The 57,041-nt window shown below is 60.1% G+C and carries 61 protein-coding genes and 1 pseudogene (1 of these 62 running past the window's edge); 34 read left to right on the forward strand and 28 right to left on the reverse strand.

Translation table 11 applies throughout. From position 1 onward, the window contains the following. The 9 genes from FFI94_RS33125 to FFI94_RS33165 form a co-directional block, all read right to left on the reverse strand. Window positions 1-269, reverse strand: a 269-nt coding sequence (locus FFI94_RS33125; RefSeq protein WP_144298319.1) for a hypothetical protein, incomplete at its 3' end; no start/stop codon positions are given. Beyond that, a complete protein-coding gene (locus FFI94_RS33130; protein ID WP_138874162.1) occupies window positions 263-472 on the reverse strand; it encodes a hypothetical protein in 210 nt (69 codons plus the stop codon). The genes FFI94_RS33125 and FFI94_RS33130, both read right to left, overlap by 7 nt. Further along, the gene (locus FFI94_RS33135) at window positions 469-702 is read right to left on the reverse strand and encodes a hypothetical protein (RefSeq protein WP_138874163.1); all 234 of its coding nucleotides are present in this window, start codon (window positions 700-702) and stop codon (window positions 469-471) included. The genes FFI94_RS33130 and FFI94_RS33135 overlap by 4 nt, the downstream gene beginning before the upstream one ends. Further along, window positions 699-983 carry a hypothetical protein gene (locus tag FFI94_RS33140; protein ID WP_019749787.1) on the reverse strand — a complete coding sequence of 95 codons (285 nt, stop codon included), beginning with the start codon at window positions 981-983 and terminating at the stop codon, window positions 699-701. Before FFI94_RS33140 ends, FFI94_RS33135 begins: the two co-directional genes overlap by 4 nt. A gap of 15 nt (window positions 984-998) precedes the next feature. Next, window positions 999-1,628, reverse strand: a complete 630-nt coding sequence (locus FFI94_RS33145) for a DUF6668 family protein (protein ID WP_138874164.1) — start codon at window positions 1,626-1,628, stop codon at window positions 999-1,001. Next, window positions 1,628-2,536 carry a hypothetical protein gene (locus FFI94_RS33150; RefSeq protein ID WP_138874165.1) on the reverse strand — a complete coding sequence of 303 codons (909 nt, stop codon included), beginning with the start codon at window positions 2,534-2,536 and terminating at the stop codon, window positions 1,628-1,630. The genes FFI94_RS33145 and FFI94_RS33150 overlap by 1 nt, the downstream gene beginning before the upstream one ends. Beyond that, complete coding sequence (locus FFI94_RS33155; protein WP_138874166.1) at window positions 2,533-3,438, reverse strand: hypothetical protein; 906 nt, start codon at window positions 3,436-3,438, stop codon at window positions 2,533-2,535. The genes FFI94_RS33150 and FFI94_RS33155 overlap by 4 nt, the downstream gene beginning before the upstream one ends. A gap of 60 nt (window positions 3,439-3,498) precedes the next feature. Beyond that, a complete protein-coding gene (locus tag FFI94_RS33160) occupies window positions 3,499-5,130 on the reverse strand; it encodes a cutinase family protein (RefSeq protein ID WP_138874167.1) in 1,632 nt (543 codons plus the stop codon). Between the two features lie 60 nt (window positions 5,131-5,190). Next, the gene (locus FFI94_RS33165) at window positions 5,191-6,369 is read right to left on the reverse strand and encodes an insoluble domain protein (protein ID WP_138874168.1); all 1,179 of its coding nucleotides are present in this window, start codon (window positions 6,367-6,369) and stop codon (window positions 5,191-5,193) included. Between the two features lie 818 nt (window positions 6,370-7,187). Between FFI94_RS33165 and FFI94_RS33175 the strand changes: the two genes are divergently transcribed. Continuing rightward, window positions 7,188-7,634 (forward strand): helix-turn-helix transcriptional regulator, encoded by a 447-nt coding sequence (locus FFI94_RS33175; protein ID WP_138874170.1) that lies wholly within the window; start codon window positions 7,188-7,190, stop codon window positions 7,632-7,634. A gap of 211 nt (window positions 7,635-7,845) precedes the next feature. Further along, on the forward strand, window positions 7,846-9,393 hold the full coding sequence (locus tag FFI94_RS33180; RefSeq protein ID WP_260684598.1) for an AMP-binding protein: 1,548 nt from the start codon (window positions 7,846-7,848) through the stop codon (window positions 9,391-9,393). Here the strand turns inward: FFI94_RS33180 and FFI94_RS33185 are convergent. Next, complete coding sequence (locus tag FFI94_RS33185; protein ID WP_144298320.1) at window positions 9,374-10,165, reverse strand: hypothetical protein; 792 nt, start codon at window positions 10,163-10,165, stop codon at window positions 9,374-9,376. The genes FFI94_RS33180 and FFI94_RS33185 overlap by 20 nt on opposite strands. A 471-nt stretch (window positions 10,166-10,636) precedes the next feature. After that, entirely contained in the window at window positions 10,637-11,044 is a 408-nt protein-coding gene (locus FFI94_RS33190; RefSeq protein ID WP_138874173.1) for a hypothetical protein, read from the reverse strand. Window positions 11,045-11,219: 175 nt separating this feature from the next. On the opposite strand from FFI94_RS33190, the gene FFI94_RS33195 reads away from it, so the two are divergent. The 7 genes from FFI94_RS33195 (at window position 11,220) to FFI94_RS33220 (ending at window position 17,429) form a co-directional block, all read left to right on the forward strand. Further along, on the forward strand, window positions 11,220-11,453 hold the full coding sequence (locus FFI94_RS33195) for a toxin-antitoxin system (protein WP_260684599.1): 234 nt from the start codon (window positions 11,220-11,222) through the stop codon (window positions 11,451-11,453). Between the two features lie 306 nt (window positions 11,454-11,759). Further along, complete coding sequence (locus tag FFI94_RS33200; protein ID WP_260684600.1) at window positions 11,760-12,962, forward strand: replication protein; 1,203 nt, start codon at window positions 11,760-11,762, stop codon at window positions 12,960-12,962. Next, the gene (locus tag FFI94_RS33205; protein WP_138874174.1) at window positions 12,959-13,543 is read left to right on the forward strand and encodes a hypothetical protein; all 585 of its coding nucleotides are present in this window, start codon (window positions 12,959-12,961) and stop codon (window positions 13,541-13,543) included. Before FFI94_RS33200 ends, FFI94_RS33205 begins: the two co-directional genes overlap by 4 nt. A 678-nt stretch (window positions 13,544-14,221) precedes the next feature. After that, window positions 14,222-15,139, forward strand: coding sequence for a ParA family protein (locus tag FFI94_RS33210; RefSeq protein ID WP_083197736.1), 918 nt, complete (start codon window positions 14,222-14,224; stop codon window positions 15,137-15,139). 65 nt (window positions 15,140-15,204) lie between these two features. Beyond that, window positions 15,205-15,504 (forward strand): ParB family protein, encoded by a 300-nt coding sequence (locus FFI94_RS34905; RefSeq protein ID WP_185993518.1) that lies wholly within the window; start codon window positions 15,205-15,207, stop codon window positions 15,502-15,504. Between the two features lie 80 nt (window positions 15,505-15,584). After that, entirely contained in the window at window positions 15,585-16,685 is a 1,101-nt protein-coding gene (locus tag FFI94_RS33215) for a DUF2637 domain-containing protein (protein ID WP_138874176.1), read from the forward strand. Between the two features lie 105 nt (window positions 16,686-16,790). Next, complete coding sequence (locus FFI94_RS33220) at window positions 16,791-17,429, forward strand: TetR/AcrR family transcriptional regulator (protein ID WP_138874177.1); 639 nt, start codon at window positions 16,791-16,793, stop codon at window positions 17,427-17,429. A 112-nt stretch (window positions 17,430-17,541) separates the two neighbouring features. Here the strand turns inward: FFI94_RS33220 and FFI94_RS33225 are convergent, their stop codons facing one another. Continuing rightward, window positions 17,542-18,168, reverse strand: a complete 627-nt coding sequence (locus FFI94_RS33225) for a recombinase family protein (protein WP_311052657.1) — start codon at window positions 18,166-18,168, stop codon at window positions 17,542-17,544. A 236-nt stretch (window positions 18,169-18,404) separates the two neighbouring features. On the opposite strand from FFI94_RS33225, the gene FFI94_RS33230 reads away from it, so the two are divergent. Further along, complete coding sequence (locus FFI94_RS33230) at window positions 18,405-18,959, forward strand: GrpB family protein (protein ID WP_138874178.1); 555 nt, start codon at window positions 18,405-18,407, stop codon at window positions 18,957-18,959. Window positions 18,960-19,265: 306 nt separating this feature from the next. On the opposite strand, the gene FFI94_RS33235 is transcribed toward FFI94_RS33230, so the two are convergent. Beyond that, the gene (locus tag FFI94_RS33235) at window positions 19,266-19,517 is read right to left on the reverse strand and encodes a hypothetical protein (RefSeq protein ID WP_138874179.1); all 252 of its coding nucleotides are present in this window, start codon (window positions 19,515-19,517) and stop codon (window positions 19,266-19,268) included. A gap of 1,308 nt (window positions 19,518-20,825) precedes the next feature. Between FFI94_RS33235 and FFI94_RS33240 the strand changes: the two genes are divergently transcribed. The 7 genes from FFI94_RS33240 (at window position 20,826) to ribA (ending at window position 29,008) form a co-directional block, all read left to right on the forward strand. After that, window positions 20,826-21,941, forward strand: coding sequence for a heparan-alpha-glucosaminide N-acetyltransferase domain-containing protein (locus FFI94_RS33240; protein ID WP_138874181.1), 1,116 nt, complete (start codon window positions 20,826-20,828; stop codon window positions 21,939-21,941). A gap of 1,676 nt (window positions 21,942-23,617) precedes the next feature. Then, window positions 23,618-23,803, forward strand: coding sequence for a hypothetical protein (locus tag FFI94_RS33245; protein ID WP_138874182.1), 186 nt, complete (start codon window positions 23,618-23,620; stop codon window positions 23,801-23,803). 199 nt (window positions 23,804-24,002) lie between these two features. Further along, a complete protein-coding gene (locus FFI94_RS33250; protein WP_138874183.1) occupies window positions 24,003-24,566 on the forward strand; it encodes a GntR family transcriptional regulator in 564 nt (187 codons plus the stop codon). Window positions 24,567-24,700: 134 nt separating this feature from the next. Continuing rightward, window positions 24,701-25,882: an IS30 family transposase gene (locus FFI94_RS33255; protein ID WP_397495611.1), complete on the forward strand. Its 1,182-nt coding sequence runs from the start codon at window positions 24,701-24,703 to the stop codon at window positions 25,880-25,882. A 200-nt stretch (window positions 25,883-26,082) separates the two neighbouring features. Then, window positions 26,083-27,123, forward strand: coding sequence for a tryptophan--tRNA ligase (gene trpS, locus FFI94_RS33260; RefSeq protein ID WP_138874185.1), 1,041 nt, complete (start codon window positions 26,083-26,085; stop codon window positions 27,121-27,123). 31 nt (window positions 27,124-27,154) lie between these two features. Next, window positions 27,155-27,664, forward strand: a complete 510-nt coding sequence (locus tag FFI94_RS33265) for a flavin reductase family protein (protein WP_260684601.1) — start codon at window positions 27,155-27,157, stop codon at window positions 27,662-27,664. A gap of 111 nt (window positions 27,665-27,775) precedes the next feature. Beyond that, on the forward strand, window positions 27,776-29,008 hold the full coding sequence (gene ribA, locus FFI94_RS33270) for a GTP cyclohydrolase II (RefSeq protein WP_221937834.1): 1,233 nt from the start codon (window positions 27,776-27,778) through the stop codon (window positions 29,006-29,008). 202 nt (window positions 29,009-29,210) lie between these two features. On the opposite strand, the gene FFI94_RS33275 is transcribed toward ribA, so the two are convergent. Then, complete coding sequence (locus FFI94_RS33275; RefSeq protein WP_138874188.1) at window positions 29,211-30,062, reverse strand: SDR family NAD(P)-dependent oxidoreductase; 852 nt, start codon at window positions 30,060-30,062, stop codon at window positions 29,211-29,213. Between the two features lie 181 nt (window positions 30,063-30,243). Here FFI94_RS33275 and FFI94_RS33280 point away from each other — a divergent pair, with 181 nt between their 5' ends. The 6 genes from FFI94_RS33280 to FFI94_RS33305 all read left to right on the forward strand — a co-directional run bounded on the left by FFI94_RS33280 (window position 30,244) and on the right by FFI94_RS33305 (window position 36,250). Further along, on the forward strand, window positions 30,244-31,110 hold the full coding sequence (locus FFI94_RS33280; RefSeq protein WP_138874189.1) for a helix-turn-helix transcriptional regulator: 867 nt from the start codon (window positions 30,244-30,246) through the stop codon (window positions 31,108-31,110). A 225-nt stretch (window positions 31,111-31,335) separates the two neighbouring features. After that, window positions 31,336-31,668: a transposase gene (locus FFI94_RS33285; RefSeq protein ID WP_138874190.1), complete on the forward strand. Its 333-nt coding sequence runs from the start codon at window positions 31,336-31,338 to the stop codon at window positions 31,666-31,668. Continuing rightward, a complete protein-coding gene (locus tag FFI94_RS33290) occupies window positions 31,625-32,434 on the forward strand; it encodes a DDE-type integrase/transposase/recombinase (RefSeq protein ID WP_144298321.1) in 810 nt (269 codons plus the stop codon). Before FFI94_RS33285 ends, FFI94_RS33290 begins: the two co-directional genes overlap by 44 nt. 206 nt (window positions 32,435-32,640) lie before the next feature. Next, window positions 32,641-33,717 (forward strand): IS110 family transposase, encoded by a 1,077-nt coding sequence (locus tag FFI94_RS33295; protein ID WP_138868710.1) that lies wholly within the window; start codon window positions 32,641-32,643, stop codon window positions 33,715-33,717. A gap of 1,763 nt (window positions 33,718-35,480) precedes the next feature. Then, complete coding sequence (locus tag FFI94_RS33300; RefSeq protein WP_138874126.1) at window positions 35,481-35,780, forward strand: hypothetical protein; 300 nt, start codon at window positions 35,481-35,483, stop codon at window positions 35,778-35,780. A gap of 65 nt (window positions 35,781-35,845) precedes the next feature. Next, window positions 35,846-36,250, forward strand: a complete 405-nt coding sequence (locus tag FFI94_RS33305) for a hypothetical protein (protein ID WP_138874127.1) — start codon at window positions 35,846-35,848, stop codon at window positions 36,248-36,250. A 22-nt stretch (window positions 36,251-36,272) separates the two neighbouring features. On the opposite strand, the gene FFI94_RS33310 is transcribed toward FFI94_RS33305, so the two are convergent. The 4 genes from FFI94_RS33310 to FFI94_RS33325 form a co-directional block, all read right to left on the reverse strand. After that, window positions 36,273-36,761 (reverse strand): hypothetical protein, encoded by a 489-nt coding sequence (locus FFI94_RS33310; protein WP_138874128.1) that lies wholly within the window; start codon window positions 36,759-36,761, stop codon window positions 36,273-36,275. Between the two features lie 100 nt (window positions 36,762-36,861). Then, window positions 36,862-37,239 carry a hypothetical protein gene (locus FFI94_RS33315; protein ID WP_138874129.1) on the reverse strand — a complete coding sequence of 126 codons (378 nt, stop codon included), beginning with the start codon at window positions 37,237-37,239 and terminating at the stop codon, window positions 36,862-36,864. Between the two features lie 95 nt (window positions 37,240-37,334). After that, a complete protein-coding gene (locus FFI94_RS33320; RefSeq protein WP_138874130.1) occupies window positions 37,335-37,595 on the reverse strand; it encodes a LysR substrate-binding domain-containing protein in 261 nt (86 codons plus the stop codon). 55 nt (window positions 37,596-37,650) lie between these two features. Continuing rightward, window positions 37,651-38,277 carry a hypothetical protein gene (locus FFI94_RS33325; RefSeq protein ID WP_138874131.1) on the reverse strand — a complete coding sequence of 209 codons (627 nt, stop codon included), beginning with the start codon at window positions 38,275-38,277 and terminating at the stop codon, window positions 37,651-37,653. 280 nt (window positions 38,278-38,557) lie between these two features. Here FFI94_RS33325 and FFI94_RS33330 point away from each other — a divergent pair, with 280 nt between their 5' ends. Further along, window positions 38,558-38,773 (forward strand): antitoxin VbhA family protein, encoded by a 216-nt coding sequence (locus FFI94_RS33330; protein WP_138874132.1) that lies wholly within the window; start codon window positions 38,558-38,560, stop codon window positions 38,771-38,773. Continuing rightward, window positions 38,770-39,612: a Fic family protein gene (locus tag FFI94_RS33335; protein ID WP_138874133.1), complete on the forward strand. Its 843-nt coding sequence runs from the start codon at window positions 38,770-38,772 to the stop codon at window positions 39,610-39,612. Before FFI94_RS33330 ends, FFI94_RS33335 begins: the two co-directional genes overlap by 4 nt. A 63-nt stretch (window positions 39,613-39,675) precedes the next feature. Here the strand turns inward: FFI94_RS33335 and FFI94_RS33340 are convergent, their stop codons facing one another. Continuing rightward, window positions 39,676-40,029, reverse strand: coding sequence for a hypothetical protein (locus tag FFI94_RS33340; RefSeq protein WP_138874134.1), 354 nt, complete (start codon window positions 40,027-40,029; stop codon window positions 39,676-39,678). A gap of 61 nt (window positions 40,030-40,090) precedes the next feature. Continuing rightward, window positions 40,091-40,921, reverse strand: a complete 831-nt coding sequence (locus tag FFI94_RS33345) for a hypothetical protein (protein ID WP_138874135.1) — start codon at window positions 40,919-40,921, stop codon at window positions 40,091-40,093. Between the two features lie 522 nt (window positions 40,922-41,443). Between FFI94_RS33345 and FFI94_RS33355 the strand changes: the two genes are divergently transcribed. The 4 genes from FFI94_RS33355 (at window position 41,444) to FFI94_RS33370 (ending at window position 45,119) form a co-directional block, all read left to right on the forward strand. Beyond that, the gene (locus FFI94_RS33355) at window positions 41,444-42,346 is read left to right on the forward strand and encodes an ArdC-like ssDNA-binding domain-containing protein (protein ID WP_138874192.1); all 903 of its coding nucleotides are present in this window, start codon (window positions 41,444-41,446) and stop codon (window positions 42,344-42,346) included. 312 nt (window positions 42,347-42,658) lie between these two features. Further along, on the forward strand, window positions 42,659-43,453 hold the full coding sequence (locus FFI94_RS33360) for a hypothetical protein (protein WP_138874136.1): 795 nt from the start codon (window positions 42,659-42,661) through the stop codon (window positions 43,451-43,453). Between the two features lie 27 nt (window positions 43,454-43,480). Further along, window positions 43,481-43,660: a hypothetical protein gene (locus FFI94_RS33365; RefSeq protein WP_138874137.1), complete on the forward strand. Its 180-nt coding sequence runs from the start codon at window positions 43,481-43,483 to the stop codon at window positions 43,658-43,660. Between the two features lie 436 nt (window positions 43,661-44,096). Next, window positions 44,097-45,119, forward strand: coding sequence for a DUF4192 domain-containing protein (locus FFI94_RS33370; RefSeq protein WP_260684602.1), 1,023 nt, complete (start codon window positions 44,097-44,099; stop codon window positions 45,117-45,119). Between the two features lie 137 nt (window positions 45,120-45,256). Here FFI94_RS33370 and FFI94_RS33375 read toward each other — a convergent pair whose 3' ends face one another. The 3 genes from FFI94_RS33375 to FFI94_RS33385 are packed head-to-tail and all read right to left on the reverse strand — an operon-like array spanning window position 45,257 to window position 46,680. Next, window positions 45,257-45,454, reverse strand: coding sequence for a hypothetical protein (locus FFI94_RS33375; RefSeq protein ID WP_138874139.1), 198 nt, complete (start codon window positions 45,452-45,454; stop codon window positions 45,257-45,259). Window positions 45,455-45,486: 32 nt separating this feature from the next. Continuing rightward, window positions 45,487-46,296: a CPBP family intramembrane glutamic endopeptidase gene (locus tag FFI94_RS33380; RefSeq protein ID WP_138874140.1), complete on the reverse strand. Its 810-nt coding sequence runs from the start codon at window positions 46,294-46,296 to the stop codon at window positions 45,487-45,489. 24 nt (window positions 46,297-46,320) lie between these two features. Beyond that, window positions 46,321-46,680, reverse strand: a complete 360-nt coding sequence (locus tag FFI94_RS33385; RefSeq protein WP_138874141.1) for a hypothetical protein — start codon at window positions 46,678-46,680, stop codon at window positions 46,321-46,323. 586 nt (window positions 46,681-47,266) lie between these two features. Between FFI94_RS33385 and FFI94_RS33390 the strand changes: the two genes are divergently transcribed. The 5 genes from FFI94_RS33390 (at window position 47,267) to FFI94_RS33410 (ending at window position 52,998) form a co-directional block, all read left to right on the forward strand. Continuing rightward, window positions 47,267-47,665, forward strand: coding sequence for a plasmid mobilization protein (locus tag FFI94_RS33390; protein ID WP_260684603.1), 399 nt, complete (start codon window positions 47,267-47,269; stop codon window positions 47,663-47,665). Then, the gene (locus FFI94_RS33395) at window positions 47,662-49,446 is read left to right on the forward strand and encodes a relaxase/mobilization nuclease domain-containing protein (RefSeq protein WP_138874142.1); all 1,785 of its coding nucleotides are present in this window, start codon (window positions 47,662-47,664) and stop codon (window positions 49,444-49,446) included. Before FFI94_RS33390 ends, FFI94_RS33395 begins: the two co-directional genes overlap by 4 nt. 63 nt (window positions 49,447-49,509) lie before the next feature. Next, window positions 49,510-50,265, forward strand: a complete 756-nt coding sequence (locus tag FFI94_RS33400; protein WP_138874143.1) for a hypothetical protein — start codon at window positions 49,510-49,512, stop codon at window positions 50,263-50,265. Window positions 50,266-50,320: 55 nt separating this feature from the next. Continuing rightward, complete coding sequence (locus FFI94_RS33405; protein WP_260684604.1) at window positions 50,321-51,925, forward strand: toll/interleukin-1 receptor domain-containing protein; 1,605 nt, start codon at window positions 50,321-50,323, stop codon at window positions 51,923-51,925. Between the two features lie 335 nt (window positions 51,926-52,260). Further along, entirely contained in the window at window positions 52,261-52,998 is a 738-nt protein-coding gene (locus FFI94_RS33410; protein WP_138874144.1) for a DUF4145 domain-containing protein, read from the forward strand. Between the two features lie 49 nt (window positions 52,999-53,047). Here FFI94_RS33410 and FFI94_RS34580 read toward each other — a convergent pair whose 3' ends face one another. The 5 genes and pseudogenes from FFI94_RS34580 to FFI94_RS33430 form a co-directional block, all read right to left on the reverse strand. After that, the gene (locus tag FFI94_RS34580; RefSeq protein ID WP_260684608.1) at window positions 53,048-53,200 is read right to left on the reverse strand and encodes a hypothetical protein; all 153 of its coding nucleotides are present in this window, start codon (window positions 53,198-53,200) and stop codon (window positions 53,048-53,050) included. 123 nt (window positions 53,201-53,323) lie between these two features. After that, window positions 53,324-54,196, reverse strand: a pseudogene (locus FFI94_RS33415) (helix-turn-helix domain-containing protein); the annotation flags it as partial. Next, entirely contained in the window at window positions 54,189-54,908 is a 720-nt protein-coding gene (locus FFI94_RS33420) for a hypothetical protein (protein ID WP_138874146.1), read from the reverse strand. The pseudogene FFI94_RS33415 and the gene FFI94_RS33420, both read right to left, overlap by 8 nt. 114 nt (window positions 54,909-55,022) lie before the next feature. After that, the gene (locus tag FFI94_RS33425) at window positions 55,023-56,189 is read right to left on the reverse strand and encodes an integrase (protein WP_260684605.1); all 1,167 of its coding nucleotides are present in this window, start codon (window positions 56,187-56,189) and stop codon (window positions 55,023-55,025) included. Between the two features lie 803 nt (window positions 56,190-56,992). Next, on the reverse strand, window positions 56,993-57,041 hold the final stretch of the coding sequence (locus FFI94_RS33430) for an ImmA/IrrE family metallo-endopeptidase (RefSeq protein ID WP_138874148.1). 518 nt of this gene lie beyond the right edge of the window; 49 of the gene's 567 nt are visible here — the last part of the coding sequence; its start codon lies beyond the right edge, outside the window; its stop codon occupies window positions 56,993-56,995.

Raw genomic sequence — 57,041 nt, forward strand, 5'->3', positions numbered from 1 at the left:
AACAGGGCGGCAGCGATGCCGGACGCACCGGATGCCATGACCGAAACGATCAGGATCACGACAATCGTTTGGGCGGAATCTGTTTCGTGTGGTGACTGTGAGCGGGTGTATGCCAGCCGTCCTGCCGCCCAGATCATCGAGATGGTGAAGATCGCGAACGCGAACCACAGCAGGTAGCGCAGCAGGGTCATGATCGGGTCGGTGACTTCCGGCGGGGGCGTCTTGAAGGCCAGAGCCGTCTGTGCGGCCGCCAGCGTGAGGTTCACCATGGGGAAACCCCGCTAGCTGCGGAGACTCCCGCGGTGACGCTCAGGACACCAGCGCCGGCCAGCGCACACCACTGCGCCCGATCCGAGCGAGAGCACGGGGTGTACCCCCGAAACCTCTCCCATCCTGTGACCGCAGCCCCGCCGACCGTCGCGACAACCGCGACGATCATGACCAACCACAATGCCCACTGCGCCGCGCTCACTGGATCGGACCCACGAACAGGAACGTGAGCAGCGCGATCACGACAACGACGATCCCGGCGACTGCCAGCAGAAAGCCCCCGTCCAGCACGCGCATACCCGTGGCCGTCGGCCGACCGTTCGCGTAGTCGTCAGCCGCCTTCGCATGGCCCTGGGTGCAGAGACGATTGCCGTACAAGGCGAGCGTGCCGCCTCCGAGTCCGACCAGGAGCATGATCACGCTGGCAATCACGACAACACGACCGTGTTCATGATCGTTCCTGCGCTGGTGGCGATCACACCGCCGATGAGTGCGCCGACGACGATCTTCGGGGATTCGAGCTGGCCGCCGGAGTACTTTTCCCAGCCGAACTTTCCGCCGGCATAGACGAGTGCGCACACCCCGGCGAGGACGACGCCCCACAGCAGCCACCGACCGAGTCGGAGGAATCCTTCGGACTTCGGAGGCGCTTCGGGAGTGAGGTCGATCTGAGCGAGAATGTCGATGCCGGTCTGGAGCGTGTGAATGACCATGTGGTGGGCAACCTTTCAACTTTGTTGGGTTTTGATGCGGGCGATGATGGATTCGCGTAAGGCCTTGCCGAGTTCGGCGATGTCCGCCGGAACGTCGTCGGGGCCACGTTTGCGTTCCGGTTCCGGATCGAACGGTGACCACACCTGCAACGAGGTCGGGTCACGTACCAGCGGATACTGTTCGATCCACCCGACCCGCCACTGCGCCGCTGTGAGCGAGGTGACGAGGTCGAGAGTCTGTTGAATCGGCTTGGGCACCTTGCGCCCTGGCCGATCGGCGACGGTGATCAAACCGACGACCTGGCTGGGTCCGCCTTTGCCCGCCGCGTGCTGACGCAGCAGCTCGTGAGCGCGCACAAGACCGGACACCGTCTCGCGGGCGACGACGGCAACGAACGGACTCTGCCCGCCGTGACCGCCGGGCCACCGGCGACCACATTCAGCGGCCGGCGCGAGAACCTGCGCCAGAGTCGAAGTTCCGGCTCCGCCGTGAGCGCCGAGCAGCCACACCATCGGCTTCGGCGCACCAGGCGGCAGCGGGATCGGTTCGTCCCAGATCGGGGCCACCGCATCAGGAAGACGGACCGACGCATCGGTGAGGTCGACTCGGTGTCCCGTTTCTGAGGACAAGCGTTGCGCGCCCATCAGCGATCACTCCGGCTGTCCGCTGCGCGCACACTCACACTGCGGATCTGCTCGTACGCGGCAGCGGTGTCGGGTGCGAGGTCGGTCGCCGAAATCGTCAACCCCGACGCAAGGTGCTGGTCGTACGGGATTTCCTCGACCGCGAAGACCTTGCCGGTCAGGTGGTCGCGGAGCTGCGAGACATCGGCAGCAGCAGGGCCTGCGGTCTGGTGCGAGATGACCACGATCGTGCGATCGAGTGCCTTCTCTCCGGCGGTGAGCCGGATCGTCTCGAGGACGGCTCGCATCCGGTTGAATGCGTCGGCGCGGCACGGGACCGCGACAACGATCGTCGACCACGGTTCTCCCCGGAGCGACTGCGCACTCTCGCGGCCGAACGCTCGGTGCCCCAGGTCGTAGACCGTGGTGTCGACCTGGGCGCGGACGTACCGATCGACCTGCCGGAAGTCGGGTTCGATGGTTTCGAGCCAGTGGCGGCCGAGGACGTGGGCGCCGGCCGAGGTTGCCGAGGTGGACGCGCTGAACGACTCGTCAGCGTGCAGCGTCTCGGAGGATCCGAACATCGTCTCGATCGAGGTTTCCGAGACGGTCGAATCCGCTCCGCGCTCGACCAGGTCGCCGCCGCCGACCGTGGCATCGACGACAGCACTTGTCGCACCGATGGTCGACCACGCGTTCGCGAGACCGATCGCCGTGGTGGTGCTCCCCGCTCCCCCGCACGCACCGACGACCAACGTCATCGGCGGGACGGGATCGAGAACCTGGGCAGCCGCGGTGGATGTTTTGGTCGCAGAACTCTTCGGTTGGGGAGCGACGAGCGGAAACACCTGGGCTACCGGTGTTTCCACGACCTCCGGTTCCTCACCGAGCCAGCCGAGCCAATCCTGAGAGTTGTCGTTGTCGGTCACGATGCTTTTCCAATCGAGGTGATGAGCGTGCGGCCACCGACATCGGTGACCTTGACGATCTGACGGCCACTGACGCGGGAGCCGTCCAGATAGCGCTGCTCGAGGGTGACGGCGAAGGTGTTCGGTTCGGTTGCGCGGATCTCGACGCAGTGCTCGGTACCAGCGGGAACCGTGTCGATACCGGCTTGCAGTTCTTCGGCGGTTGCCGACTTCACCTGCGCATCGGAGACAAGCAGTGCGCGGGCCTTGGCCCCGTTGCGTTCGACGTAGTAGGCGTGATCGAACGCGAGAATGGCATCGGGACCCGAACCGGTTCCGCCGGGGCCGGACCCGCGAACGACTCCGGCCTCCGTCGACGGCGAGCACCACGACTGCGGAGCCACCGAGCTCGGAGTCTGCGAGGTGGTTGCCGTGCTGGTTGTTGCGGGAGCGATCTCCGCGACGTTCATCGGTGCGTCGTCGTCACCGCCGCCGAGCGCAGAAGCGGCGATCGCACCCCCGCCGATCACAAGGACTGCGACCGCTGCGACCGCGCCGATGACCGCAGCGCGGCCACGCAGGCGCTGCGAGGGTGAAGCCGAAGTAGCAGCCAGGGGCGGCGGTTCGGCCGCTGCCTGGTCCTGCGTGTACTGCATCGCTTCCCGCAGCCACGCCGCGCCGCTGTCGTCGACAGGGACGTCGTTGGAGTCAGCAGCAGCGGCTACAGACGGCACGTGAACGGAATCTGGTTCCGGAGCGGCTGGAGATGAGTCGTCGTCGGACGCGAGGTCCACGACCGGAAGCGGTTCTACCGGCGCAGAGGTCTGCGCTCTCCCGTCCGCCGCAGGCGTGAACGGTGGGAACCACTGGTCGAGAACGGGATTGGAAGACTTGGGATCGTCATTGTTGTTATTTGTCACCATCGAGTCCTTTCTCCGGAGGTCCTGGTGCGGGGTACGAACACCCCGCACCAGAACGCCCGATCAGTTCGCCGCAGCAGTCGGCGTAGCGACCGCCGTGGTCGAAGTGATCGAGGTGGAGGTGCTGGTTGGACGGGGACTCGTCGTCGTTGTCGCCGAAGAAGACGAGGACGGGCGAGTCGCGACCGCCGTGGACGTGGCCTTCGTAGTGGAAGAAGGCGATCCACCTGCACGATCTGCCAGGTCCTTCGCCAACGCGACGAACCAATCGGTGACGAACGCCGTCGCCGATGTCCCGGTCGCCGTGGCCGGCACCGAGCCGTAACCTCCGTGGGCGGCCACCGTGGACGAATACTTCGTCAGCGTCGCAAGGTTGAGCAGATCCTTGTTGTCACTGACGTTGTCCTTGACCGCAGCGAACGCCTGCGTCGTCAACCGAGACGTAGTGGCCGGGGGAATCAGCTTCGTTGCCGCTCCGACCAATTTGGTGCCCAGAAGAGCAACCGCGCCAGCGGGATTGGCCAGCCCGACCGTCGCCAACTCCGCGATGTTCGCTGGGGTCAGAACTTCCTTCGCGACAGTCTTGACCGCGTTGAAGCCGATCGTGCCGACCTTCATGATCGCCTTGATCGCATCATCGGTGGACGGCAACGGAGTCCGAGGATCGGAGGCCACCGCAAGACGCTCGGACAGCGACTTCTTCGGCGCGATCGACAGATTCGCCAACGTCGTACCCGAGATGTCCTCGTTGACCACGGTCACCGCAGTCTTGATCGACGTCATCGCCAGAGCGTCACCGACCGAGGCCAACGACCGAATCGGATCACCCGAGGACAGTTCCGACTGACCGGCAATGTTGGTCACCACCCGCAGGATCGGAGAATCCGGCGGAGCATCGCACGCGAGGTCACCGGACTGGCAGAAGCTCGCCACCCGTCCGGTCAGCGAGCCGTAGTTCTCCGCCACGTCCGCGACCGGCCCGATACCGCCACCAGCAGGAGGGACCTGATCGAGAGCGGACACCTTGGACACCTCAGCGCCGTCCGTTCCCGGAGCAGGCTTCGGGGACGTCTGACCGGGCGAGCCAGGAAACAGCGGTGCACCGGCAGCGCGGGTCGGGTCACCGAACGTGGCGACACCGACAACCTTGTCCGCAGCGATCACGCCCGAGCCCTTGCCGACTTCTTCGGCGAACAGTGAAACCACATGTGCGCCTTGGCTGTAACCGGCCAGGGTGAACTTCGTGTCCGGGCACGTAGCCGCGACCTCCGAAGCCATGTCCCGCAGATTCTGCAAGCCGCCCTCGACGGACTGTGAATACGGCACGTTGCCGCCGGGGACAGCGCCGCCGAACCCGGCCTCGTATGGCACGTACGCGCGGCCGGCCAATTCCTTGTCGCCGTCGACCGCCTTCGCGATCATCGGCATGAACACCTGCGACAACATGCCGGTGTCCGTCGTCGGCGCTGCATCCGGAGCGGACTGCCCAGTTCCCTGCACTCCGAGGCTGAACAGTGCGGGGCACTCCCCCTTCACCAGATCGGTACCGGACGCGGGAGCTGCGTTGGCCAGCGGAGCAAACGAAAGGACCACGGCGGTAGCGCTGACCAGCGACAGGCCCACTACCGCCGACCTGGCACCGGGACCAGCAGTAGAGCTGGTCCCGGTGCCAGTCGAACGAGAACGAGTGAACATCACATCAGATCCCTTGATCGAAGTTCAGAGCAGACAGCGCGCCCACCCCGGATGGACGGTTCACGCCGGGATACCGGCACCGATGGCGTCGGCGATCATCCCCAGCGGAAGGCCGGGCACAGCGGTGTTGGCCTGGAAATCGGTTACAGCCTGGTCGAATGCTGCGACCGCACCTTCGCCGCCGGGCAGCGAGGTCACCGCGTCGCGGATCTGCTGATCGACGACAGGTGCAGCAGCAGCGGTGTTGCGGACTGTGTCAGCGGCCGCGGTACCGACAGGCGGGTTAGCGGACCACTGATCGAGTGTGGTTTCGGTCTGCTCGGTGATGGCGGGCTGGTCTATGTCCGGGATTTCGAAATCGATCGGCTGACCCAAATCGCCTGCACCATAAGCAGATGCGGCAAGAGCGCCACCGGCGCCGCCGACGACCGCGCCGCCGATAGCGGCAGGTACGCCGAGTACAGCTGCACCGATGCCCGCACCCGTTGCCGTGCCGACGACCCCAGCCGGAACGGCGCCGATGGGAGTCACGATCGGAGCGAATAACGTCAGCGCCGAAGTCCCGCCGATGGTTCCGCCGATCAATGCGCCGACGGTGGCGGCCGGGACAGCGGCAGCGGTTGCACCTGCGAGCGCACCGGCAGCGGCGCCGCCGACCTGAGCTGCTGCGAGACGTTCGGCTTCGTCGGCCTCGAGGCCGGTCGAGCGCCAGAAGTCCGTCACCTGAGCTTCGATGACAGCGGTCTGACCGTTGCTCTTGTCCGCGGTGTCCTTGGCGATCCAGTTGGGTCGATCAGCGAGGTAGCGGCCGAAACGGATCTTGTCTTCCGGAGCCTGAATCGGTGCCGTGAACGTCTCGAGCTGCGTCGGGAGGTGAATCGACGTGTAGTCGATCGGCGCAACGTAGTTGTCGCTGGTGTTGGTCGGCGGTGTGTATTCGTTGGTGTTGTAGTCCCAGTTCGGGAGCGGCTGCGCAGGCTGCTGGTATTCGACGGGAGTCGGAACCCATGTCTGCACAGGAGCGGGTTCGGGCGTCGAAGGAGCAGGTGTGGTCACTCCCGGCTGGCTCGGCACCGGAACCTCACTGGTTACGCCAGGCTGATCGCCCGGAGCAGCCACAGCAAAACCAGCCCCTCCGAACGTTGCCACCACCACAGCGGCAAACGAAACCGTAGCGACCGCAGTAGTGGACGGGGCGCGATGACGACCGCCCGAACGTGGCTTCTGGAAATGCTTCATGAGTGCCCTTTCAAACTTGTTGTGGTTCAACAATTGACCGGAATGGTGGACGTGCACGGCCGCACAAAAAGCGAGAGCTACGCGGCCTGTGATCCCGACGCAACAGCGTCGGGAAGTTCGATGGAGCGTGAAAAATGCGCCATGACAACGGATCCCGTGGGAATCAATGAATGTCCGACCGGGCAGAGTCGGGCGCCGACCACGAGGGCGGGTACACATGTGTGCCCCATGGCCCGGCCGGCGCACGGCACAGGTTCGATAACGCGATATGAGGAGACGACGAAGTACTCAGCCGTGCTCGCGTGCTCGCGTTTGCCAGCAGGAACTATCCCGTGGCGATCATTTTCAACGGAAAGCCTTGCGGGATTTTCCATAGTTGCCTCCGGCTGGTTGCGGATTCAACGACACCGCATAAGCTCGAAAGCCTGCGGTCCGGACGCCCTGATGCGAATGGTGTCGCAGGCAGAAGAGAGCCCCAGGGACGGGACCGGTCGCCAAACAGGAGTCCGTCCCTGGGGTCTTTCGCGGTTGCGTATGTGTGGCACGCGATTCGGCATAACCTTGCGCCAGCAACCACCGCAGTCGCATCTATAGCCAGGCGAATTGGCTTGCCTGCGACTGAGCTTTGTCGAGATGCGCAGAGTAGGTGCGTCGATGAATTCGTCTGCATCTCGGCCCTTTCCCCTTTCTCGCCACGCATCTTCGTACTTTATGATCTGATTCTAAAACAGGATGTTACCACCGATGTCCATTGCAGGACACTGGGACGGCATAGATTGGGGTCAGGCAAAGTGATGGCTCATGTGCGGGTGCGAGGAATGAGCCGACGAATCTTGAGGGGGTTTTCGCCCGCTTCGTTGGAAGCTGCACGTAAGGCGAAAAAGCTCACCAGGGGGGAGCTCGGGAGACTTGCAGAAGTAAGCCCCGCTGCTGTGTTGAGTTGGGAAGTGGGCAAGGCTTCCCCGCAGGTCGACTATCTTGCTCGGGTCGTCAATGTTCTCGGTATCACCATGGATGACGTAGTGCTCATCCCGCGAAATGAGAGATATTTGGGAGACCTCAGGGTCTTTCGGGGTCTGACGCAGCCTCAGTTGGCCAAGAAGATTGGAATGTCCACGACCGCTCTGGCTACCGTCGAGCGAGGGCATTCTCGACTGAGGGAAGATGTCGCCGAAAAATTGTCCCAGGGACTCGACGCCACGGTGGACGAGGTTAAGGCTGCATATGAGCGAACCCGTACCCGGCCTCCCCATACGTCGCCGTGAGTTCAACTCCATCCTCGCCTCCCCTGTGTGGCTGCCCGCAAGTAACTCAAACGATCAGTTTTGATCGACTACGCAATCAGAAGTAAACAGCTTCGGGCGATTGTCTGCAACATCCCACGCGCTTCTGCTATGTGACTTTGGTCCGATTCGCGGCGCTGCGGAGTTGAACCATCAGCTCGCCACAGGCCCTCGCCTGGCAGACTTCGATGGCATGAGTGCAATGGACGACCCTCAACAGCCGACCGTCACCTGTGGAACCAGAGTCCGTAGCCAGCACGAGTCCCACCAACGTGCCGGCCGACTTGCCGCCGCGATCAAGGCGCGAGGAATACAGCCAGGGGAACGTGTAGCTCTCGTAATGCGGAATGACATCGAGTTTCTCGAGGTTTCGCTCGCGGTGGCCAGCTGCGGCGGAAATCCGGTTCCAGTCAATTGGCACTGGACTGGCTCAGAGATCTGTCATCTCCTCGGCGACAGCGGCGCGCGACTGGTAATCGCGCACACCGAGTTCATCAGTAGCGTCGAAGATGCTGTTTCTCAGTTGCAGAACCCCGTCGACATCATCGAAGTAGCTATGCCTGGTGAACTGCTCGCAGAGTTGGGAGTGAGCAGTGAACTGGCGCGCCCTAGCGGCAAATACGTCACGCTCGAGGAGTTGCTCAGAGAAACCGAAACGCCATTACCTCATCAAGAGGGTGCCATCGTCGACTCCATGGGAATGGTCTACACCTCCGGAACAACAGGACTACCCAAAGGGGTACTGCGAGAACGGATGTCCCCGCATCAACTTCTGTCGATCGCAGGCGGAACAGCGACAAGAATGGGCCTTACGCCCGGCGGACAGATGTTGGTCGCAGGTCCGATGTACCACACCAGCCCGAACGCGCTTGCTGTACTTGCGTTGCGGATGGGCACGAACATCACGATCATGCCCAGGTTCGATGCCGAACGCTTCCTTCAGCTCATCCAAGAGCACCGGATCGAGCAAGCCAAAATTGTCCCCACCATGCTCTCTCGCTTGCTCTCACTGCCTGCTGAGACCCAATCTCGGTACGACGTCAGCAGCCTGACACATTTGATTCACTCGGCCGCGCCGTGCCCGCCCGAGGTGAAGCGCCGTTCGATCGAATGGTTCGGCAATGCTCTCATCGAGTTTTACGGGTGCTCCGAAGCCGGCACAATTACCTGGATTAACGCAGAGGAATGGGCTCAACATCCAGGTAGCGTTGGCCGGCCGGTTGACGGGGCTGAGGTTCGAATTGTGTCTAGTGATGGCGTCGTGTTGCCTGCGGGCGAAGTTGGCGAGGTGTATGTGAAGGGAGCCGACTACTGGCCCAAGTTCTCGTACATCAACCATGACGCCGCCGACCGCAGTCCACTCCCCGGGTTCGTCACGGTTGGAGACCAAGGCTATGTCGATTCTGATGGTTTCCTGTATCTGACTGGTAGGACCAGCGAGGTCATCATTTCCGGAGGAGTCAACATCTATCCGGCCGAGGTCGAAAACGCAATCATGAAGCTCACGACTGCCGAAGACGTCGCAGTGTTCGGAGTTCCAGGCGGAGAGTTCGGTGAGTCCGTCGCCGCTCATGTCATCGCGAGGCCAGGAAGCAAACTGACCATCGAAGGTATTCGACAAGCGCTCAGCACAGAATTGGCGAAGTACAAGATCCCCACAACACTTGAGATCGTCGATTCACTACCTCGCGAAGATTCGGGCAAGATTTTCAAATCTCGACTTATTGCTCAGTATCTCTAGGGGATCGGTGCCTCGCGTCGTCGATCATTCGCCGCCACCCGTAGCGGAGCAGAAGATTCACCTGCTTCGCTACGCGGCGCACGGTGAAGACCGAGAGACCGCTGACGACGAAGAAGCACGCGGTCAAGGCAAGGGCCACGCTCACCGGCGATTCGATGTTGATCCGGTCGTAACCCACTAGGTGTGCGCCGACACCAATCAGCTTCCATGCTCCCCATGCGACGCTGACTCCGCAGCCAATAACCGTCAGAGACCTGCCGAAGTCATCGGTATGTTTCCAGGTCAGATAGCCAAGGAGTCCGAAAGGAACGACCATCCAAAGCACGAATACGAGTTCGTAGACCATGACCGCAGGGTCTGATCCGTATTCGTTGAGGAAATCCGTAGTCGGGGCATATCCGCCAGACAAAGCCACCCGCAGGATGAATGTGCTGGCCACGGCCGCGATCGCCAGTACCGCGAAATCGCGTTTTATTGCTGGCTTAGACCAATCCACCTCATTGGTGCGGTACGCATGGATCGTCGCCGTCATCAACGTCAGCAGCGCCCAGCCGCCCATCACGGTGAACGTAGCTCCCCAGATACGGTCCTCGGTTTCCAACGGGGTTCGGGTTCCGATCGGCAGCAGCGGCGCGTAGGTGCGCAGCGCAAGTGCGTAAAAAATGAACCCAACTCCAAGCAGTGACCGCTCTCGGCGTTGGAGGATCAAACCCCTCAAGAGAAGGACAATGCCGGCGGCAAACAAAGCATAGGAAGCCCAGGAGGCGATCACACGCGGCCTGTCATCGCGGCCGCGAGTCAAACGCAGAGGTCAACAAGTGGGTTGGAGCCGGCAGCCTGCCCGCCGGGCGCAGCGATCGGGTTGCTGCCAAACCGACCTTCCACGCAAAGACTTCGCACTCCAGTTCCCGAAATACCCCAGCCAGCCGCGCAATCGGGGTGAGATCCTCCCGATGCTTCGTGCATCGATGGCCTTTGATCAGGTGCCACACTTCGTGTGCGAGAACGTACAGCTGGTGATCTTCGGGACTCTCGTCCGGCCCGCTTACGAAAGCCGCCCCGCCCCCACCGGTCAGCTCTTCGAGTGCCACGCCCGACAGGCGACTCCCTGCGGGCAGTCCACTTAGTCGATGAACGGGACGGCCGAGCTCGTGCGAAACATTCTTCAGAAAGGTCTCGATGCTGAATGGTGTTCGCACAGTCGCCCGGACGTATGAATCCATGCGCCGGCGGGATTGCGCGCTCATGAATCCTGCGCTTCATCGCGTTTGAGGAGATCGTTCGCCTCCCGCACCAAGCGAGCGAGCTGGAGACGGTCCGCCTCTGTGAGCTTCTTCCCTCTCAACACTGCAATCTGCATTCCGCTCTCGGCTAGCGCTCGATCAAGTTCGTCGGCTGGCGGCGTCGGCTCGCCCGAGAAGTAGTCCAGATTCTTGTCGAAGTATCGACCGATCGCTTCCAAGACAGGGACGTCGACTTTCCTCACACGTCCCGTGCGGATGCGGTAGATGTACTGCCGATCGATCGGGCGTCCCACGGCTCTGCTCACATAGTCAGCGACCAAGGCGTTCGCCACCTTGTTTCCGCGTGGCCAACGGTCGGTGAACAGTTCTTCGACACGAGTGGCCAGCGGAGTCGCGCTTCGTCCCATGAGCAACATTTTCTCACGCCCCGTCATCTCAGCCAGAGGATCTGCGGTCTGTTTTAGAGTCAGGCCTTACTATAGTCAAGCCGTGAAGATTTTTTGGACCAGGAATCGGCGCGCCTCCGCAGAGTGCCAACGTTACAGGTCCAGAATTAGCGGAACCGCGGACAGGGAGGAAGCCATGCCGAGCAAGGGGACTCACAACAAGGTCGGACGCCCGAGCCTTGGAGAACGTAAGCGGCTTGGTCGAGTGCCTGACGAGCTGTACGAGCTCTTGGAGATCGAACGGAAAAAAGCCGGCGTCTCTTCAGTGAGCCAGTACGTTTCCGACTTGCTCTGCCTCCGCGCTGATCGCCCTGATCTTGTCCGCGAACTGAATCCGAATCAGGAGGTGCTGCCGCTCACAGCTGCGTAGTCGCCACTACAACATCTGAATAGCTAGAGCGCAGTAGTACATCTACATACGACAAAACCCTGGCTCTCATGCCGGAGAAACCAGGGTCCGTCCTTGTAGATAGCGAGTTCGCCGCTCGCGACTACTGCATCCCCGAAGGGACTTACCGTGCTAGGTACGTCTCAGGGTACATCGCGCCCTGATGAAGATTCAACAACTCAGTTTTCGCGAGTCGCACTGTTTGATGCGGCCGCGACCGTACAACGTCCGTATTGCGGTAGCAGCCCTACGCGGCGCCGCTACGGAACAGCTCGTACTCCTCGCAGAATGAGGGGCCATCTGTACGGGCACCAGTGCCATTCGCTGACCCCTGCGTACCTCAACGCGCTAGGGGGCCGCGAAGCAGCGTGCCGCCGCTACTGCCAAGTTCGCCTTGAACTTGACGAGGGCGCGCACGCAGGTCTTGCTTACTGGCAGGGGCAGCAGCACTGGGTCGAGGTTTGTGTCCGAACGGCGTACACCGCGGAATACAACACCATCCGCCCGCAGCTCGTCGCCAACACCGGTGGAGGCATCAGCCTCAAAACACTCCTGAACGTCGCAGCTGCAATGGCCGGCGCCGCCGACTTCAAAACCGGACGCAACAGCCGCCTCACCATTGCGACCCTCGTCGAACGCACCGGCCTTGGCGAACGCACCATCCAACGCGCCCGCGAGACCCTCAAACTGTTGCGTGTGGCCACCGAAGTACTCCGCGGCCGACTACGCCGCAGAGGCGAACGGTTCGGCTCCCATCGCTTCCAAGACCGAGGCCGCGGCTGGGCATCTGTCTGGGCATTGCATCCACGCAAGCCTGTGGATAACACCCGCATCGTCGTCGACGGATCTATACAGATGGCACCCCACCCCCGCAGGGGTCAGTTTTGTATCTCTTCCTCTCGTAGAGAGGTTCTAACTACTAAACGATCTGTGGATAAACGAGCCGCTCCGCGGCGCAAGGAGTCCAAGGCGGACGTCGAGAAGGCCGAAGCCATCAGGAAGGGCTTGTTGCTCGCATCCAAATGGCTCGGAAACCCGCGAACTCCCGCTTGGGCGCGCCAGCACACCCCCCGAGGATGGGCACCCGCACTGACCGACCCAGCTGCACACGGTTGGACGGCCGCGGATCTCAACGACACGATCGACGCCTGGAGCAAGGCCACACGGATGGCACCAAACCCGAAGCACCCCATCGCGTTCATGCGCTGGCTCATGAAGCAGCAGGATCTCGCCTTCGCCCCGCACGTTCTCGCTCAAATCGCCGCTGACCAGGAAAAAGCCGAACGGGAACGACAGGCAGCAGAGTTCGAGGCGGAACGCACACGCTACGCATCAGCCGCGGCCGAGGACTCCCCCGGCCGCCAAGCGGCACGTTTCGTCGCCCGCCGAGCCACCGACAGCGCCCGCATCCGAAAGACCCAGGCATCCGCGCGCGAGAATGAAAACTCGCCCGTGTGGATCACCCATCTCTCAGATCGGGGTAAGCGATGAACGGAAAACGCCCGTCCGCAAAGCCGCCCGTCAAACGCCGGCCGCTCTCCCCCTGCCAGACCGTCCCCCAGATCCACGAACGGTTACGCACCGGCGCAAAGACGATCGTCATCGACCACCGCAACGACGAACCCCTAGAACTCACCGACGCCGAGCTGCCCGACGGCATCACGATCCGCATCGTCGGCGTCTCACGGGTCATCATCACCCGCCTGACGCCCGAAACGAAGCGCAGTGCCCAGATCGTGGCCACCGACGCCGCACGATCCCAAATCTTCGGGCACGCAACTCTCTTCGCCTACGGGAACGCCCATACCGACGCATTCGACACCACACGCGTTCGCGCCACCAACCGCGCCACAAGCAACCTTGTCAACGACTCCTTCGGCGACGTCGGAGAAGACACCACCACCTATGCCTACGACAACGCGACCGTGCACTCCCACGACCAAGCCGCAGTGCACGCAACAGACCGGGTTTCACTCGTTCACCAAAGCTCGACGCCGGCCGAGGTCGAACACGGAGTGACAGTCTTCGGTCCAGCACGAAACAACATCCGACTCCGGGCGAAGGAAACGTGAGCCGAATGATTGTTCATTTTGCATCTGGCGCCGTGCGTCCGGAGCAATGAGATGGCTCTGCGGAAGGACGCAAAGCCTGGCTGGTGGCGCATGCAAAACTGGCAAACGCGATCCGAAGTTGAGGACCCAAGCCCGGCGAGCAACCGCAATAGCCTTCCCCTCCCCTATCCACTTTGAAGGTAGAGCGGGACATGCACCCACCGTGCGGCGCCACGGCTCGGCTTCGCAACCTGCAATTTTGCGTGATGACGGCGGCCCGAAACGGAAGTAGCGCCACCCCGAGCGCAAAATGTCAGCATTACTGCCAATAGCAGCAAATCGTGTTTGAGTGAGGGTTGGGCCCCACGAGGCCCGTAATGGCAGGAATGACAGTGATACCAGTATTCCTGCTTTCGGCGGCTCGCCTGGTGGATTTTGCCGGCAACGAGGACCCTGTCTGGCTCTAATGCTGGTAATGCTGCTATTAGCAACATGCACGTCAGTGAGGTTTTCGTGACATTTTGCGAACGTGCCAGTAATGCCAGCAATACTGGCATTGGGTCCATTCCGCCGCAGCCATATTTGAGATTTCCAACGGCTAGCAGTAATGCTGGCATTACTGCTATTGCTTGCATTACTGGTTATCGCGTGGAATGCTGTCAATACCGTCAAACGCGCCAATGCTGTCGAAGGAGAGCAATGCAGACCGACTTTCGCGAAACACGTAAAAGGGTGATCGCCGTCATCAACGGCAAGGGCGGCGTCTTGAAGACGACCCTGACAGCCAACGTCGGCGGAGAATTGGCAGCCTCCGGTCAGAAGGTTCTGCTCGTCGACCTCGACCCTCAGGGAAACCTTGCCGAAGACCTCGGGTACACCAGTGAAACCGGTGATGATCAGGGGAGATCGCTTGCCAGCGCAATCGCATTCGGCGGCGACGCAAAACCCATCGAAAATGTCCGTGCAAATCTCGACGTCCTTCCCGGGGGAGTGCACCTCGAACAAGCGACAGCCGCTCTAACCGCTATGGCGTCCAAAGATCCAGATGGAGCAAAGCTCGCCCTTGCAAGGGTCCTTGCTCCAATGGCGGCCACCTACGACATGGTCCTCATCGACTGCCCGCCCGGCGACGAAACCTTGCAGACAGCAGCGTTAGCGGCCGCAAAATGGGCATTCGTGCCCGTCAAATCCGATGCATCCAGTCGAAAAGGAATGGCAGCCGTGGCGCACCGTATCGACGCCGTCGCTGCTATCAACCCCGACCTGGATCTACTGGGCGTCGTTCTCGTAGCCGTGGGTACATCAGCGAAAACCGTGCTCAAACAAGCAAGGTCTGCGATTGCAGAGGCGTTCGGCAACGACGACGTCGTTTTCACGGCCACCGTTCGTCACTCCGAGGCCACCGCCCAGGCAACACGAGAGCGGGGCATGCTCGCAGCCGAACTCGATGCAGTCGTCCGAAGCGGTCCGAAATGGTACGACGTCATCAAAGGCAACGCCGAGCCTCAGGCTCTCGCGCCGAAATCGTCCAAATCCGTTGCAGACGACCTCTTTGCAGTTGCGCAAGAAGTTGTCACCCGCGTTGCAACAGCGGAAAGAGAGGAAGCACGGGTATGAATGACCGGCCCGACCGAAAGCTCACGGCGCTACCTCCGCGGAACGTGACTGGTGACCTGTCTCGAATGCAGAGATCCAACCGCACTCCCGCGCCGGTCGCCCCGCTTCCACAGCCCACACCGTCAGTGGTGGAAAAGCCTAAGCCCAAACGTATTACGGTTTACGTCGACCAAGAGGTATTCAGTCGCGCCCGAGGTGCTTACCGAAACACAAGCCACCTCGAGGACGACAAATCCTGGTCGCAATTCGTCGAGAAAGCGCTGGCGGCAGAGGCGGAACGCCGGGAGACAGTGCACAACAGTGGCAACCAATACGAAGCAGAAACCGGCACACTTCCCAGCGGCCGCCCAATCTCAGACGACTGACCTACACAACGAAGGAGCCCCGCCGGATGCAACCGGCGAGGCTCCAGACCGGGAAACCACTTGAAGGAAGAAACCCGATCATGACCGACTTTAGCCTCAGGGCTGCCCGTATTCAGCTAGGCGCATTGCTCGCCGCACTCGCACTCGCAATCGTCATCGCACTCGGCATCACCACCGGCGCATTCATACTCTCCTTCGCCGTGCAACGAGACCTCGCCCGGCAAGCACTTATCCCGGAAAATCTGACCTGGATTTTCCCCGCGATCGTCGACAGCGCAATCCTCGGCTCCACCATCGCCATCGTCATCATCAGCAAGCTCAAGATGAACCGACGCGACAGAGGCTTCTACATCGCCCTCGCAGTCAGCGTCGTCGTGATCAGCATCCTGGGCAACGCGTACCACGCCTATCACGCAGCAATCGCTGCACAGGAGTCAATCGATGGTGGGGGAGACCTCGGGTTCATTCCACTAGCGCCGGCCATCGCAGCGGCCATAGCGATCATTCCGCCGGCCCTGGTCCTGGCATTCACACACGGCATCACGATCCTGGTGAAGGCAGTCGGAATGGCATACGCCGCCTACCGTGCGGTCGTCGAAAACGTCACCGACAGTGAGCATGCAAAGAGCATTGCGACTGATCTGACCGTGAGCCGGGAACCTTTCCGCGACTCCACCTCTCGCGGAGAGACCGATCCCAATGTCGCAGAGCTGGTCGAAGCGGAACGAAACGAGGACACGACAAACACGGTGACACAGATCGACCGGGGAGACGATCTTGCGGACTTTGCAGAACCGTTTTTCGCCGACGCAATGATGGCTGAACGTCACGACGACTTCGACCCTCAAGAAACCGCGACAGAGGCACTGAACCGTCAAGACACCGAAGAGGCCCAAGCCGCCGACGGCGACACCGCAATGGACGACCTCATGGCGTTCATCGCCACCTCGAATCTCAAGAAGGACGTGAAGGACACCGCAGTCCGCAAGCTCACGAACCCGAACCTCACATGGGAGACCATCGCGATGGAATCGAAACCGCCCGTCGCAATCTCGACAGCGTGGCGCCGGTACGAGAAGTTCGATATCGCAGCCCGGGAAGCAGGATTCACGAGCCCGCCACTGCCCGACCTCCGGTCCTCAGAGAACACCACCGACCGCGAACTCGCAGCAGCGCACTGACACCGGCGAGGCCCAGCGTCTCAGCAGCCCCACCCTCAAAAACAACAGAGGTCCTGGCAGTGCAGCAACACCACCAGGACCAAGCCACAGAAAGCACCTGTGACCATGAGCAATACTATTCGGCCCCACATCGGCCGCCCCACCGGCAGCACCGCACGCACCACACAAGCCCGAGCAGTGCGAACACGAGAAGCGATCGTCTCAGTAGCCGCACAACACTTCGACACCGACGGATACGGCGCCAGTAGCATCAATGCCATCCTCGCTACCGGAGCATTCACCAAGGGCGCCATCTACTTCCACTTCCCGTCCAAGGAAGCCATCGCAGGGAGCCTCATCGCTGATTGGAACCGAACCGTCAACGAATCCATCAGCGAAGCAACAGCCACCGGCCCGAGCACCACAGCGGGGGAGAAGCTGACAGCGATCTTCACGTCCCTCGCACATCAAATCGCCGAGAACACCAACCTGCGCGCCGGGATGAAACTCACCCTCGAACCCACCATCGACAACGGCGCAGCCTTCGCTTACTGGGTCGATGCCATCAGCGACATCATCGAAACAGCCCTCACCGAAGGTGAACTCACTGACACCCCCACCACACACCGACTCGCATGGAACCTCTGCGCCGGCACCATCGGAGCCGCCAACGCATCAGCAACCCTGCGAGAAGACATCGACCTCGCAACCCGCATCGAAGACGCGGTAACAGCGCAGCTGCGCAATGCACTCACACCCGCCTGACCCAAACTACGGGTACCGACCTCAACAAAAAGCGGCGAAATTGCTTGAGGGACAACTAGACCGACAACCTATGTGCCATTGACTTAACGATCGGACCCCACTCGCGTCGAGCTCAGTTCTCGACCCGAGGGGTCCGATCGCTGGCTTCCCGCTCGATCCGCGCAAGCTGGATATTGGTATACAACGACGAACGCTTCAAACCCGTGTTCTTACACAGAGTTTCGATCTTGAACTGACCCGTCTCATAAATTTGCAGCAGATACGCACGCTCCTCCGGCGAGAGCTTGTGCGGCCTACCTTTCATCTTCCCAGCAGCCGTCGCGGCGGCAACAGCATCACGCGTGCGCGAACGAATCAGATCCGACTCGAACTCCGCCATCAACGCAAGAATGCCAATGAACATCTTCCCCATCGGATCAGCCGGGTCATACACCTGACCATCAATCGACAGCGACACACCTTTCTCCGCGATCCGCTCCACCGTCTCATGCAAATCCTTCGCCGACCGAGACAACCGATCGAGCTTCGTCACACAAAACACATCGCCGGCCCGAGCCGCGTTGATCGCATTATCCAAACCAGGCCGACGAGCCTGCCGGCCACTGACACCATGATCGACATAGACCATGTCACGATCCACACCGGCCTTCACCAGAAGATCCACCTGAACCGCCGTGTCCTGCCGGACCGTACTGCACCGCGCATACCCGATTTTCACGCTACCCCCACTGCCGAACACGAATTGTCCACTAGAGCCTATGCCATAACGGACAAATCCAACGGACACCAAAATTGGACGTTTCGGCCCGAAATTTCGCCACGTCAGTCGCGCCCAGTCGCCCGTTCTCCACCGTCCGGTATGACGACGGTCAAAACGCACACCGAAACCCGCAGAAACGGTCTGAGCCGGTCTGGCTTGTGAGTGGACCGATAATCGTGGGGCCAGCAACAGGAACGGTGCGATAGCGTGGCGCGATGACGGTAATTGTCGTTCCGTACTCCGAGGAGTGGCCAAGGCAGTATGAGGCCGTTGCTGACGGCTTGCGCAGGATTTTGTCGCAGGTACCTGTCGTTTCGATCCAGCACGTCGGATCGACGTCAGTTCCAGGACTGGCGGCCAAACCCGTCCTCGATATCGACGTTATTGTCCAACGCGAACACGTGCCGGCGGCGATCAGGGCGCTCTCCACCGGGGGATACACCCATCTTGGAGATCTTGGTCTTTGCGATCGCGAAGCTTTCCACGCCGAGCAAGGAGACCCAGCCCGGAACGTCTATTTATGTGTTGAGGGGACCTTGAACGTACGAAATCATCTCGCCGTCCGCTCAGTTCTGCGAGCACATCCCGACTTGCGGGAGGCTTACAGTGCAGTCAAACGAGAGCTCGCCGAAGATCCAGATATGACAATTGACCGCTACGTTGCGGGCAAATCCGAGATCTTGCAGATTGTGCTCGATCATTCCGAACTCACAACAGAGGAAAAGCTGGCAGTTCTGCATGTGAACGTGAACAACGTGCTGGGCAGCTAGATAGGTCCCGAGGTGTGAATCGGGGGACAACAGTCCGTTTTGTCGATGGTCAAAACGCACACCCGAACCCGCAGAAAAGCGCTCAGCGGATGCTCGATCTCGCGCATGCACAAAATCGGTTGAGCCCTACGCCAGACTTGGCGTAGGGCTCAACCGTCGTTTCAGTGATGTCCGGCCCCACCCAATTCGAGTACAGGGGGCAGCCCTCTCCCGCATTGCTGATCTTTGCCACGAATTCTACGTGCGACGTCTAGTGATCTCGAACGGAGCGTTGCCGATCTAGCACGGTTGCACCACGCGGTTCTTTTAACCGGTGATGACGTAGATCCACGTTCCTTGCGCGTTACGGATGAAACACGGGCCCGCATGGGCGCCGGGGAAGTAACGCATCGTCTCTGCACGGGCCTTCTCGCATGCACCAGGATTAGGAAAGGGGCCACCGATGAAAGGGAGCTCGAGCGGAGTTGCGGAGGCCGCACCGACCGACGACGCAATGATGCCAGCTGCCAAACCGCCGGCCAACATCGTTGAGGTGACTACTTTCTTCAGGCTTTGCATAATTCACCCTTCCGTTATTTTGGAGTGCTAAATAAAGGGATCTACCGCTGAATCCACGGCATACGGCGCGGACGGTCCCCCAGATTGAGGGGTGATCAAACATGAACCGCGACAGGTGACTGATTTATCCCAGGTGTTCGCTGGATAGGGATGCAGAATTACGCCACAGCTGTGATATTGGAGGGAGTCAGTGGTTTCCGAATTTATCGGACCTTAATTTCGTGGACTCTGCCGTGAATCAGACCGCAAATTTACGCGCGGTAAGAAATTTCGCCAGAATGCCGACCCGGCAAGTTGCCTCGCGGGCGCAGGAATCGACTAGACAACCACCCAAATGTAAGGGCGGCATGTCCCGGCCGGGTACGGACCAGACAAGAATTTCATCTGATATGTGACACCGTTTACAACCTTTTTGATATTTGCCGATCCCCGGTCCTTCGGACATGCTCCCTCATTGAACGTCGCGTGCATCGGCGACGCGGCCTGGTGAGACACGGTTGGTGCCGCATTTGCAGCCCCGACTCCCATGCCCATTCCCATAGCGAGGGCACCCCCCATAATCACTGACGAGATAACGGCACGTTTCATCTGAACCCCTCCTGCATAGTGTTTTCTTTCAATCAACCTAAGGCTGATTTTAAAATGCTAACTCGAGCTTATTGAGGTTCCTAGTGAAATTATTAAGGCCAACTTTAAGGAATTTAAGTCAGAAAGAAATCTTTCTTTCCTCCATGTTTTTAACAATTTTTGTAAACTTGCAGGATCTCGGCGACTGGACTTCTTCGGCCTCGGTTACACTCGCCCAATAACTAAACCAACCAGGAGGTATATAAGTGCGTTTGTCTTTATTTCACCGTTCAATATTTATTAGTTCTGGCATTGCCTGCCTCGTGTTGTCTGGTTGCTCCGTTGATGAAGGTCCGGCATCTGAAAACAAGCAAACTGCGTCCCCCATCGGAGAGACGCTTGACGCGGCGCGGGAATCCCTAAGACCGCAAAAAATAGAATCATTCGATCTGACTAAATCGATCGCTGGTACTAATATTTCCGCTGATTACACATCTGACTCCGCATGGACAGTAGTCGCACAGTGCTCGGGTGATCAAAATAATCCGGATGCGGGCATGATCGTTGTCGGGATACTTCCTAATGATTTGGTATCTCCGGACGTCTTAGAGAGGTCTTTGGCTGGAGAATATTCGGCTCTCATCCAGGGTTGGGGCACGGATTCTGACGAATCGTTATGTTGAATCAGATGGAAACAAATAAATATGGCAATTCCAGTTGGACCACGCCCTTGGGTGGGCGGTGACACATATCAAAATACCGAAAGAGGAAGCGGAGCATTTCGACCTAATTGGAAAGGTCGACCGAATTGCTGGAATAGACATTGCGCGAGGTGTCGCAATACTCGGAATGTTTGTTCTGCACGCCATCTCGACTCATGAGACATCTCCCTATCTCACCGCCGGCCTTGCCCTATTTGCCGATCAGCGAGCGCAAATCCTCTTCGCTGTTTTGGATGGCGTATCGATTGGGATACTCACGAATGTTGGAGCAATCAAGCAAGATAAAAGAGTGAGAGGTTTTGAACGACGCAAGATTGCTGTGCGTGGAATCTATCTCATAGCTCTTGGACTCTTTTTGACGACATTGGGATCTCCGATAATCGTAATTCTTGACTATTATGGAGTTTATTTCCTGCTGGTTCTTCCTTTCGTGTACATGAAAAGGAGATCACTCTGTATCGCTAGTGCGGTATTCCTTTTGGCAGGGCCCCCGATTTCTGAAATGTTCCGAAGTCTGATAGGCGATCCTTCGCTGAGTGGAAATGAGATTTTGCCTCCAACTATAGATCGGATTGCGAGCTGGACACTTGTAGGACAGTATCCGGCGGTTATTTGGCTCGGCTACGTGTTCCTGGGCCTCGTGATTTATAGGGTCGGAATAATGGCGCAGAGTTCCCAGTTGGAGATCCTGAAAATCAGCATTCCTGTGTCGGTGTTGGCAACCGCAGCAGGGTACTTGCTGCGTGTCAATTATTTGGTCGGTCAAACTGCCATTTTGATTGGATCGGCTGGAATTGCTGTGACCATAACAGTGGGGGTGATTTTTATTGTCGACAGTATGCGCTCGGAACTTAGTAAATACATCAAAACCGTATTTTACCCAATAATGTTAATGGGTGCCATGCCGGTCACCATCTATTTCCTGCATGTGGTGTACTTCGCCATTCTGGCAGAGTTTACTCCTATCGGGAAAATTCAGGGTATGGACACATTTTTGGTAATCACTTTCGGGGGCGTAATATTCGCAGGTTTGTATCTGAGATTCTTTCAGCGTGGACCATTCGAAGCGCTCGTGCGAGCAATCACTCCAGCGCGAGACGAACTCTGTATGAGTCGCCGGGAGGAAGATAGATGAATGCGACTAATCGGGTGACGGCTGGGGCGCCGAGGAGTAGATACGTTAGGCGTGTCCGACGTTCAGTCGCACTGAAATCTATGCATGTCGGATATGATGGCGAGTATCGACGAACGGTAGGGGGAAAGATGGATCGGCGTTTTACGGCCAGTGTTGCATCCGCTGCGATTCTTGGATCAATGATGTACTTGTCGGCGTGCGGGGCTTCAGATTCGGGAAAAAGTGCGAGGGATGACACCGGTGAGAAGACTGAATCGACATCCGAAACGACCATAGTAAATGAAGTTTCTTATGTGCCCGAGGGGCCGGCTGTAGATTTCGGGGTCAACATAGTTCCAAGTGATGACATGAAGGATTCTCGTTTGACGAGCATTACTTCTTATCATCGTACGGGATTGAATGGTGACGAGATATTCATACAGTTTCCCCAGGACTCCGGGCAGTGCCTCGCGGCGAAAGCAGACGTATTAGAAACGGACAGTTCCGTAAGGGTGTCGCTTCACACTGGGACGCCTACCGACGCGGACGACATTGATTGCGGCAGCCTTGGAACCCTGGCGAGCTTGAAAATAAAGTTGAATTCTCCACTTGCAGATCGGAGTGTAGTTCAGTAACGGATTGAGACCTGCATCTCTTCGGTAAATGTGACGAGCTCAGGTTCGCGGTCCAATTCGTATATTCGGTGGTCCGATTGTGCCAGTTCCCGGCGAGTCAAATGTTTTCTATGAAATCTTTGTAAACACTGTGAGGGGAAAATGTCAGACGACTATGGTGAGTCGACACGGAAGAGTTTGGACATCTCCTCTAAGGCTACCTCCAGGAGATTAAGCCCTTTCTCCACCAAGTTGCCGGAAGATTTGCAAAAATCGATCAAGATAACCTGTGCCACCACCGGGATCAGAATGCAGGACGCGGTTCGTGAAGCGATGATTACTTGGTTGAACAGTGTGAACGGGAGTCGGAGCCAGTAAAGATCCACTAGTGAATAGCGATCGAAATCGTGGTGTGGTTGCAACGGCAGCTAATTCTTCGGGTCGATGCGCGAGAAATTGTTGTGTCGCCACGGGGTTCAGAGGCGCACAAGTCAGTGGATTACGCGCACTATAGCCGTACGTACCCGATCATTGCTCCCAAGCGATTCAGGCGGCCCACCAAGGGTAAGTGATGTCCGAAGGGGCATGAGATCGCACGGTGACTAGCTGATGTGGTCGGCGATGTAAGTCGGATGCCCGGGGTACCTTTGGAAGCGCGACGAGCACTAGGTCGCCACACTGACCAGACCGAAGCGAAAGCCGAAGTCCTGACCTGCAACAACCCTTGCAGATCGGTCATACGTGGCGACTTGATACTCATTCACCACCACAAACCAGAGCTACCGCGACACCACCCGTGGTCCAGCTCCGTCGCTCTCGCACAATCACCCCTCCAGCACGCCGAGCGGGAGGTGCCCACCACCGCACGCACCCACCGCCGGCCACACAAAAACCGAACGACACCTCCGGCGCCGTTGCCGCTACACAGCCCCGAGTGGTCAAGAAAGTCGTCGTACAAGTCGCCCCAGAACACCATACCGGGGACCCGACCCGTCAACCCACGCTGCGCTCTACGGGGTTGACCGCCCACCCTCGACATGGTGACAGGGGAGCGACTCTACCGACTCTCAGAAAGGCAGGCACATGACCGAAACAGCCGCTCCCACACGCTTTGTCGTAATACCCCGCACCGAAGAACACGGCGGATACGAGAACGAGTGCTTCACCCACTACGTCCAAGACAACCGCGGCCGCTACTGCCTACGCGGACCGATGGTCCAGTCGGACGCGGAATGGCTCGCGAACAAGATGAATACACAGTTGGACTAGCCAACTAACAAGGCCCGCACCGGATTCGGTGCGGGTCACACTTCTGTCAACGATTGGGTCAATTTCTGGCCCCTGATGGTCAAGCCCGCAGAAATGCGCTAACACGCTGCATCCGGGTGCGGTTGCGAGTCAGGCCGCGCGCTGCTACTTTGAATCTCGGTAGAGTTCCGGTGAAGAAATCAAATATCACGGAGGAAACGTGACCCCTTCAGAAGTCACCCAAGTGCTGCTGGACCGGATCCGATCCGGGATGTACAAAGTCGAAAGCGCGATGCCAACTCTCGACGACTTGAACCAAGAATTCTTCGGCGTCGATGCAGGCCCTCACCCCGGTCGAGCGGCCTATGCGCCGCTCATCAATGCAGGAATGGTCCAGAGCCGAAAAGGTCGGCACGGCGGTCACTTTCTGGTCTCCGAACTCCCGCCCGGCGGAAGCCATGCATTCGCCGCCGTGGCAGACCAAATCAAGGGCATCGCCGAGCAATTGGACGCCCTCCGGGACCGCGTGATGTACATCGTGGAATTCGAGGACAAATCGACCGGCGTCTACTTCGGCGAGAGCATCCACCCATCGCGACTCGCAGCGGAATCGTTCGCCGTAGAGATATTGGTCCGATTCGGAGAAGACAAAGACGTCGCCGAAAAGACCGTCGGCTATGCAGGATTCACTGCATCCGACGCGCGAAAATACGCAGTGCGGATATACGGGTCCACGCTCGGCGACGACAGGGTTGAAACCCGAGGCCGATCTCTCGATCGGTAGGCGCACGATCTTGGGCTAACCAACCAACAAGGCCCGCACCGGACCTTGGGTTCTAAGGATCGTCGCAACACCGCAGCTTAAGAGGTGCGATGGAATTCGAGATCCGGACGAATCGAAGCAGCGCGCAAGGACGTATGCCGCTCCGGAACGAGCGAGCGGCATACTTGCAGCTCATGAAGCAGGGGCTGAGCAACAACGAAGCTTGCCGAATCGTTGGAATCAATCCCAAAACCGGTCGGCGTTGGAGGAATGGACGCAACGCGTCCGGAGTGAGTGCAGCGGCGCCGCCGATCGATTCGGTGGTGCCTCTTGCTGGCCCCAGCCGGTACCTCGTGGCGTCCGATCGGGTGCACATCGCGGATCGATTGCGCGAGAACGCGACAATCCGCACGATAGCGTTTGAGTTAGGCCGAAGTCCTTCCACGATCAGTCGAGAGATCCGTCGAAATCGCCATCCGATTAGCGGCGACTACCGCCCCTTCGCTGCACAAACACGAGCAGACGCACGAAGGCCGAGACCGAAGATAGGTAAGATCACCGCGAATCCGCAACTGTGGCAATTCATTCAGGAACGATTGGGCTTGCGGTGGAGTCCTGAACAGATTTGCCAGACCCTCCGGCGGCAGTTTCCGCACCAGGATGAGATGCAGGTGGCCCACGAAACCATCTATCGATCTCTCTATTTTCAAGGTCGTGGCGCACTTCGACGAGAAGTTTCCGCTGCACTGAGGACCGGCCGCACCGCAAGAAAACCGCATCGCAGGGCCTCCGCGCGGAGGCCGCGTTTTACGTATCCGATGGTCATGATCAGCGAACGGCCCGACGAGGTGACAGATCGAGCCGTGGCCGGTCATTGGGAAGGAGATCTGATCATCGGCAAAGACAGCAATTCCGCGATTGGCACACTCGTCGAGCGCAGCACGCGATACTTGATTCTGCTGCACCTCCCACTCGGCCGAGGCGCAGAGTCGGTACGCCTTGCGTTGACTGAACGGATGAAACCCTTTCCTGCACATCTAGTTCGATCACTCACCTGGGACCAGGGGTCTGAACTGGCCTCGCACCGCCGATTCACGCTCGACACCCAGATTCCTGTCTATTTCTGCGACCCCGCCAGCCCGTGGCAGCGCGGCTCCAACGAGAACATGAACGGCTTGCTGCGGCAGTACTTTCCTAAGAGGACGAGCTTGGCATCGCACAGTCGCGAGCATCTCGATGCAGTCGCCGCCGAGCTCAACAACCGGCCCCGCAAAATACTCGGTTGGAGTACGCCCGAAAATCGCCTCCGCGGTTTGCTCGATAACTTGTCTCCGTAACCATCGCGACCGAGTTGCATCATCGTTCAACATCGCGATGAACTGTTATCCTGGCCGGGTGATCGTGATTCGACAGACATGGTGGCGGCTGCTCTCGCAGCCCGTCTAACCATGTCGTGGGCTGTATGCAGCCCACGCGCAAGTCAATCCTGACCGTGCTCGAGGTTCCGTACAGCCCCTGACCATTCAGGAGCCCTACGTTGACTTCCCTCGAAACCACCACTGCACGCAGCGACCGTCTGCACGACGACATCGCCGAAAACCCGAGCCGTTATCGAGTCCTCACCGGTGAACGCCCTACCGGTCCACTACATCTCGGACACTACTTCGGCACCCTCGCCGAAAGAGCCCGCCTGCACCAGCGCGGCGTCGACACCTTCATCATCCTCGCGGATTACCAGGTCATCACTGACCGCGACGCCATCGGCAACATCCGCGACAACGTGTACGGCGCTGTGCTGGACTACCTTGCCTCAGGCATCGACCCGCAACGAGCGACGATCTTCACCCACTCTGCGATACCCGCGCTGAACCAACTCCTGTTGCCGTTCCTGAGCCTGGTCACCGAGGCCGAGTTGCACCGCAATCCGACAGTCAAGGCCGAACACGCTGCGTCCGGACGTGCCCTCAGCGGCCTTCTGCTCACCTACCCGGTCCATCAGGCTGCGGACATACTGTTCTGCAAGGGCAACCTCGTCCCGGTGGGGAAAGACAACCTCCCACACGTCGAAATGACTCGTGTGATCGCGCGACGCTTCAACGATCGTTACGGCCAGGTCTTCCCCGAACCTCAAGCGCTGCTTACCTCGAGCCCCGAAGTACCTGGACTCGACGGCAGAAAGATGTCCAAGAGTTACGGGAACGCCATCACACTGTCGATGACCGCCGACGACACAGCAGCGGTGATCCGCAAGGCACCGACCGACTCACAACGCCGCATCACCTTCGACCCGATCAACCGCCCCGGGGTATCCGCACTGCTTACCACAGCAGCATTGTGCTCAGGTCGCGACGAGAATGACCTCGCCGACCAGATCGGCGACGCCGGCGCCGGTGCTCTCAAAAAGCTCACCACCACGCTCGTGAACGACTTCCTCGCCCCTCACCGGCAACGCAGAAAAGACCTCGCCCAAGACCCCCACCATGTCGCCGACGTCCTGCGCATCGGAAACCAGCGCGCGAACGAAATCGCCCAACAGACCCTCGATGAAGTCCGAACCGCAATGGGCACCATTTACTGATCGACTCCTACCTATAGCGCACTCCAGTAGTTTGGACATTCATCGTGTTGCGACGATCCCTGGAATCCGCCGACTCGGTGCGGGCCTTGCTGCTGCACTCCTACGCCGGGGCAGGACGTTCCGGCATCTTCATCAAGATCAGGACCCCGCCGAAAACGGCAGCTCGCTGTCCCTCCAGCCGGCACTAGTGTCCTTCTGTCCAGCGCACTCGTCGACCACGTGGCCGAAGATCCGGGACATCGGAGTCTTCGCGATCAATGTGCTTGCCGGCGACCAGATCGACACCAGCTCCGCCTTCTCTCGCTCGGGCACCGACAAATTTGCCGGAGTCCGCTGGCAGCCTGGGCCAAACGGATCGCCGATCATTGATGGAGTACTAGCTTGGGCCGAATGCAGACTGTGGGCCGAGTATGCCGGCGGTGATCACACGATCGTCGCCGCCGAGGTGACTGACTTGCAATCCACTCCGAGTAAGGACCCGTTGCTGTACTACCGGGGGCGCTACCACCTGGCATCGCCCGCCGACAGCGCACTTCGCTGACCGGTGGCGCCAACGGCGTCCCATACTCGAAGCTGGGCGCGCACCGCAATGCCTGACGCGCATGAGGCCTCGCAGGTAACTCCGTTCCTGCACCACCATTGGAGAATTGACATGAACTCATCAGCGACAATCACCGTCGCGACTGAGGCGATCAGCGCTGGACGGATGGTTCTCGTCGTGGACGACGAGAACCGCGAGAACGAGGGCGACCTGATCATGGCAGGCGAACACATCAGCACAGAAGATGTGGTGTTCATGCTCAGGTACGGCAGCGGAATCATCTGCACCCCGATGACCGGCGCCATCGCAGATGATCTCGATCTGCCTCCGATGGTGCCGGTGAACACCGACAACCATGGCACAGCCTTCACCGTCACAGTCGATGCGATGAGTGTCGGGACAGGCATATCTGCTGAAGACCGCGCTCTCACCATCCGCGCTCTTGCATCCTCGAGCACCCGGGCGCAGAGTTTGCGGCGCCCTGGCCACGTGTTCCCACTACGCGCACGCCCGGGTGGGGTACTCCAGCGCAACGGGCACACAGAGGCCGCGATCGACCTTATGCGATTGTCTGGGTGTCGTGAAGTTGCTGTAATCACCGAGGTTGTCGGGGACAACGGTGTGCCGCTGTCCGGTGCCGCGCTCGCAGAGTTCACCGCCACACATGACATTCCGATGATCACCATTGCAGCGCTGGTCGATCACCGCAAGCGAACCGAGAAGGTCGTCACGTCCAGTGAATCAGCGAATCTTCCTACTGCCTATGGCCTATTTCAGGCTCGCTCGTACCTCTCCCTCGCGGACGGGATCGAACATCTCGTTCTCATTCATGGCAACATCGACACTCGCGACATCCGAACGGAGGGTGTTCTGGCTCGAATACACAGCGAATGCCTCACCGGTGACCTGATCGGCTCACGCCGTTGCGACTGCGGCACCCAGCTCGAAGCCGCTCTGCGGCAGATTGTTTCCGACGGTGCCGGTGTTCTGATCTATCTGCGGGGACAGGAAGGGCGCGGAATCGGGCTAGGACGAAAGCTGACCGCATACGCACTCCAGGAGGGAGGCTGCGACACAGTCGACGCGAACCTGCAACTCGGCCTCCCGATTGACGATCGCGATTACAGCGTGGCAGCAGCGGTCCTGCGCGACCTCGGTATCGAACGGATCCGCCTGATCACAAACAATCCCGACAAGATTGCCTCCATCGATAACGGTGGTCTATCCGTCGCTGAACGGGTTCAACTCCCTGTCACGGTGACTTCTGACAACCTCACCTACCTGCGTACCAAACGAGATCGGATGGGGCACCTCCTCGACCTTCCACATGCACTGCCCTCATAGCCGCCTCGTCCCAGCGAGTGCAGAGCAATGAACGACACCCCACCATGCAGAATCCAGTGCCGCTACCTGATGTAGGAGCGCTAAACCCCGTGCCAGCTTTACAAGTTGAGTGCCGGGGTGTGTGTAGTTCACCCGCCACGCCGCCGAGCCCAGCTTCCGAGCAGAGCATCATTTAGGCGCGTCCCGACCCGGCCCACAGATTTTACTTCTGTGGGTAGTCGGTGGTGAGGGTGAGTTCTCTGCCTGTTTCGAAGTCGGCGGTCAGCGCATCGACCTTGGCGGTGGCGTAGGCATAGGAATCGGACCCGAGCAATTGCCGCAAGGGGCCGACTTTCGAGTTTGCGATCGCGATGATCGCCGCGGCTCCCTTGGCAGGGTCGCCGAGCTGGCTGCCGTGGAGATCGAGGTGATCCTGCGTCATCTCCCGGATCGATTCGTAGCCCGCCGTGATGGATTCGGGCAGGGCCAGAGAATCGGTCGTCAGGAAGTCGGTCCGGAAGTAGCCGGGCTCGACGATCGTGACCTTGCCCCCGAACTCTGAAACCTCCGCTGCCAGTGACTCGCTGAGTCCCTCGAGTGCGAACTTTCCGGCACAATACAGACCCCAGCCCGGCATCGCCGTCAGGCCGAGGACAGAGGAGACATTGATGATGTGACCGCTCTGCCGGGAACGGAAGATCGGCAAGACCGCCCGCAGTACATTCCACAGCCCGAAGATCTGAACATCGAACATCTGGCGTGCGGCGGCGTCCGTCGTTTCCTCGACGGCCGCGAGGTAGCCGTACCCGGCATTGTTCACCACGACGTCGAGCCCGCCGAAGCGATCGGTTGTCTGCCGAACCGCCGCGTCGACGTCATCCGCGATCACCAGATCGACTGCCAGCGCCAGGAGGCGGTCGGTGTCGACTCCGTCCAGGGCGGCACGAAGCCGGTCGGTCGAACGGGTCGTGGCGGCGACGTTGTCGCCGCGTTCGAGTAGTTGCTTGACCAGTTCCAGTCCGAGACCGCGGGAGGCGCCGGTGACGAACCAGGTGGTGGGGGTGGTGGCAGTCATGTCTGTTCACTCCTTGTGTGAGGGGTACCGAAAGGCCCGGTGGCGTTTCGGCGGGTGATTCCAGTTTTGAGGCCGCCGCGGCAGTTCAGGAGTGCATATTCGGCCCTTCCCGACCGAGGATCGGCGAGCCTAGGACTCCGCGACCCAGGTTGCGGTGGGCCCGGTGCGCCATGATGAATGGGTGAGTGAGGTCAATCGTGAACTCGCCGATTTCTTACGGCGGGCGAGGAGCCAGGTCGACCCGTCCCGGGCCGGTCTTCCTGCCGACGGGCGGGTGCGTCGGGTGCCAGGTCTGCGTCGCGAAGAGGTTGCCCTGCTGGCTGGGGTGTCGACCGACTATTACACGCGGCTGGAGCAAGGCAGGCGCATCACTCCCTCGACGGGGGTCGTCGACTCGATTGCCCGGGCACTTGACCTCGACGGCGCCGGTCGAGCTCATCTGGGAAACCTGATCGGCCGCCGGTCGGCGACCGCTCCCCGTCGCGCCGCACCCGTGCAGCGAGTCCGCCCCGGGCTCTACCAGTTTCTCGATGCTCTCGACAACCAGCCGGCCCTCATCCTCGGCAGGAGGTCCGACGTACTCGCCACCAACCGGATGTCCCGTGCACTGTTCGCCGATTTCGATCACTTTCTGCCTCGCGACCGCAACTACGCCAGGTGGATGTTCCTCGGTGACGAACCGCGAAATCTGTTTCTCGATTGGGAGATGCAGGCACGTGCAGCTGTGGAGAGCCTTCGGTTGGAGGTCGGGCGTGATCCGGATGATCGGGCCACCCGAGCACTCGTCGATGACTTGATCGACCAGAGTGACGATTTCCGTCAGTGGTGGTCACAGCATCGGGTGTATCAACGAACACACGGGTCGAAACGGCTGCGGCATCCGGTGGTCGGTGACCTGACGGTCGAATACGAGACGCTGACCCTGCCGGACGATCCCGAGCAAACGTTGTTCGTGTACACGACCGAGCCCGGCACCAGTTCCAGACAGGCCATCAATGTTCTTGCCAGTTGGTCAATCTCCGACGACAAGTTGATGCGCGGACGGTGAAAGCAGGTGGGCGGGTCAATACCAAGACAGGATCCGCGCGGACGAAGGCAAGACAAAGTTGCGTACGTGCGCGGCTCGAGTCGAGTGCCTCTCACGAAGCGTAGCGTGACCGCAGTAGCGGGGCGCTTCCACCGCAGCCCGCCAGTAGCCTGACATGTTGCTGTGCCGCAGGTTTCATCCGTCCCGGTGTTTCCGGAGGGCCCGTCTCAAGGGAAGATGAAACCTATGGCAGCGGGATCGAAGCGGTATTCGGCGGAGTTGAAGAAGGATGCCGTGGACATGGTGGCGCAGGGGTCGACGGAGTGGGCGGCGATGGGAAAGACGGCGGACTTGCTGGGTGTGCGCTCGGCGAAGACGGTCCGTCTGTGGGTCCGTAAGGTTCCGGCGGCGGGGCCTGCAGATTCGGTGGCGTCGGCTGAGAGCGAGTTGGTGCGCAAGCTCAAGCGGGCGAACGGAATTCTGAAGGCGGCGTCGGCTTTTTTGCGGCCGAAATCGACCGGCCACACCGATAATCGTGGACTTCGTCGGCACCCACCGGGGCAACCGGGTGGGTGCTGATGGGCTCTTCTGGGGTGTCGATTCGATGTGCGCGGTGCTCTCTGAGCACGGCATTCACATTGCCCCGTCCACATACTACGAACACCTCAACCGCGGTCCGTCGACCCGGATGCTGACCGACGCGCAGGTTATCGATGCGATCTATATGCTCCGCAAGCGGCAACTTTTCATGAAAGTGTTTGGTTCTAGGAAGGTATGGATTGTGTTGCTCGGCAATGGTGTTGATGTCGCTCGGTGCACTGTTGAGCGGGTGATGCGGGAGATAGGATGGCGCGGTGCGCTGGAAAAGAAATCGATCCGCACCACGGTCTCCGATCCGGCGCACCCGCGTGCGAAGGATCTCGTGGATCGCCAGTTCATGGCGTCAGCTCCGAACCGTTTGTGGGTGGCTGATTTCACCTACTGCCGCACGCAGTCGGGGTGGGCATTCACCGCGTTCGTTGTTGATGTGTTCGCTCGCAAGATCGTCGGATGGAAAGTGACATCGGAGATGACGGCGGATCTAGTGTTGGCCGCGATAGACAACGCAATCGATAGTCGAAGGCGTTGCGGTGTAATAGATTTGAGCGATATAGTTCACCACTCGGATGCTGGCTCGCAGGACCGATTGAACCTGCCCAGTACACAGCGATCACGTTCGGGCAGCGCCTGGCCGAAGAAGGAATCGCGGCCTCGATCGGCAGTGTCGGCGATAGCTACGACTGTCAGTCTGTTCCTGCCGGTCTATGCGCGTAGATTCGGCAAAGTCCCAGTTAGAGCGGCTTGACTCTTGTTACGAGTGACCCTTTCAGTGTCTTTGCGTTGATCTGTCAGCCCTCTAATTGGGCGCACGGCACTGGCATCACGCCCGATCTGACTTGATAAGGAGCCTGGAGGTCGGTTTGCGAGCGTCCCCGTGACAGTCCTGTCGATCAGGCCTGATGCCAGTGTGCAACCCATGGTAGATCGGATCGACGTTCCGGAGGAACCGTCATGGCCACCACCACAGCTGTAGATACTACGAAATCAGGCGATGTTGTTGTCGGGATCGACACCCACAAATACGTGCATGTCGGTGCGGTATTCGACACCACCGCCGGTTTGCTCTCGACCATCAGCGTTCCCGCCGACTCGCACGGATTTATCCAGTTACTCTCGTGGGCCGAGTCATTCGGACAGCCGATAGCCTTCGGAATCGAAGGGACCGGCTCCTACGGTGGTGCATTGACCTCGTTCATCCGACGTCGCGGCTACCGCGTCATCGAAGTTGCCCGACCGGATCGACGGATACGCCGACTGGTCGGAAAATCGGACACGATCGACGCCCAGAATGCGGCGAAAGCAGTGATGGCCGGGTTCGCTACCGCCGAACCGAAAACCGCCGACGGAACGGTCGAGATGATTCGCCAACTCAAAGTCGCACATGACACTGCCGTCAAGGCGCGTGCCACGACAATGGTGACGCTGAAAGCGATGCTGGTGCATGCACCGGAAGTATTACGCGCCGAAATGGCTGGGAAAACACAAATCACCTTGGCTCGTCACTGCGCAGCGTTGACCGTCGAGCATCTGGACAGTCCTGACGACTCGATGCAGATCACGCTGGCAACCCTCGCCCACCGGTGGCTCATGCTCGATCATGAAGCAGCTGAGTTGAACGAACATATCGAACGATTAGTGAAAACTACTGCACCACAACTCGTTCAATCATATGGAATCGGAACTGACACGGCAGCGGAGATTTTGATCGTGTTCGGTGACAACCCGGAGCGAATCAAGTCCGAAGCTGCATTGGCCAAGCTTGCCGGGATCAGTCCGATCCCTGCGTCCTCAGGGACGACGACCGGGAAATACCGGATCAACCACGGCGGTCATCGGCAGCTCAATGCCGCCATCTATCGAACAGTCATCGTACGCATGCGGTTTCACGAGCCCACCAAAATTTACGTCGCACGCCGCACCGCCGAAGGAAAGGCCAAAAGAGACATCATTCGCTGCCTGAAACGCTACGTCATCCGCGAGGTCTATCACCTCGTCAACAATCCCGTGACCAGTGCCAACGCGATTTGACAACTATAGGAGCATCAATGCGCTCGCCGAGTCGGTGAACGCTGACTACAAGAATGAACTCGTCGACGATCAACCCCGATTCCCCGCGGAGCTGTCGTTGGCCACCGCGCAATGGGTGGCGTTCTACAACCGGGAACCGGAAATTGATGTGAGGCATGATCTACCGAACCGCTGAGGTGATCACCCAGACCACACCGAAGATTGGCAGCGACAAGAACGCACCGACTGCAGTGATCGACGCCCGCGGTCAGTTTGGCGAGTGCCCGCACGGGGCCATCGCTGATATGTGCACGCGATAGGGTGCATAGAACGAGCGAAGCCCCGAGCGCGTGCCCGGGGCTTCCTCATGTATGAGCGGGAACTCTTGTTTCCCGTATCACCGATCAGCTTACACAAGCTTATGACAGGTGGAAAGTGAGGGCGCGGCCAGTGACCCAAACGACGGCGGGAGAAGCCGCACGACTCATCGGCGCTGCGGGGCCGCGCCGTACCGTGAGGTCGCCGGCCATGATTTAGCTGATGCTCTGGCTCTGTACCAGTGGAACATGCAAATGGCGGCCGCGTTCCAAGAGGTTCTGGGTTTTGTGGAAGTCGGTGTTCGAAACGCTATCGACGCGGAGCTGAGGATCTGGAACCCCGGGCGTGGGAACGATGTGGCCACTGGCGAGCAGTACCCTGTCGACTGGACCGTCAACCCGGCTCCACCTCTCCGGGGTTTGGTGAAGCGTGCAGTCGTTCAAGCGCAGGTCCACGCAGAAAGAGCGCGCGACAGTCGGCACCCAGGGCACCATCGGAAAACGGCTGCGATTACACACGACGATGTAGTGGCGCAGCTCTCCTTCAGCTTGTGGCCGAAACTTCTCCCGGATCCGCAGAAGGCGCTGTCGGGGAACCCAAACCTGTGGTCGGCCGCACTCGTTTATGCTTTTCCTCAGGCAGCCGGCAACAGTGCGAACCAAGTGCTCGCTGTACCTGCGGTCAAATTGGTCCACGCCCGACTAATCCGATTGGTCAAGCTACGCAATCGGGTTGCGCACATGGAACCTCTCCTGGACGTCAACATCGCGGCTCGACTGACAGACTGCCTGCAAGTTCTCGGATACATGTCGCCACAGGCCCGCGACTGGTGTGCCGGTGTCAGCCGGGTCACTGCTGTTGGGAACGCCCGGCCCGAGATGTAGCCGACATAAGAACTCCACTGCTCGTTCCTCGTTCCCCACCGTCAGAACGAACCAGGCTCCACGCATTCAACGAAACGCATGTTTCACGAGCTGTTGACAACGAAATGGTTTGTGGTGCGGCGTATTACGCCGCTAATAGATATTATGTCATTTTTTCATCGAATTATTCTCTTAAGGATCTGTGCAGCAACAGGTTTCGAAGGAAATCGCTATCTGCATGGAGAGTGGCGGCCTGCAGTTTCGACATCTCGCGTGTGCTCGTCGATGGTGGGTCGTGCTCGAAGACGGCGGACAACCTGAGACGGTCCTTCGAGCAGAATCGATGGTGGTGCTCGGCCTTGCGTCAGGCATGCTGACGGGCGAGCGGGCGATCTCCGCGCGGCGATTTTCGGTCCCTGGCGGTATTGGTTCTGAGTGCCACGGACGGTGGAGGCAGGAGCAAGTTCTCTGCGAATCGGGGCATGGTGTTCACGCTGGGCGATTCATTCAGCTCAGAACAGTCGTGAGTGCCTGTCGAAGGGCTTAGCCTGGTAATAGACAAGATTTTTTGCACGGTCCGACTCGGTTCGGGAGGGCTGCACGATGACGGTTTATGGCATTCGGCTCGACAGCGGCCAGCGCTTCAAATTGAAAGTTGCGGTATTCGCGGGTGTAGTCCTGACGATCGGGTTGCTGGGCGTATTCGCGAGCAGTGTGGGTGGTTTGAGCTGGGATTATGCTCACACCGCGGTAGGGCAGCCGTGGTTCCAGCGGTACAGCTTCATCGCGGGAATTATCATTGTTTCCGCGTGGATCGTGGCTGTGGGGACGGCGTTGTTCGTTTGGCTCGCGAATGCGATTGGCAAGGTCGCCACGACCAGGAGAATGGGCAACGACCGCTAGCTGATCCAGACTCCGATCGGGCTCGCTTGGTTTACCCTCAGCGATCGGTGCGGGACACTCAACTGATGTCGGGCGACAGCGAGAGAGCTCACCTTCCACGTTCGGTGCGGTTCGTCGACGCGGCGGAACTGTACTGGGCAGATCCGCTGAAGCGCGTCGTGATGATCGTGGTCGGGGTGCTGGTGGCGTCGATCGGTGTGGCCTATCTGTGGTTCGCGTCCAACTATCATTCGCTGACGTGGCCGTTTCACACACCGGAGCGGATCAGCATGCACGGACGCGACTACCAGCGCAACCTCTTTCCCCCGCTGGACGAAGTTCCGGAACCTGATCGGCAGTCGGAGATCAACACGATGGTGCCCTTCGGCTACCCGATCATCGGATACACCGGCTACGAGACCAGCACCGTCATTTATCTGCGTTGGCGAGACGGGGAGTATTACGGCTACTCGCTGCAGGGAGGCCCCTGAGCCGCCGACTTGTCCTCGTCCGTCACCGGAGCGGACGCGTTACAAGGACCACGATCAGTGCGGCGAAGCCCACAGCGATGGCGACTGGATTCGTCATCGGCGGCAACAGCTTCCACCTATCCCAGGCACCGCTTCGTCGTGTGAACGCCAGCGCCATCCGGACAATGCTCACGATGATGGCGACACCGGCGAGGGCGGGGACCACACTGAGCACGAGGACGTGCTTCTTCGTTTCATCGAGTGTCTGAACGCACAAAGGCTCCAGGGGAGGCACTCGGCGTGCTGCCGAATCATTCGCATTTTCTTCATCCGCCCAACGGACGCGTGTGAAGTCGGGGTCGGCGACACTCCCGCACGGGTACGCCGCATCACTGACGGGACGGACGGTGACAGCGACAGGCTCGTGGAGCGCTTGGATCGGCCCCACGATGGAGGATCCGAGCAGTACGAGCAGTGTGATCAGCAGCAGGAATTCCGTGCCGAGTGAACGCATGTCCCGCGTAGAGGTCATGGCTGGCTATCGCGCCAGAAGCGAGTACCCATGCGGTTGTCCTTTGTCGGTGGGGTGGTGCGATCTGTGGTCGCCCGGGTGGTTCCGCGCGGAGTTGTTCTCAGGGCCCGCCTTGGAGCGTGTACGGGATGAAGGTGCCGTTCTCTCCCCGCGCGAGGATGGTGACGGGCTGACTAGTGGCGACGGGCTGCCCCGTCCGAACTGCGACGTACAGGTCGAGGTTCTCGTCGTCGAGGTGGTCGACTTTCGAGTAGTCGTACCCGCTCGCAGAGCATGACATGTCGGCGACGGGGTCACCGGTGCGGTTGTAGTGCCGGTGACGGTAGGTGAGACTGATCGGGAATCCGTCGGCGGGAGTGCGGTGTCGCCAGTAGTAGAGACCGCCGTAGATGGACCCCACGACGAGTATCCCGGCGATCACAAGCAAGACGAACGCCGCGACGGCGTTCGTCGGCCACAGCCGCCTCCCTTTTCGCATGCACGATTATGGCCAACAGTTGGTACGTCCGTCGGGACGTGACCGAGGCACTGCTCGGTGTGTTGCGCGTGGCTCGGTGCCCGGCCTCACTTTGATCACTTCGAGAGGATGCTGTTCAGCGCATCGAGTAATGCACCGACTGCGGGAATTCGGGTCGAACTGGCCGCTCGCAACGAACGTGTCACGGCCGGCTCGGTGGGCAGATATCGCACGCCAGCGGTTTTTGCCCGCGCCGTCTCCGGAACTAAGGCAACAGCGAGCCCCGCTTCGACGAGGGCGAGTTGAGTCGAGTATTCCGACACCTCATATCGAATTGTCGGCTCGATTCCGGCCTCGAGTAGTGCAATGGATTGCACTACAGCGAAATGTGTTCATGAAACACATCTGCAGCTGTATTTGAGTGCCGGGCCGCTACCAGAGTGAGAGCGGACGTCCTGCAACCTCGGCCGCAGCGATGCGCTCGTCGATGACGTCGTTTCCTTCGTTCTGTTCGATCCCGGTACGGATCGCGGCGGCGATGGCGCGAGTGCGACCCGCGGGGCCTCGAACGTCGGCGAGGGGGCTGGTGATGTTGCGTCGCCGAAGCTCGTATTCGCTGCGGTTGCTGCGATTGGTTCCCAACCGCATGTGTGCCGGGTTGGTGCAGCCGGCGAAGTCACACTGGTGGCACAGCACCGCATCGTCGGTGTTGGACCAGCCCAACCTCGAGATGACACCGTATTCGAGCTGGTAGGCGAACAAATGCGCCGGCACGGTCCCACGGCGAGACGGCCCGGGCAGGCTCGCCGCCCGGAACGAACCATGCCCGGTCGACGACACCCCGCCGATCCAGGGCCAGCACAGGTGCTGACGCCGTCGGAAGCGTTTGGATTCGAACCGGGCGACGACGGCAGGGTCGGCGAGCCAGGACTGCCACAGACGTTCGGGAATGCGTACCGGCTGGGGCTGCCCGATCAACGTCATCTGGAACGGCGGTAGCGCGGGAGTGTTGTCGGGCATGCCGGGCAGCGGCGATGGAGCATCGTTGACGAACGTCATCGCCTGCTCCTGACACTCGATCCGAACTGTTACCCGAGCTGACTGTAGGAGCGTGCACCGACAGAATATGCCTGACTACTGTCCGAGCGTGCGGCGGTAACAGTTCAACGAGAGACATTGCCGGTCGGCAGACTCGCCTACTCCCGCCACCCGAAATGCCCTGTTCTGACACCGCCCCACAACGGATGTTGACCATAGGAAAGTGGCAATGATCAGGTAGAATGGACAACGGTGCGCAACGCCCGCCACCACGCTCGCCCGAGTCGACGAAGGAGCACCGGTGACCACTGCACGCAACGCACAGTCGCACATGACCGAAGCCCAGATCGACCGAGCCATCGCCGCCGCCACCGCCGGACACCGCATGGCCGGCATGGAACCCACCGAATACGGCATCGAAGTCGGACGCCGGCAACTACGCGGAGAAATCACCGGCGACGAAGCAGTCGCACTCGTCCTCGCCGAAAACCGCCGCCGCCGAGCTGCCCGCAGTTGAAAGACCCGTACGTCGACCCCGAAACAGGGGTCCTGATCAACAAACTCGGGCACACCGACCCACAAGCACTCCTCGAGGACGAAACCGAAGCGGCGTATCAGCGCATCCTGCAACTCGAATTACAGCCCATACCAGGCAATTTCGACTTCGACCACCTGAAAAAGATCCACCAATTCATCCTGCAAGACGTCTACGACTGGGCCGGCACCCTCCGCACCCGCGACACCGGCGCCGTCGGCATGAACCTCCCACACTGCCGACCCGAACACATCGAAAACCAAGCCGCATTCATCTTCCGCGGAATCGCCAAAGACAACTTCCCCCAAGGACTCCCGAAAGACCGCGCCGTCGACCGACTCGCCTACCACTGGGGCGAAACCACCGTCCTGCACCCATTCCGAGACGGCAACTCCCGCACACAACGAGTCTTCTTCGACGAACTCCTCAAATCCTCCGGCTGGACCATCGACTGGCAAAAAGTCCACGCCTCCGCAGTACAAGCAGCCCGCTACGTCGCAATGGAAGCAAACCACACACCACTCCGCGACGTCCTCGCGGTCGGCGTACACCGCAACAACACCGAACCGCCCACACTCGCCAAGACCCAAGGCGCTGTCATCCACCTCGAGGTAGCCGAGCATCACAAAGCGATGATCGAGCACCTCCGCAGCGGAAACCGGGAACCGTACAACCCCAACGAGCTCAGCGACATCGCCAACCGAGCCCGCATGAGCTTCCCCGCATCACCCACGCACCGTGCCCGCAGCGCAGCCCCCGAAGACCTCAAACCACCGCGACCGAGCCAGCCGAAACGCGAACACGACCTCGGCCGCGACTGACAACATCCGGACAAAAGCGGGCTGACCACAATAAATGTGGCTCACTCTCTGCTCCTGCTGGAATTATTCGGCGTGATCGCTCAGCAGCCGAGCAAGAGCGCGAACCGTTTTCGGGTCAGTCATATCGCCGCCACGTGCGCAACCGATCCTGGCGCCCGACGCAGTCTCCGCAGCCTGCAACTCCCGATATGCCTCAACAAGCTCAGCACTGGGATTCGCCATCAGCTCCGCTTGACGCTTTTGCTCAGCCTCGCGAGCAGCGCGCATCTGGGCCGAAAACTGCTCCTCGCGCCAGATTCCGAAACGGCGACGCTTCCACGGCCCACGAACATCCGCGCCGGTCATCCACGCCGCGAACTGCTCCTTGTCCCGCTCCCACTTCCCCGGCCGAAACTCAGGACTCCAACTATCCCTCACCTATTCCCTATCAAGCGGCGCACTGCGGATAAGACCAAAAACAGCGGCGCCACCAACCCGCTCACGCGGAATCGCGCAGAGTATTCTCGCACGCAACGAAAGCCTTAGTTATATTAAACAAAAACACGGCCTCGTCACGAGTCACCGTAGTTTCCAGGAGGCTTCCATGTCCCGCGTTCGCGTCCGTATTGCGCTTATTGTAAATTTCCAAAATGTAGTCGGCTACAGGATCCGGCAGCTTAGATGCTCTTTTGTATCCCTCAAAGAATCCACCCAACGACTGATTTGAAACGCTGTCCGTCCCGACTGTCTCTTTCGCCAGGGCCTCCATTGCGGACGCAGTTGCCCCCAAAACCCCTGCGTAATCCTCGCGTTCGAGGCAATGTTCCGCCCGCTCAAACAGCATCCGAATATTTGGATGTGCTGACTCTTCGATCTGCTGGTCCAAGTCGGTAAATTCTAGAACCTCTACCGATGTCGTCCCGTGTGATCGTCGAATCCGCGCACCGAAATTGAATACCTCGAAAACCTCATTTGTCGCTTGTAGATCCAAGTATCGTTGAGTCACCATTTCTGCCGCAAACTCAGCAATCTCGGCCGCACTCATAGCTCTGATGGCAGCGCCAATTTCACCGTCGTGCCAAGCGATCTCGACTGGTTCGAAAGAACCGTAGCCGTCCCCTTCGAGGACATACAACTGGCGTCCTGTTATGTTGTTTGCAGAATTTATGACCGAATTGTAAAAAATTATTGAATGTTCTTTCGCTTCGACGGCGCGATCATCTGCGTTCTTGATGATCTGCCGCGCAATGAACGACTTCATTTCTGTCGGAGCGATCTCCCTATCGAGGGAAGTGATCGCATTAGAGTTGAGGTAAATTCCCAGTTTCATGTGAGGATTATGCATCATCAGATCCATTCTCATCAGCTAAGACGGTCAACCGTTTCCGTCGCCGATCCCGACCAACGAGAGAGCTACCGCGACACCAAGCGTGGCCGGCCTCCGTCGCTCCCGCACAATCACCCCGCCAGCCACCCGAGTGGGAGGTGCGAACGCCTGGCCTGTTGCCGGCGGTGTGTTGGCGCCTGCCCGGCGGCCGGCCACCTACCGGCGTCCTCCGAATTGAGCTCCGCTGCGCTCCGCACCAGCGAAAAGCGTTGATTTGTTTGTCCTTCTGGCTTTCCGATTCTCGTCGGCGGTGACCTGCGCGCAACCCCTGGCGGCGATGCCGGCCCGAGGGCTCCGAGAAATTTTCTCAGGCCCCTACTCGCACGCTCGCAGAGAAATTTTCCCGGCCCAGGGGTGGCGCTCCGGCCCCCTCATGCCGACGCGATTCTCCTTTGCCAGCAGGGCAAAAAAATTGGCGGCCGCCGAGCAGGGGGACGCCACCGGATCAGCGGAGGCCGAAAAGTTATGGGTGCACCAGCAAAGACCATGGCAGACAAGAGCGCAGCGCGACGCGAGCAGGCCGCCGCACTGCACGAGAGCATCACCGCGAAGGTCGCCCAGCTCACCGACACCGACGCATGGACCGCCTACCTGACCGCCGCAGCAGCGTTCCACGCGTACAGCTTCAACAACGTCATGCTGATTTTCTCGCAGGCCCCGAACGCGAGCCAGGTCGCCGGATTCCGCAAGTGGCAAGAACTCGGACGCCAGGTCCGCAAGGGCGAAAAGTCGATCAAGATTTTCGGCTACTCGACCAAGAAGATCACCGAAACCGACACCGAGACCGGCGAGGAAACCACCCTCCGCGCAGCACGGTTCCCGATCCTGTCCGTGTTCGACATCGCCCAAACCGACCCGATCGAAGGACACCCCGCAGCAGCCGCCGAAACCATCACCACCCGACTGCAAGGCGAAGACCCCGCCGCGATCTATGCCCGCATCGCGCAGGTGATGACCGAGCAGGGATGGACCGTCACCCGTGAGCACATCGCCGGAGAATCGAACGGCCGCACCAGCCTCGACGGATCACGCCGCATCATCGTCGACGACACGATCAGCGACGCCCAAGCCGCTAAGACGATGATTCACGAAGCCGCCCACGCGCTCATGCACGCCAGCGGAGACGTCGCCCCGGCCGAGCTGCACCGAGGCCGCGCCGAAGTGGAAGCCGAATCCGTCGCGTACGTCCTGGCCGGACTGCTCGGACTCGACACCACCGATTACAGCATCGGCTACATCGCCGGATGGGGAGACGGAGACCTCGAGGTCATCACCGACACCGCCCGCGCAGTCCTCGCAACAGTCCACACCCTCGCCGAGGCACTCGAACCCGCGACCGACGAAGCCGAGGACACCGCAGCCGCATAGACGGCAGCACCCCACAAACGCAGTGCGACACCGGGCGGTAGGAGCCCGCCCGGTGTCGCACCCGAAAGTCTACGGAATGAAACCTCGCCCGGTCGATCACTGTCTATTTGCTAGAAATCTGGATCGGTGCGCTGCCCATTGAGGGCGGGCGCAGAATAGGCGCACATTTTGCGAACGAACTGCACTTTTCTCGAAATATCAGGGGCATTTCGATGAAGTACGTACCAATCGGTTTGCGAAATTTTGAACTTACGCTACGGTCAGTAACTGTTCAGTAATCGTCGGGTACGTACATCGAAGATGGAGATACTCATGGTCAAGTCGAAAGCATGGGCCGCAACGGCCATCACGGCCCTTTCCTTCGCAGCCCTCGCCGCTGCGCCTACCGCCACCGCAGAACCTGCCCCGGCGGCCGATCCTTTGCTCGCGTACGCAGAACAGAATCCCCATGACTTCATCGGCATCAATGCTCTGGCTGAACAGCAGCTCGGCCAGAGCATCCAGTTCAGTGTCTCCGGCGTCGACGGACCGGTAGACGCCGCAACGGCAGACCTCCTGAGCAACCAGGCACCGCAGGAAGGTATCGCCGCCCGTGCAGTCCCCACGGATGCATTCAGCGTTGTCGGATACTGGCTGCCCACCCCGGGACGCACCGCAACGTACATGGGTACGTGGAACTTTCGTGACGACTACGTCAACGGATCTGCACCCGATGACTTCGCCTCCATCATGTTCGACTTCTCCAACCGCTGCCTCACCACGGTCTCCACGACGTACAACTCGTACTACTACGACGGGGAACGCACCACCGACAGCGCGGCGTACCTCAAAGACGGTGGCGTCGGCGGCGCCCCCATCGTCGGCCTTCGCGATGCGGTATCGGGCTTCAAACTGAATGTCGACCACGGACACATCAGCTCCACCGTCACCCGCAAACTCGGCTGCGACGCCCAGTCGTTCGGAGCGCAGTTCGCGTACGAGCACAACCAGGACGGCGGCAGCGCCGGATCGGTGTCCGCGTCCTTCATCGGTGGACTGTCCATCGGCTACAGCGGCAGCCCGGCCACGATGCAAAAGAGCACGAACCCGACCTACATCAACTTCTGAGCGCATCGCGCTAGTTAGGCTCGCGTCATGAACAAGTTCACGAGTGCAACCCTGTTGCTCTACCTCGTCGCAGTCGTCGCGCAGCTATTGACGTGGGCAGATCTCAGTGGCGCTGAACGAAGCACGCGCGTTGTCGGATTTCTGCTCGTCGGAGCACTGTTGACAGCAATCCTGAGCTTGGGCGGCTCACGCGACAAGAAGTCCTAGCAGAATCCCGGTCGGTGGGTCAGTGGTGCGCTTTCTGCGCCGCTGACCCACCGACCGTTGTTATGTCCGCCCGCGGGCAGTAGGTGTTGGCGACTGCACGTTGCCTGCGGAAAGGTGACGCCTGCCCGGCGGCCGGCCACCTTCGGTGTCCCCCGAAATGAACTCCGCTGCGCTGCGCCGGGATGAAGAACATCTTTTTGTTCTCCTTCTGGCCTTCCGATTCTCGTCGGCGGTGACCTGCGCGCAACCCCTGGCGCCGCAAGCGCCGGCCGATGGCTCCGAGAAATTTTCGTCACTCGCAAGCTCCCGCCGAAATTTTCTCGGCCCAGGGGTGGCACTCCAGCCCCCTCATGCCGACGCGATTCTCCTTTGCCAGAAGGCGAAAAAAATTGGCGGGGCACGAGGCCCGGTCACTTTCATCAGCGAGGGGAACGACATGCAGCGCATCCGTTTGAACACCGCCACCGAGGTACTTGCCTCCATCCCCACCATGCTCGGATTCATCCCGATCGCCTCGGTCATCGTGATCATGCTCAAAGACGAAATCGTCGACGGCCGAACCACCAAGCAGATTGCCCTTGTCACGCGCACCGACGCCGCCACCGGCGAGGGCGCCGAATTCGATCCCGCCCCGTACCTCCAAGCCGCTGTACGCGCCGAGACCACCGCCACGATCTGCGTTGCCGTCGCCGAAGACGCCGCCGCAGTCATCGCGCTCGATCAGATCGCGATCCTGCGCCAGGGATTCCGTGACGCCGGAATCCGCGACATGCTCGCCTTGCACGTCACCGCGCTCGAAGCCGGAGCGTTGTGGACCGACCTCGACACGTACGCGACCGGACTCACCGAAGACCCGAACGCCTCAACGTTGAGCATTCACAACGCCGTCGAAGAGGGCCGCACCACCGCAGCCTCACGCGAGGACATCGCCGCCCGCTACGCCGTCACCGTCGAAGCGGACACCGCACCCGCACACGCAGCGCTGCACGCGCAGGGACCGGACTTCGTTCGCCACGCCGTCACCGAACTCGCGACACTCATCCGCACACGCGGCAACCCGGACGCCGAGCTGGCCGCCCGTGTCGGACTGTGCGCCACCATCAGCCCCACCGCACGCGATGCCCTGATGTTCACCGCCAACGGAAACGAGCACGCAGCCGCCCACGCGTTCGCGACCATCGCCCGCCAGGTACGCGGCAACGCTCGCATCCAGATTCTCACCGTCGCGGCGTACTGCTCCTACATCAGCGGCGACGGACCCAGTACCGGCATCGCACTCGAGGCCGCCCAAGCCGCCGTCATCGACGGCAACGGCGAACACGACACCCCACTGCGCAACCTGCTCGACTTTGCACTCGAGCACGCGGTCTCACCCGCCGCAGTCACCACACAACTGCACGCGATCAGCGCCGAGGCAGCGCGATCCTTCGGCGTCGACGTCGACAATCTGGACAGCTGAAAAACGGCAGCGGCCCCGACTTCGCGAAGAAGTCGGGGCCGCTCCCGTATGCGGTGGCGATTGTTCGGGCATCGAGCCCGAACAACCGCTGCGCCAGCTCCCCAGAGCGCCACCCGTGCAATGCGGCGCGCGGAAGATCAATCGAACAAGTGATCCGTGGTTCCTGGCGCGGGAAACGCGAAATCGATCCGAGCGCGATCAACGACTTCGCCAGTCAAACCTTCGACAACCGCGGCAAGGTCCGCATCGGTGATTACGCGTAGATGCTTCGTGCTCTGATACAGCTCCGACTCCACAGCAGAGCGGGGATCGGCGTTCGAGTTCTGATCGGTCACAACTGACATCCTTTTTCGTGGGTCCGTCTACATCAGACGGACAGCGCCATATCGACCATGATGATTGCGTCGTACACCCCGTGTACGACAATCGCCGGCCACAGCGAACGTGTGTACAGCGCTATCGCTGTGCACACGACACCCATGACCAAGGCGGTGACGAGGTTGCCCTGTCCGAATTCGAGATGGCTGAGTACGAACGCAGTCAAGGCGAGAGCAGCAACCACCGACACCGAGATCCAAGTGCTCGATGCGCGGCGTTGCTCGGCAAGCACGACCGAACGGAAAACAACTTCCTCCGCAAGCCCGGCGGTGAGAAACGCGGCGGTTAGTGCCGTGTAAACGCCGCCGCGAACGATGCTCGCTCTCCGAGCTTCATTGGCCGCAACTTCATCCGGAGATGTGACCGGCCACCGTGCATCGGTGTGGATGCCGTAGGCGAGGAAGAGATAAGCGAAAATGCCGAGGAGCGTTGGGACAACGAGCACCCACACCACGATCCGAATTGCGACCGAGCGCGAGGAGTTCGGACGAGGAACAACGAACCCCAGCCACAAAACCGAGCGGCGCAGGGTCGCCGATATCCATCGACCAATTCGAACGAACTCGGCACGATCGACACGCTTGTTGCCGTGTCTGTAGCTGCGGTCCAGCACAGCAAAAATGATCGTGAAGAGAACGAACGCCACGGCTGCCGTGATCGAACTGACATTGGGTACATCGACAGCGAATGCAATCGCGGCGATCGTGATCGCAAACACGGCAGTCGTGGAAAAGCGGAAGATCGTCGCTTTGCGTGGCAAATATCGCCGCCGTCGCGGCGACCAAGTGCGGGCGGTCATACTCTGGTCGAGACCAGTGCCGGGTTACGCACTCTGTTCCGATGTCGATTCCTTCGCCGGAATGGAGTCCTTCACTTTGTTTGCAGGCTTGGTCGTCGTGTTCCTTCTCGTTGCCGACCGGCGAGCCGGCGCCTTCTTGGAAGGAGCGTCGACGCGCCACTGCTTGATCGAGCTTTCTGTGAACCCGACGCGCAACGCTTCGGTCAATGCTGCGTCGAGATTGCCGACGTTCGCGGCATCCTTGCGGGCGAATTCCTCTCGCGTGTCGAGGAGTTCTTTGTGTGCGGTTGCGACCACGCGGATGATCTTCATCTTCTCTTCGGCTTCCGCCTTGATAGCCGCGTCGAGTGCCTCGAAGTCCGGTGTGTTCGGTGTCGTGTTCATGCGCTACATCGTAGGAGAAATCTCGCCCGACCGTGCGCCACTGAACGCGCGCTAAGCGTAATTCACGGACACTGCCGGTTGTCCATGGGTGGGTGTCCGGGGCGGCGTTGTGTGCACACCAGACGCGGAGCGGAGGAATCTGGTGTGTGCCCAATGCCGAGAACCCCGGTGCCCGCCTATGGGCAACATCAACCACCCGAACTGCGTATCGACGCGCTCCGCGCGGCGCATCTTCTTTTCTCCGAGATTCGCCCACAGATCGGGACTGCTCCGATCCTCATATGGATGCCCGAGATCTCCCTCTCCGCTCCGCTACGTCTCAGGCACCCACAATCGGGACCAGCCCCCAAATGGGGACGAATTCGAAACCGGAGGAACTCGCAGGCTCGTCCTGGCGCTTTTGAGACTTCGGGGACGAGACTCAGGACGGAAGTGACCCCGAAATCTAGGCCTCGGCAGAGCAAGATAGTAATTTAGGTGCCCTAAGTTCGGTCAGATCTTGCCGCTGCGCTCTGGACCTGAGACACTGGCGTGTAGCCCCACGTGGTGGGGGCGCTGCGCTGGGCCGAAGGGAGGCACGACGGACATGAGTGAAGACGAGGTCAGTCGACCCCGCCGGTTCCGTCGTGAACGCCGGGAGAATGTGCCGGGCGGTCGAGCTGGCCGGCACGTGGTGAAGGTGACTCCCGAGGAGGAGTCCGAATTGCTGCGCCGTGCGCAGGAAGCGCGCATCACCGTGGCGCGGCTGATGGTCGAGTCCGCCCTCTCAGAGGCAGGTGAAACTGCCACCGATCGCCGCGATCTTGCCGCCGAGTTGTTCTCCGCGTTCCGGTTGCTGTCCGCGATTTCGATCAACATCAACCAGATGGCGAAAGCAACCAACGCAACCGGAGATATCCCCGCCGAACTGAACGGTGCACTCATCAGCGTGCGTCGGCTGGCGGACCGGATTCACGGCACCCTCGACGAGATGTCCGCGCCGTGATCGTCAAGATTTCCCGCGGCGCCAAGGTCACCGGACTGATGTCGTACCTCGCCGGTCCGGGCAAGAGCAACGAGCACACCGACCCCCATCTGGTGGCCGGCGACTACGCGATCATGGCGTGGCACGACGACAACGAACTCAGCGGCGTCGACGCTCTCGCGATCGGCAAGCAGATCGACCAACCCCGCAAAGTGTTCGGCACCGAAATCAAGATCCCGAACTACCTACGCGACGACGCCGGCCAGGACGTCCGCGACAGCCACGGCAAGAAAGTCCGCGACCCGATCGACCCGTACCGCGACGGCAATGTCTGGCACTGCTCACTCTCACTCAAAGCCGACGAAGGCGAGCTGACGGACGAGCAGTGGAACAAGATCGCCACCGAGTTCATGGACGAAATGGGTTTCACCGACACCTCCGGTCGCAGTCCCGCCAGGTGGGTCGCCGTCCGCCACGGAGTGTCCGCGAAAGGCAACGACCACATCCACATCGCCGCATCCGCCGTGCGCGAAGACGGCACCAAGGTCAACCTCTACCGTGACTGGAAGCGAGCAAGCGTTGCGGCCGCACGCATCGAGCGTGAACACGGCCTCGCTGTCATCGAGTCCCGTCAGAGCAAGACCGGCGAACGCGGCTACCACCGAGCCGAGAATGCGCGCGCGGTACGCAACGGGCAGGCTGAACTCGACCGCGATCTCCTCGCACGGCGCGTGCGCGCCTGCGCAACATCGTCGAAGTCCGAAGCGGAATTCGTACGCCGACTTCGCGGGCAAGGATTGATCGTCCGACCCCGCTTCGCCTCCGGCCGAGATGACGTTGTAGTCGGCTACAAGGTCGCCGTCAGACCCGACCGCGACGCCACCGGAACCGATGCCACACCGATCTTCTACGGCGGCGGACACCTCGGTAAGGACCTCACCCTCCCCCGCCTCCGCAAGGAATGGGAAGACACCCCCACCAGCTCCGGCGAAGCCGTCGCAGAATGGCGCGCAGCACGACGCGAGAAGCCCGCAGTGCGCAAGGGACGCGAGAGCGTCGTCGCCGATCCCGGACTGCTGGCACGCGCCGCGCAAGACATCGAACAGTGGAACAAATACCTCACCAGCATTCCGGTCATCGACCGAGCACAATGGGCACGCGCCGCCGGCCGAACCGCAGGTGTCTTCGCTGCGTGGTCCTCCCAAGTCGAAGCCACACCAGGACCGCTCGCGAGAGCGTCCGTCCAACTAGGACGGTCCGCGCAGATCCCCGCACACCAACACGCCGCGAAGAAGGCCGGCATCGTCTCCGCGGGCGGCGCAGCGATGATCGTCATGCAGTGCAAGCCGGGACTCGACGCAGCCGCCGGATACGCACTGCTGCTGCGGCAACTGATGAAGGCAACCGAAGCGATCGCTGCATCATCACGCGCGGCCGGCGCCGCTGCCTACGCCGCCCAACTCGAGACCGTCAGTCGAGTGCAACTCGAATCGGTACACCGACGACTCAACGCCGCCGCACAACGATCTGCCGAGACTGGTTCCGTCGCGGTCATCGAACGCGACGAACCCGCCCATGAGGTCACCACCACGACACCAACGACGGCACCCGAATCCGTCGAGCGGACCTACACCGCCGAAGAGCAAGCAGAGATCGACGCCGCCCAGAAGTCCTTGCGCCTGTCGTACCCGAGCAGCCCGACCGAAGCAGTCCGCCCGTCACCGCTCCCCCCGAAGCTCGAACCCAAACCGCGCACCGCCGCACAACCCAACCAAGGCCGGGACACCGAACGAGACGTGTAACCAGACATTGCCGCCGCCGCACAGAATGCGAACCGGTGTCCGGCCTATGTGCTCAAATGTGCCGTGAAGAACTTCTGGTCGCAGATATGGAACGCCGAGTGGCTCGCGGACACCGGGCTTCCGTTGATCCTTTCGCTCATCGCTTTGTACGTGGCGTACCGATTCCTCAAAGCACAGTTCAAGCACGACCGGAACCTGATCGCCGAGCAGTTCGCACACGACCGTCTCCTGGTCGCAGAGGAACGCCGACGGGCATTCGCACGGAGATTCGTCGAGGACGCCCGCCAGGCGATGACAGAGCTGGTCGAGATCAATCGCTCGTACGATAGGGACGGAGCTGACGAGGCGACCTTTCGGGCGATCTTCACCCGATCAAAGGAAGTGTTCGAGAGGCTCTCACGGTCGGCCCGTGACCTCCAGATCGCACTCGGACAATCACATCTGACCCTGGCCGCGAGGTCCGTTGCCACCTACCACCTACTTCGCATCTCCACCTACGCCGAAGCTCCCGAACTGCGGCGAAATTCCGTGCCGCTTTCTTTCATCGGCCGCGAGGCAATTGCGCGCCAGACCCTGACCGAGCAATGGACGTCGCACATACAAACTCTGGCAGCAATCCTCGATACCTGGGAAGGAACCGAGCCGTTGCCGCCGCTGGTCGGCACCCTCGCCGATGTGGAATTGCTTCCGCTGGGGCCGATTGACACCACTCCCGAAGCATTGGTCGAACATGTCGAAGCCGTTGCACTCTGGAACGCCACATGTCGAGGCAAGTTCAACGACGAGATTGCAGGGCTCGTGCGAATGAGCCCATCCTGACGCTTGCCTCGACCAAAGGCGTAATTGAAAACCGGACGACCAGTAAGATCGTCGCGTGTCGACACCTTCACCCGCGAGCCCGGGCCACGTGTTCTTTTCCTACGTTCGCGAGGACTCTGCCGTCGCTGACGAGCTCATATCACTGTTGGAAGCGGAAGGGCTGGCGGTGTGGCTGGATCGAACGTCCATACCTGTGGGTACACGGTGGAAAAGGACGATCGAGACAGCACTTCGAGATAGCGCCGTTGCCGTGATGTGTTTCTCCGAGAACGGCGAAAGCAAACGCTCCAATGGACAAAATGAGGAGTTGAACCTCGCATCGATAGAACTGAGGAGACGCCGCCCGGAGGATCTGTGGCTGTTCAATGTTCGGTTCGACGAGTCGAAAATTCCGAGCTACGACATTGGAAGCGGCGACTATCTCGGTGCCATCCAGTTTGCAGACTTCTTTGGTGCGGACAAGATCAAAAACGGGCAGGAGCTTGCTAAAGCCATCGCGCGTCGAGTGGACGAACTGCACCAGCTAGACACTGCTCGGGCTGCTCGGCTCGCGGCCGCACCAGCAGGTATTGATTCGACTGCGACAGTCGGGGCGTTGTCAGTCCGTCCCGCTGAGTCGACGGCAACTCTCACTGCAACGCAGTCCGTTGAGTCTCGTATTCACGAGTTGGAGGACATGCTCAGTACAGGAGGCCCGCAACCGCGAGTCGATCGCGCCGTACGGGAAATCCTGCGACCGGTATTCGCCGGACTTCAGGACATCGACAAGTTCCCTCCCGCATTCGTTCCCGGAAGCGACTCCGCGAGTCGGGTAAGGCAGATGGTAGAGGGTGCCGAGACCTACCGCGACTTGGTCGATCCGGCTGTTGACCTCTTCATTCGAGGGGGCCTGTGGGGTGTGGACTATGTTCCGGTCTTCCGACGAGCGCTCGAGGACATCGCAGCGACTCGAGTCGACGCGTCGAAGCCTGGATCGATTATCCAGCCAATGCGCGCCGAATACTTGACGGGCTTGGCACTGTTTCCGACGACACTTTTGATGTACGCCGCCACGATCGCTGCCCTTCGCGAGGGAAACTATCGAATGATTCAGACCTTGAGCTGCGAGGCTCAGCTTGATGTGTCAGAGCAGTTCGGAGGAGTTACCTCCCATCGCCCCATGATCGTCGGTGCTTCTCCGTACTACTCTCTTCGCACCGCGGAGATCACTCAAACGCTGTTCGCACATCAGCAAGGATTTCTGACGGATGAGATGCTCGGGGCGATTGTGTCAGGCCGGCTCCGCCAAGGAGTCCGGTTTCCCGCATCTCGGTACTTGCGAGAGACATTGCGGCGGAACTTCGACAGCGCTGGGGTTTCCTCGTCGGAGTACGAGAAGCTGTTCGATCAAGCAGAGGTGCTCTTCTCGATGATTACCGTCGACATCAAAGACAGCGGTCGTGTTCACGCCGATCCATGGCTGGGTACATTCGCGCAACGCACCGCTGCCTTCGATGAATCGAATTCCGTGTGGTCGAGATACCTCGATGAATGCGAGAGAGCCGGCGGCGACTGGTTGCCGTTGCACAGTGGGTTGTTCGGCGGTTCGCCAGACCGCGCACAAGCCGCCGCGCGAGAGGTTAGACGATTGACCGAGGATCACCTGATGCGTAACCGCTAGCAGTCTCAGTACAGCCTGAGAAGCACGCGGACGACGCAGGGCCGAGGCAGCAAAGTCTGCCTCGGCCCTGCGTCGTCTCAGCTCTACGGCCGGTCAACGACCAGCATGTTGCCGGTCGCGCCCCTGCGACTTGTTCGGCTTCCCCTGCCACGCGACCAGAGTCTTACCCGGCCCGGCCCCGGTTCGGACTGCATCGCAAACGGGACGGCCTCGCGCCCGGGGCTGATCCCAAGCCGATCTTCTACGGCGGACGCCTCGGTAAGGACCTCACACTCCCCCGCCTGCGCAAAGAAACGGAAAAACACCCCCACCAGTTCGGGAGAAGCCGTTGCGGAATGGCGCGCAGCACGACCGTGAGATTGAACGCGATTTCTGACGCCGACCAGGTGTCAATGAAATGGGTTTTCACCGGAGGAGCGTCGCTTAGTCTTTGTGCCATGGCGAACAGAGTTTGTTGGCATTGTGAAAAGTCCTCACACATGACGCTCGTTTACACGCAAGTGTTGAATCCCAACGGTGAGCGGGAGGGTGACTCCATTGCGGGTTTGTATACGTGCGATAACTGCAAATGGCCCAGTGCGGGTGTAGGCGGGACCGCAACGCGGGGTGTGTCCGCCTCTTCGGTCCACTCCACTGCGGACATATCGGTCTGGTACCCGGAACGTGCAAGTGGTCGAGACTTCCCTGATGTACCGACGCATATCGCCTCCGCGGCAGACGAGGCCTACCGGTGTCGAAGTTTCAATGCCCTCCGTGCCGCCGTACTGATGTCTCGATCAGTAATCGAAGCCACTTGCAAGGAGAAGGAAATCGTCAAGGGAAATCTGGCGACCAAGATCGACACCCTTGCTGAACATGGCCACATCCGGGCGATCATTCAGGAAGCCGCACATGAGATTCGATTTCTGGGCAATGACATGGCCCACGGCGATTTCATCGACGATGTGATCGCGGAAGAGGCCGACGAGATCCTCAACATGATGTCCATCTTTCTCGACGAAGTGTTTCAGACGCCGAAACGCATCGAACGAGCTAAAAGTGCACGCGAGGCCAAAAAGGCTGCTTCGACATAAAATCCGGCCGACGGTCAGTGCCTGATCGGCAAGACGATAAGCGCCACCGCTAACGGACTACGCGGAGAGCAGGTCTCGTATCCGTTTCACCGAGGATGTTTGCCAGGTGGCGCTGAGTCCAGCACAGCTCTTCCGCGAGATCGGCACGTGAGAAACCCATCTGCCCCGTCAATTCCAGCGCTTCGTGTAGAAGGCTGGGCATCTCACCAGGATATGAGGTCAGCGGTTCTTCTCGCCGAAGGCCAGCCATCTCAGCGAGACGCTGATGGGCTCGGCGGATTGACGCGTCCCCTACTAGCTGAAGTTCCCCCATCCTGTAGATCAACGACTCAACGGATACGCCCCATGTTCCGCTTAGCTGTTCTAAGGACGCGATACGAGCAGTCCTGGGCAGCAGCGGCTCTATCTCCGTCCGTGGGGTGAGAAATTCGGCAGCGAATTGATCCGCTTCACGCTCCTGCTGACGATCCCCAGGAAGCGGGCTGGGGTGCATGAGTAGATGGCCGATCTCATGAGCGCATGTGAATCGGTATTCGTATACGGATTTGAAGCGCTCAGGAGTAACAATCACCAATGGGCGGCCCAGTGTTCTGGTGGAATATGCCTTGACGCGGCTGACTGATTCGTTGGTCAATGGGATGAGACATATTACGAGACCGCGTGATTCCATCGTGGCGGCGAGGTGGGGCACGGGGCCTCGCTGGACCCTCCAATGCTGACGTAAGAGTTGAGCGGCGTAGACCGGCGAAGTCCCTTCCTCGATTTCAGGAAGATCTAGATCGGGGAACTTCACACGCTTTTCGAGCGCATGTGTGAGCTCCCAGAGTTGTTCTGCGTGTGCGGCAGCTTTGGCTCGATCCTTCGCGCGGGTAGACCGTAGGCTCCGAAAATGCGCATCGGTTGTATCGAGATGCCCAAACGGGCGCCCTGTGGCGAAGAACTGCACCGGCACTGATAGGGATTTGGATAGGCCGGGTAACAGTTCCTGTCGCGGTTTGTTGATACCGGACTCGTACTGCCCAATCGCTGCCGCCGAAACGCCCACCGCATCTGCGAGCTCTGACTTGGTTAGTTCAGCCAATACCCGGGCTTGGGTGAGTCGCGCTGGCTCAAATGCGTCCGCTATGACAGCAAGCTCGGATTGGACATCCCGGCTAAAGAGTGAGAGTTCCGGTTCACGGTTGCCGGTGTCAGCCATCGTGTGATTCGCCTGACCTCTCTACTGGATTCCGAGGGAACTTTGGGGGCAATGCTCCTGACGTGAAAGTCCGTGTTGGTGTGATCGAGACTGGTTTCGTCTGCTGAACCGGTAGCAGACTTTCCGTGAAATCCATCCACTGCACGCAACGATCCGCGCGGAGCTGGACTTCCCCCCACTCAACTGAGAACAAGCCGCGGCTAGAACTGGATACTGCGACGACCACGAGGCGTCCTGAAGGTACGGAGCTGTCATCTGCGATTAGCTGGAACTCTTCGAGCATTGCCCTGTCTGATTCCGAAAGTCCGGCATCAGGCAGGTTCAAATCCAGCGCCCCTTGCGTTGCAGGAGTAGGCAATTCAGTCATTGCAATTCGAGCTTCAGAAGTGCCGAACAGAATCTCACCGAGGCCAGTGTCCTTGTTGTTGGAGAACCGCCATGGGAACAGTGCGACACCCTTGATCACTGGAATTTTGTATGGGGCCCGACCTGGTCGAACGAGTGCCGCGTCGGGCAACTTGCCGAAGGTCTCGAAACGCTCGAGAACGCCACTCCAGAACTCGCCGTAAACCCTCTTCGAGCGGTGTCCGGATGCTTCCTGCGCATCCAATGAAGCCTCGTGTTCACTGCGAATGTGTTGGGCAACTTGCTCCCTAATGTGGGGGCCGTACTCACCGAAAGTCTCCAGCGCCCACCTACGGCCAGCATCCACAGCTCCTCCTAAGTCTTAGTGTAGAAACCTATCATATGACTTTAGTTTTGAACCACATATGGCTACTTTACTTCAGGTTTGGGTAGTTGATTCCGAGATGGTCCGTAGCCGGGATTACTCGAGAAGGTCTGCCAGGTGTCGTCCGTCATCGCCGCCGACCAACCGAAGGTTGAGTAGGGCGCGTGATGCTAAAGACAGTGGATCAACCCCATCGTTCAGTGAGGCGTGGATGATTCGGTCAAGTCCCGCGCCGACTAAAGGTGCAGCTGTTCGTAGGGTGGCTTGCAGGGCAACAGAGTTGGTGGAACCCCCGTGCATCAAGAGGTTGCGTTGTCTGTACAGCCGCCGAAGTGCTGTCGTGACATGTTTCGTTACGTCGCCAAGCGTGCTGCGCGGATTGTTTACCAGGCTCTGCATCCGTTGGGCTGCTGCGATGTCAGAGGGTCGTGCTAGCTCGAGTGAGCGACCTGATTTAAGTGCATCAGCGACCAGTACGGCCCGCTCGCGATTGGTCGAAACATTCCCCAGTTCTAGCGCTAGGCGATCTGGCGTGTTGGGGGCATGTTTGTGAGAGAGCGATGTCAGTTCACCTCTTGGCCAGGAGCAGGACACCAAGGCGGCCATACGATCAGCCGCGACGGCTCCACGCCCTTCTTTGGTGTCCTCGTTATCCCCGGGCGCGATGAGGAGTGCCTCAATGGCGGCCCACCCTCCTGAGATCGCTGGCCCAGGGGATCCGTAGTTCAGTGGAGCGGCGAGTTCGAGTGCGTCATCCAGTGCGGTAGGACGAGAGACGTTGTAAACCTGTTTCTCGGTCTGTAGAGAGAGGACGAATGCGCCCCGCCCCGGCGGCTGCAATGCGACCTCATGGCATTCGCTGCCGTCCCAGACCCACACGTTCCCAAAAGGTTCGGGGATCTTGGCGCCGCGACCAGTCTTTCGGGTGTAGCTGCTGCGAGCGATGATCCTGTCGATAGTTTCGTTGGTGGCGTCACCGGCACCAAAATGATCCCTGGCCTCGATCTTGTACAAAAATCCCCCGCACATAGGAGTGCTGGTCAGCTTGGCCGCTCTCTTATGGGCCCATTCATTCAATGCGCCTGCGTTGCGCCACTCGGGTAGGGCTTCGGCAAGTTGCATTCCCGGTAGGGAGATGAAAGGCACCATCACCTCGAATTCCCGAACTTCGTGTTCGGAAAGTGACCCAGCGGAGTCGAGCAGTTCGCCGAGGGAGTTGTTGGCGTACACATTGCCTGTGACCCATCGGTGTAGGAAACGCATGCTGTAGCCACAATCTAGGAGGTGGGATGCGAGAGCTCGGGAGAGTCGTTCCGGCGACGGTCGAGATGGGCCGCCCACGGCAGCGCCCCATCGGCCCACATAGCCCACCCGCACCATGTCAGTTATTTGCCTGAGAGTTCTATGGTTCCGGCTCCCATGGGGAACGCCAGATTTGAGGGTGCTGGTCAATTGTGACCGCAGCTCGCGATTGCCTACTCCAATGTCTTTGCCGGCTAGGCGGATGATGTCGGACGCCAGCCAATTCACTGCACCTGATGACAGCACGCTTTTGGCCCGCCAGCTCGATGCCTCGTCCAGCTCGCACAGTGCGGTGACGGTCCCGGTATCCCAGAGTCTCCGCTGCCATGGAGAGGTATCACCAAAGAAGTCCAGGAGTCGAGTGGTGATGTGCTGGGCGTATGGATCGGTTGTGAGATCCAGCGTTGCGGGATCGATTTCAGGTTTGCTCACTTCTGCATCATCGCGTAGTGTCATACACAAGCGGAAACGCTGACATCTTGAGCTGGGGAATGACTTTCGAGTTATTCCCCGCTTTTTTATCGATTGAATCGAACATACGTTCGATAAATGCTTCTCCTCTAAAGGTCCAGAATCTGTTGGGTGCAGGTGGGGTGAAGCCTCCAGGGGCGGGTTTCAGGGGCGGGATTGGCGCCCGATGACTTACCTGGTCCGTTGCCGTACTGCATCACGCGCGGGGTCGCTCCTGCGTAGAAAGCTCGCAGAAGTTCTTGCGGCCGTTGTGCTCGTTACGGTGCTCGCGCAACACCGGTTTGGGGCACGTCTCAGGTTGCCCGGATTTTCCGTGCCCGACTCCGTGAAGCGATCTTCGCG

It is taken from the genome of Rhodococcus sp. KBS0724 (assembly GCF_005938745.2).
Taxonomy (GTDB): Bacteria; Actinomycetota; Actinomycetes; order Mycobacteriales; family Mycobacteriaceae; genus Rhodococcus_F.

What these genes read in the sequence shown, in the direction of transcription:
- FFI94_RS33140 (WP_019749787.1), bottom strand. Translation starts at nt 983, where the DNA reads ATGGTCATTCACACGCTCCAGACCGGCATCGACATTCTCGCTCAGATC.
- FFI94_RS33145 (WP_138874164.1), bottom strand. Translation starts at nt 1,628, where the DNA reads ATGGGCGCGCAACGCTTGTCCTCAGAAACGGGACACCGAGTCGACCTC.
- FFI94_RS33155 (WP_138874166.1), bottom strand. Translation starts at nt 3,438, where the DNA reads ATGGTGACAAATAACAACAATGACGATCCCAAGTCTTCCAATCCCGTT.
- FFI94_RS33160 (WP_138874167.1), bottom strand. Translation starts at nt 5,130, where the DNA reads ATGTTCACTCGTTCTCGTTCGACTGGCACCGGGACCAGCTCTACTGCT.
- FFI94_RS33165 (WP_138874168.1), bottom strand. Translation starts at nt 6,369, where the DNA reads ATGAAGCATTTCCAGAAGCCACGTTCGGGCGGTCGTCATCGCGCCCCG.
- FFI94_RS33175 (WP_138874170.1), top strand. Translation starts at nt 7,188, where the DNA reads ATGAGCCGACGAATCTTGAGGGGGTTTTCGCCCGCTTCGTTGGAAGCT.
- FFI94_RS33180 (WP_260684598.1), top strand. Translation starts at nt 7,846, where the DNA reads ATGAGTGCAATGGACGACCCTCAACAGCCGACCGTCACCTGTGGAACC.
- FFI94_RS33190 (WP_138874173.1), bottom strand. Translation starts at nt 11,044, where the DNA reads ATGGGACGAAGCGCGACTCCGCTGGCCACTCGTGTCGAAGAACTGTTC.
- FFI94_RS33195 (WP_260684599.1), top strand. Translation starts at nt 11,220, where the DNA reads ATGCCGAGCAAGGGGACTCACAACAAGGTCGGACGCCCGAGCCTTGGA.
- FFI94_RS33200 (WP_260684600.1), top strand. Translation starts at nt 11,760, where the DNA reads ATGAGGGGCCATCTGTACGGGCACCAGTGCCATTCGCTGACCCCTGCG.
- FFI94_RS33205 (WP_138874174.1), top strand. Translation starts at nt 12,959, where the DNA reads ATGAACGGAAAACGCCCGTCCGCAAAGCCGCCCGTCAAACGCCGGCCG.
- FFI94_RS33210 (WP_083197736.1), top strand. Translation starts at nt 14,222, where the DNA reads ATGCAGACCGACTTTCGCGAAACACGTAAAAGGGTGATCGCCGTCATC.
- FFI94_RS34905 (WP_185993518.1), top strand. Translation starts at nt 15,205, where the DNA reads ATGCAGAGATCCAACCGCACTCCCGCGCCGGTCGCCCCGCTTCCACAG.
- FFI94_RS33215 (WP_138874176.1), top strand. Translation starts at nt 15,585, where the DNA reads ATGACCGACTTTAGCCTCAGGGCTGCCCGTATTCAGCTAGGCGCATTG.
- FFI94_RS33220 (WP_138874177.1), top strand. Translation starts at nt 16,791, where the DNA reads ATGAGCAATACTATTCGGCCCCACATCGGCCGCCCCACCGGCAGCACC.
- FFI94_RS33230 (WP_138874178.1), top strand. Translation starts at nt 18,405, where the DNA reads ATGACGGTAATTGTCGTTCCGTACTCCGAGGAGTGGCCAAGGCAGTAT.
- FFI94_RS33235 (WP_138874179.1), bottom strand. Translation starts at nt 19,517, where the DNA reads ATGCAAAGCCTGAAGAAAGTAGTCACCTCAACGATGTTGGCCGGCGGT.
- FFI94_RS33245 (WP_138874182.1), top strand. Translation starts at nt 23,618, where the DNA reads ATGACCGAAACAGCCGCTCCCACACGCTTTGTCGTAATACCCCGCACC.
- FFI94_RS33255 (WP_397495611.1), top strand. Translation starts at nt 24,701, where the DNA reads ATGCCGCTCCGGAACGAGCGAGCGGCATACTTGCAGCTCATGAAGCAG.
- ribA (WP_221937834.1), top strand. Translation starts at nt 27,776, where the DNA reads ATGAACTCATCAGCGACAATCACCGTCGCGACTGAGGCGATCAGCGCT.
- FFI94_RS33275 (WP_138874188.1), bottom strand. Translation starts at nt 30,062, where the DNA reads ATGACTGCCACCACCCCCACCACCTGGTTCGTCACCGGCGCCTCCCGC.
- FFI94_RS33285 (WP_138874190.1), top strand. Translation starts at nt 31,336, where the DNA reads ATGGCAGCGGGATCGAAGCGGTATTCGGCGGAGTTGAAGAAGGATGCC.
- FFI94_RS33295 (WP_138868710.1), top strand. Translation starts at nt 32,641, where the DNA reads ATGGCCACCACCACAGCTGTAGATACTACGAAATCAGGCGATGTTGTT.
- FFI94_RS33300 (WP_138874126.1), top strand. Translation starts at nt 35,481, where the DNA reads ATGACGGTTTATGGCATTCGGCTCGACAGCGGCCAGCGCTTCAAATTG.
- FFI94_RS33305 (WP_138874127.1), top strand. Translation starts at nt 35,846, where the DNA reads ATGTCGGGCGACAGCGAGAGAGCTCACCTTCCACGTTCGGTGCGGTTC.
- FFI94_RS33310 (WP_138874128.1), bottom strand. Translation starts at nt 36,761, where the DNA reads ATGACCTCTACGCGGGACATGCGTTCACTCGGCACGGAATTCCTGCTG.
- FFI94_RS33315 (WP_138874129.1), bottom strand. Translation starts at nt 37,239, where the DNA reads ATGCGAAAAGGGAGGCGGCTGTGGCCGACGAACGCCGTCGCGGCGTTC.
- FFI94_RS33325 (WP_138874131.1), bottom strand. Translation starts at nt 38,277, where the DNA reads ATGACGTTCGTCAACGATGCTCCATCGCCGCTGCCCGGCATGCCCGAC.
- FFI94_RS33345 (WP_138874135.1), bottom strand. Translation starts at nt 40,921, where the DNA reads ATGAAACTGGGAATTTACCTCAACTCTAATGCGATCACTTCCCTCGAT.
- FFI94_RS33355 (WP_138874192.1), top strand. Translation starts at nt 41,444, where the DNA reads ATGGGTGCACCAGCAAAGACCATGGCAGACAAGAGCGCAGCGCGACGC.
- FFI94_RS33360 (WP_138874136.1), top strand. Translation starts at nt 42,659, where the DNA reads ATGGTCAAGTCGAAAGCATGGGCCGCAACGGCCATCACGGCCCTTTCC.
- FFI94_RS33365 (WP_138874137.1), top strand. Translation starts at nt 43,481, where the DNA reads ATGAACAAGTTCACGAGTGCAACCCTGTTGCTCTACCTCGTCGCAGTC.
- FFI94_RS33370 (WP_260684602.1), top strand. Translation starts at nt 44,097, where the DNA reads ATGCAGCGCATCCGTTTGAACACCGCCACCGAGGTACTTGCCTCCATC.
- FFI94_RS33380 (WP_138874140.1), bottom strand. Translation starts at nt 46,296, where the DNA reads ATGACCGCCCGCACTTGGTCGCCGCGACGGCGGCGATATTTGCCACGC.
- FFI94_RS33385 (WP_138874141.1), bottom strand. Translation starts at nt 46,680, where the DNA reads ATGAACACGACACCGAACACACCGGACTTCGAGGCACTCGACGCGGCT.
- FFI94_RS33390 (WP_260684603.1), top strand. Translation starts at nt 47,267, where the DNA reads ATGAGTGAAGACGAGGTCAGTCGACCCCGCCGGTTCCGTCGTGAACGC.
- FFI94_RS33410 (WP_138874144.1), top strand. Translation starts at nt 52,261, where the DNA reads ATGGCGCGCAGCACGACCGTGAGATTGAACGCGATTTCTGACGCCGAC.
- FFI94_RS34580 (WP_260684608.1), bottom strand. Translation starts at nt 53,200, where the DNA reads ATGCCCAGCCTTCTACACGAAGCGCTGGAATTGACGGGGCAGATGGGT.
- FFI94_RS33425 (WP_260684605.1), bottom strand. Translation starts at nt 56,189, where the DNA reads ATGCGTTTCCTACACCGATGGGTCACAGGCAATGTGTACGCCAACAAC.